The 57671-nt window shown below is 57.4% G+C and carries 31 protein-coding genes (2 of these 31 running past the window's edge); 15 read left to right on the top strand and 16 right to left on the bottom strand.

All coding sequences use genetic code 11. The features are described 5' to 3' along the window. From ACJ8J5_RS02725 to umuC, 5 genes are all read left to right on the top strand, one after another. Window positions 1-177, top strand: the 3' portion of a protein-coding gene (locus ACJ8J5_RS02725; protein ID WP_414104399.1) for a TonB-dependent receptor. It extends 2361 nt beyond the left edge of the window; 177 of the gene's 2538 nt are visible here — the last part of the coding sequence; its start codon lies beyond the left edge, outside the window; the stop codon is at window positions 175-177. A gap of 168 nt (window positions 178-345) precedes the next feature. Continuing rightward, entirely contained in the window at window positions 346-858 is a 513-nt protein-coding gene (locus tag ACJ8J5_RS02730; protein WP_025303329.1) for a sigma-70 family RNA polymerase sigma factor, read from the top strand. Between the two features lie 17 nt (window positions 859-875). After that, the gene (locus tag ACJ8J5_RS02735; RefSeq protein WP_038629539.1) at window positions 876-1793 is read left to right on the top strand and encodes a FecR domain-containing protein; all 918 of its coding nucleotides are present in this window, start codon (window positions 876-878) and stop codon (window positions 1791-1793) included. 163 nt (window positions 1794-1956) lie between these two features. Next, window positions 1957-2775: an energy transducer TonB gene (locus tag ACJ8J5_RS02740; RefSeq protein WP_414104400.1), complete on the top strand. Its 819-nt coding sequence runs from the start codon at window positions 1957-1959 to the stop codon at window positions 2773-2775. Between the two features lie 205 nt (window positions 2776-2980). Beyond that, window positions 2981-4297, top strand: coding sequence for a translesion error-prone DNA polymerase V subunit UmuC (gene umuC / locus ACJ8J5_RS02745; RefSeq protein WP_049204968.1), 1317 nt, complete (start codon window positions 2981-2983; stop codon window positions 4295-4297). A 27-nt stretch (window positions 4298-4324) separates the two neighbouring features. On the opposite strand, the gene aceE is transcribed toward umuC, so the two are convergent. Next, window positions 4325-7000: a pyruvate dehydrogenase (acetyl-transferring), homodimeric type gene (aceE, locus tag ACJ8J5_RS02750; RefSeq protein ID WP_197780486.1), complete on the bottom strand. Its 2676-nt coding sequence runs from the start codon at window positions 6998-7000 to the stop codon at window positions 4325-4327. A 154-nt stretch (window positions 7001-7154) separates the two neighbouring features. Here aceE and ACJ8J5_RS02755 point away from each other — a divergent pair, with 154 nt between their 5' ends. After that, entirely contained in the window at window positions 7155-7592 is a 438-nt protein-coding gene (locus ACJ8J5_RS02755) for a MarR family winged helix-turn-helix transcriptional regulator (RefSeq protein WP_414104401.1), read from the top strand. Here ACJ8J5_RS02755 and ACJ8J5_RS02760 read toward each other — a convergent pair whose 3' ends face one another. Beyond that, complete coding sequence (locus tag ACJ8J5_RS02760; protein WP_038876720.1) at window positions 7593-8672, bottom strand: transketolase-like TK C-terminal-containing protein; 1080 nt, start codon at window positions 8670-8672, stop codon at window positions 7593-7595. Between the two features lie 491 nt (window positions 8673-9163). On the opposite strand from ACJ8J5_RS02760, the gene ACJ8J5_RS02765 reads away from it, so the two are divergent. The 7 genes from ACJ8J5_RS02765 (at window position 9164) to ACJ8J5_RS02795 (ending at window position 37873) form a co-directional block, all read left to right on the top strand. After that, on the top strand, window positions 9164-10327 hold the full coding sequence (locus ACJ8J5_RS02765; RefSeq protein WP_265536011.1) for a colicin-like pore-forming protein: 1164 nt from the start codon (window positions 9164-9166) through the stop codon (window positions 10325-10327). A 304-nt stretch (window positions 10328-10631) separates the two neighbouring features. Then, entirely contained in the window at window positions 10632-11813 is a 1182-nt protein-coding gene (locus tag ACJ8J5_RS02770) for an MFS transporter (RefSeq protein WP_049209473.1), read from the top strand. A gap of 98 nt (window positions 11814-11911) precedes the next feature. Continuing rightward, window positions 11912-12868 carry a diiron oxygenase gene (locus ACJ8J5_RS02775; RefSeq protein WP_025303320.1) on the top strand — a complete coding sequence of 319 codons (957 nt, stop codon included), beginning with the start codon at window positions 11912-11914 and terminating at the stop codon, window positions 12866-12868. A 14-nt stretch (window positions 12869-12882) separates the two neighbouring features. After that, entirely contained in the window at window positions 12883-13794 is a 912-nt protein-coding gene (locus ACJ8J5_RS02780; RefSeq protein WP_169540658.1) for a class I SAM-dependent methyltransferase, read from the top strand. 21 nt (window positions 13795-13815) lie between these two features. Further along, a complete protein-coding gene (locus ACJ8J5_RS02785; protein ID WP_414104402.1) occupies window positions 13816-20946 on the top strand; it encodes an amino acid adenylation domain-containing protein in 7131 nt (2376 codons plus the stop codon). Continuing rightward, the gene (locus ACJ8J5_RS02790) at window positions 20946-36992 is read left to right on the top strand and encodes an amino acid adenylation domain-containing protein (protein WP_414104403.1); all 16047 of its coding nucleotides are present in this window, start codon (window positions 20946-20948) and stop codon (window positions 36990-36992) included. Before ACJ8J5_RS02785 ends, ACJ8J5_RS02790 begins: the two co-directional genes overlap by 1 nt. 146 nt (window positions 36993-37138) lie before the next feature. After that, window positions 37139-37873, top strand: coding sequence for a thioesterase II family protein (locus tag ACJ8J5_RS02795; RefSeq protein ID WP_075201387.1), 735 nt, complete (start codon window positions 37139-37141; stop codon window positions 37871-37873). A 50-nt stretch (window positions 37874-37923) separates the two neighbouring features. On the opposite strand, the gene ACJ8J5_RS02800 is transcribed toward ACJ8J5_RS02795, so the two are convergent. The 4 genes from ACJ8J5_RS02800 to ACJ8J5_RS02815 all read right to left on the bottom strand — a co-directional run bounded on the left by ACJ8J5_RS02800 (window position 37924) and on the right by ACJ8J5_RS02815 (window position 41716). Further along, a complete protein-coding gene (locus ACJ8J5_RS02800) occupies window positions 37924-38340 on the bottom strand; it encodes an RbsD/FucU family protein (protein ID WP_148123539.1) in 417 nt (138 codons plus the stop codon). 48 nt (window positions 38341-38388) lie between these two features. Continuing rightward, window positions 38389-39153: an SDR family NAD(P)-dependent oxidoreductase gene (locus ACJ8J5_RS02805; RefSeq protein ID WP_025303314.1), complete on the bottom strand. Its 765-nt coding sequence runs from the start codon at window positions 39151-39153 to the stop codon at window positions 38389-38391. A gap of 21 nt (window positions 39154-39174) precedes the next feature. Continuing rightward, window positions 39175-40410 (bottom strand): MFS transporter, encoded by a 1236-nt coding sequence (locus ACJ8J5_RS02810; RefSeq protein ID WP_016927236.1) that lies wholly within the window; start codon window positions 40408-40410, stop codon window positions 39175-39177. Window positions 40411-40681: 271 nt separating this feature from the next. Next, complete coding sequence (locus ACJ8J5_RS02815) at window positions 40682-41716, bottom strand: LacI family DNA-binding transcriptional regulator (RefSeq protein ID WP_148123538.1); 1035 nt, start codon at window positions 41714-41716, stop codon at window positions 40682-40684. Between the two features lie 297 nt (window positions 41717-42013). Here ACJ8J5_RS02815 and kynA point away from each other — a divergent pair, with 297 nt between their 5' ends. Together kynA and sbmC are read left to right on the top strand one after the other, a co-directional pair. Next, window positions 42014-42856, top strand: a complete 843-nt coding sequence (gene kynA / locus ACJ8J5_RS02820) for a tryptophan 2,3-dioxygenase (protein WP_025303311.1) — start codon at window positions 42014-42016, stop codon at window positions 42854-42856. Window positions 42857-42879: 23 nt separating this feature from the next. Further along, window positions 42880-43347, top strand: a complete 468-nt coding sequence (sbmC, locus tag ACJ8J5_RS02825) for a DNA gyrase inhibitor SbmC (RefSeq protein WP_273830658.1) — start codon at window positions 42880-42882, stop codon at window positions 43345-43347. Between the two features lie 97 nt (window positions 43348-43444). Here sbmC and ACJ8J5_RS02830 read toward each other — a convergent pair whose 3' ends face one another. The 10 genes from ACJ8J5_RS02830 to tssF form a co-directional block, all read right to left on the bottom strand. After that, window positions 43445-44143, bottom strand: coding sequence for a hypothetical protein (locus ACJ8J5_RS02830; protein ID WP_147823937.1), 699 nt, complete (start codon window positions 44141-44143; stop codon window positions 43445-43447). A gap of 53 nt (window positions 44144-44196) precedes the next feature. Continuing rightward, window positions 44197-44574, bottom strand: coding sequence for a hypothetical protein (locus tag ACJ8J5_RS02835; protein ID WP_342095530.1), 378 nt, complete (start codon window positions 44572-44574; stop codon window positions 44197-44199). Between the two features lie 177 nt (window positions 44575-44751). Then, complete coding sequence (locus ACJ8J5_RS02840; RefSeq protein WP_071826121.1) at window positions 44752-45240, bottom strand: hypothetical protein; 489 nt, start codon at window positions 45238-45240, stop codon at window positions 44752-44754. Between the two features lies 1 nt (window position 45241). Continuing rightward, the gene (locus ACJ8J5_RS02845; RefSeq protein ID WP_273830332.1) at window positions 45242-49663 is read right to left on the bottom strand and encodes an RHS repeat-associated core domain-containing protein; all 4422 of its coding nucleotides are present in this window, start codon (window positions 49661-49663) and stop codon (window positions 45242-45244) included. Between the two features lie 2 nt (window positions 49664-49665). Further along, complete coding sequence (locus tag ACJ8J5_RS02850; protein WP_025303306.1) at window positions 49666-50106, bottom strand: DcrB-related protein; 441 nt, start codon at window positions 50104-50106, stop codon at window positions 49666-49668. 54 nt (window positions 50107-50160) lie between these two features. Next, window positions 50161-52089 (bottom strand): type VI secretion system Vgr family protein, encoded by a 1929-nt coding sequence (locus ACJ8J5_RS02855; RefSeq protein ID WP_025303305.1) that lies wholly within the window; start codon window positions 52087-52089, stop codon window positions 50161-50163. A 142-nt stretch (window positions 52090-52231) separates the two neighbouring features. Continuing rightward, window positions 52232-53677 (bottom strand): serine/threonine protein kinase, encoded by a 1446-nt coding sequence (locus ACJ8J5_RS02860; RefSeq protein ID WP_414104406.1) that lies wholly within the window; start codon window positions 53675-53677, stop codon window positions 52232-52234. 49 nt (window positions 53678-53726) lie between these two features. After that, entirely contained in the window at window positions 53727-56381 is a 2655-nt protein-coding gene (tssH, locus tag ACJ8J5_RS02865) for a type VI secretion system ATPase TssH (protein WP_399610681.1), read from the bottom strand. Between the two features lie 56 nt (window positions 56382-56437). After that, window positions 56438-57508, bottom strand: coding sequence for a type VI secretion system baseplate subunit TssG (gene tssG, locus ACJ8J5_RS02870; protein ID WP_230490822.1), 1071 nt, complete (start codon window positions 57506-57508; stop codon window positions 56438-56440). Then, window positions 57505-57671, bottom strand: partial view of a type VI secretion system baseplate subunit TssF gene (gene tssF / locus ACJ8J5_RS02875; protein ID WP_414104407.1) — the 3' portion only. 1720 nt of this gene lie beyond the right edge of the window; 167 of the gene's 1887 nt are visible here — the last part of the coding sequence; its start codon lies off the right edge, out of view; it ends in the stop codon at window positions 57505-57507. The genes tssG and tssF overlap by 4 nt, the downstream gene beginning before the upstream one ends.

Here is a 57671-nt window from a genome sequence, read left to right on the forward strand (position 1 = left end):
ACCTCGGGTTATGCATTGCACGGCCTGTTCGCCTCGTGGCAGCCCAGCGGCTTGCACGGCTTCGAAGCCCGCGTGGCGGTGGACAACCTGTTCAACCGCGATTATTACCCTTACCTGGGCGAATCGGTGTCCGGCGTAGGGCGCAACATCAAGTTCAGCGTCAGTCAGCGTTTTTGACGATCCTGTCTGCAGGGGGCCATTTAGGCCCCTTTTCACGTTTCCTCCCCCGTATTTCCCTACTTTTTCGCCGTTTATAAATCATCAGCAATCGCTTGACACAGAAGTTACAATTTTAAAATAATAATAATTATCATTTTCAATCTCATTATCAATTGGTGTCACCGAATGGCGAGGAAAGAGGCCGCGGCAGCCAACGGGTTTGCTCAACAGCTTTACCTTGAGCATCACAGTTGGCTATGCCATTGGCTGCGACAGAAGGTTGGGTGTGCGCATCACGCCGAAGACCTGGCGCAGGATACTTTCATCAGTATTTTACTGAGCCCGCAGTTGCTCGCCATTCGGCAACCACGCCCCTTCCTGGCGACCGTAGCGCGCCGGCTGGTGGCGAATTATTACCGGCGTAAAACAATCGAAGAGAGCTATCTGCAGGCCTTGAGCGAGTTGCCTGCGATCGAGGCGCCCTCGCCGGAAGTTCGTCAACAAACCCTCGAAATGCTCGAACAGTTGGATCAGGCGTTGGACGGATTGCCGGCGCACGTCCGCGAGGCTTTCCTGTTGGCGCACCTGCAGGGCATGCGTTATTGCGACATCGCTGAACGTTTACGGGTGTCGACCAGCTCGGTGAAACAATATCTGCAGCGCGCTAATTTGCACTGTTTCTTTGCATTGGCGGCGTAACGGCAGGTGCGGAACCCATGATGGAATCGGATATCGATCGGCAGAGCGCGCGAGAGGCCGCCGCGTGGTTAACGCAGCTGATGTCGGAAGAGGCAAGCGACGCGGATAGGGAAAACTGGCGACGTTGGTATCAGGCGAAACCGGAAAATGAACGCGCCTGGCGGCATATCGCCGCGTTTTCATCCCGTTTTTCTCTGCTTAACGGGGCGGCGGCGCAGCGTAGTCTGTCGCAGTTGCCGAACCCGCAACGTCGCCGGTTATTGAGAAGCCTGGCGGCCATCGGCGTGGTGGGGACGGTTGGTGTCGGTTCGGGCGCGCTGCCATGGCGCCCCTGGCTGGCGGATTACCGTACGGCGGTGGGGGAACAGCAAACCGTCGCGTTGGCGGATGGCGCGCAGTTGATGCTGAACACGCAAACGGCGGTCAACGTCAGCCGTCAGCAGGCCACATTGCTGGAAGGCGAAATGATGGTGAATCTGCCGCCGGAAAGCGGTGCGTTGACGGTGAGATTGCCGCAGGGCGAGCTCATGGTGCAGGCTGCTCGCTTCAGCATTCGCCTGTGGGAAACTTACAGTGATATCGCCGTTTATCTTGGTCGGGTCACGATCCTTTCACCGGCGCATCGGAACGCGGTGCTCAACGCCGGTCAGGGCGGCAGATTAAGCCGGCAAGGCATTGGCGAACCGTATCGCGTGACGCAAGAGCCCGGTTGGCGGCAAGGCATGCTGCTGGCCGACAACATGCGGCTGGACGACTTCCTGATGGAACTGGGGCGTTATCGTCAGGGCGTTATTCGCTGCCGGCCGGAGGTCGCCGGCCTGAGGCTCTCCGGTGCGTTCCCGCTGGCTGACCCCGAGCGCGTCATCGCGGCACTGCCCGGCGCGTTGCCGGTTAGGGTAAATATGCTGTCAAAATACTTCATCACCGTATCCTAAAGTTTTTTACTCTGCCATTAGGGCATTTCCTTTTCTATTGACCTGTTCTTTTTCTTTACCTGCCCGGTGCCGCGTGCCTAAACGACCTTTCTGACATACCCCGACTGCCGTTGACCGCTGCGTACGTTGGTCTGTTTTACGCTTAACCTGAGTACCGTTCCCTATGTTCAATCACAACGTATTATCTGGCGATTTCTCTTTACCCCCTACAGGCGGGCGATGGCGCTGGGCTACCGCCAATGTGTTGGCGTTGGGTCTGCATGGTGCGTTGTGGTTTGGGCTCGGTTATCACCTGATGCCACCGTTGCTGCCTGCGGCACAACCGATGGTGTTGATGATGGTTGCCGAGCCGGCTGAATCGACACCCAACACGGAGCCGATGCCAACCGGCGTGCGCCAGGTGCAGGCGGTGGCGCAACGGCAGGCCAATCGGGAATCGGAGGCGGCGATGCCTCCGCTGATTCATGCACCGCGTGCAACGGAGCGGCAGAGCAAGGCCAAAGGGCAACGGAACGACCCCATCAAACCGAAGACGGAACCGCCGCGCCCAAGGCAAGAAGAACAGGAAAAAATGGCGTCTGCAAACTCAAGAGCATCAAGTACCAGCGCGCCGCCGTCTCTGGATGGAAAGCGTGTTGCCGCGCCGCAAACCAGCGTGGCGTCGCAGCCGAGTCAGGATGCCTCGGTCTGGAGCGGCCTGCTGTTGGCGCATTTGAGCCGTTTCAAACGCTATCCCGCCCTGGCGGTACGCCAGCAGCGCCAGGGTATTGTTCAGGTTGCCGTGACGTTGGATCGACAGGGAAACGTGCTGGGCGTGAAGCTATTGCGATCGAGCGGCGTTGCTTCGCTCGATCGGGAGGCGCTTCAGTTACCGCAGCGCGCTTCTCCACTGCCCGCACCCGGCAACGAGATCGCAGCGGGGCAGGCGGAATTCAGCGTGACCATTCCGATTCGTTTCGATCTGCGTGAAGTTCGCCGTTAATGAAAAACTCGGCTCCAGGTAAACGGAGGGCTGAGTTAAAAGCCAAAGTGCATCAAACGGATAGCAGCGATGAGGTGGTTTCTACTTGATCGTCGCCAGAAAAATACAAATACTGTATGCATGAACAGTTATTTGGTGCCGCTATGAATAATAACCCACTGATGATAACGCCGGTCTGGCCTCTGGCGATGAAGGGGCAGTAGCCATGTTCGCCCTGGTAGACGTCAACAGTTTCTATGCTTCCTGCGAGACCATCTTTCGGCCCGATCTGCGCGGGCGGCCGGTGATCGTGCTGTCCAACAACGACGGTTGCGTGATCGCCCGTAGCGCCGAGGCGAAGGCATTGGGCGTGCCGATGGGGGCGCCTTATTTCAAAATCAAAGAGGAAATGCGCCGCCGCAACGTTGCGGTGTTCTCCTCCAACTACGCGCTGTACGCCGACATGTCCCGCCGGGTGATGGACACGCTGGAAGAGATGGCGCCGGCGGTGGAGATTTATTCGCTGGACGAAGCCTTTCTGCGGCTGGACGGTGTGGCGCACTGCGAGGCGCTGGAGCCATTCGGCCAGCGGGTGCGCGATCGCATCCGGCGCGAGCTGCATTTGACGGTCGGGGTCGGCATTGCGCCGAGCAAAACGCTGGCCAAGCTGGCCAACTTCGCCGCCAAGAAATGGCGCGGCACCGGCGGCGTGGTGGATTTATCCGATCCGGCGCGCCAGCGCAAACTGCTGGCGTTGCTTCCGGTGGAAGAGGTGTGGGGCGTGGGGCGCCGCCTGACTCGCCAACTGCAGGCGATGGGTATTCACACCGCGCTGCAGCTGGCGGACTGCGATACCCGGCTGGCGCGTAAAACCTTCAGCGTGGTGCTGGAGCGCACGATACGCGAGCTGCGCGGCGAATCGTGCCTGCAGTGGGAAGATGAGGCGGCCGCCAAAGAGCAGATCATCTGTTCCCGCTCGTTCGGCCAGCGGCTGACGCACTACCCACACATGCGCGAGGCGATCTGCAGCTACGCCGAACGCGCCGCCGAAAAGCTGCGGCAGGAAAAGCGCTATTGCCGCAACGTGTCGGTATTTATCAAAACCAGCCCGCATTCGGCGGGCGAAGGGTATTACAGCAATATGGGCACCGCCCGGCTGCAAACCCCGAGCAATGACAGCCGCGACATCATCGCCATGGCGGTACGTGCGCTGGAAAGCATCTGGCAGGAGGGGCGACGTTACCTGAAGGGCGGCGTGGTGCTGGGAGATTTCAGCGCCGCCGCCATGGCGCAGATCGATCTGTTCGACGACTGCCCGCCGCGCCGCAACAGCGAGCGGCTGATGGCGACCCTCGATCGCCTGAATCAGGAAGGGCGCGGGCGCGTGTGGTTCGCCGGGCAGGGGATCGTCAAGCCGTGGCAAATGAAGCGCGACATGCTGTCGCCGGCCTACACCACCCGGCTGGCGGACATTCCGGTGGTGCGGCTGGGGGAGCGGGCGCCGTGCTCCGCCGAATCGAAGGAAGAAAAACGCCGCGGGTGACAACCGGCGGCGTGGGTAGGCTGAGTGTTACTTCACCGCCGCCGGATCCGGCTTATCGGGGGCGATGCCATACAGCGCCATGGCGCGGTTGACCTCGCTGCGGGCGATACGGCCTTCGTCAGCCAGCAGTTTCAACGCGGCGAGCGCGATGAAATGGCGGTTGACCTCGAAGAACTCACGCAGCGCCTCGCGGGTGTCCGAGCGACCAAAGCCGTCGGTGCCCAAGGCGATAAAGGTGCGGTCGGGCAAGAACGGTTTGATCTGATCGCCGACGATCTTCATATAGTCCGTCACCACCACCACCGGGCCGGGATGCGCCGCCAGCAGGCTCTGAATATAAGGAACTTTCGGCGGATCTTCCGGATGCAGCAGGTTCCAGCGTTCGGCCGCCATGCCGTTGCGGCGCAGCTCGCTCAGGCTGGTGGCGCTCCAGATATCGCTGGCGACGCCAAAGTCCGCCGCCAACAGCTCCGCCGCCGCCAGCGCCTCGCGCATGATGGCACCGCTGGCGACCAGCTGAGCGCGCGGGCTCTCTTGGTTTGTCGTTTCGCTCTGTTTGAGCAAATAGGCGCCCTGGATAATCCCGTCCTCCACGCCCGCCGGCATCGGCGGCTGCGGGTAGCCCTCGTTGAGCAAGGTGATGTAGTAGTAAATATCCTCTTGTTCAACGAACATCCTGCGCATGCCGCTCTGGACGATCACCGCGAGTTCATAGGCATAGGTCGGATCGTAGGAGACGCAGCTGGGGATCACCGAAGACAGCACGTGGCTGTGGCCGTCGTCATGCTGCAAGCCTTCGCCCATCAGGGTGGTTCTGCCGGAGGTGGCGCCGAGCAGGAAACCCTTGGTGCGTGCGTCGGCCGCCGCCCAGGCGAGATCGCCCACCCGTTGCAGCCCGAACATGGAGTAGAAGATATAGAACGGGATCGTCGCGACATCGTGGTTGCTGTAGGCGGTGCCGGCGGCGATCCAGGTCGATATCGCACCGGATTCGTTGATGCCTTCCTGCAAAATCTGGCCGTCTTTGGCCTCTTTATAGTAGCTGAGCTGCCCGGCGTCTTGCGGGGTATACAGCTGGCCGAGCCAGGAATGGATGCCAATCTGGCGGAACAGGCCTTCCATGCCGAACGTGCGCGACTCGTCCGGCACGATGGGCACGATCAGTTTGCCGATGTTGACGTCTTTGAGCAGCGTGCCGAGGATATTAACGAAAGCCATGGTGGTCGACATGTTGCGTTCGCCGCTGCCCTTCAGGAGGCCGTCGAAGCGCGATAGTTCCGGTATCGCCAGCGGAGCGGATTGGCCGAAGCGGGCAGGGATGTAGCCGCCCAGCGCGGTGCGCGTCGCGGTGATGTACTTCGCCGCCGCGCTGTCGGGTTCGGGCTTCAGGTAAGGGATCTCTGCCAGTTGGGCGTCGGAGATGGTCAGCCCTAAACGGTCGAGGAAGGCTTTCACCGCATCCTGGCTCATTTTTTTCAGCTGGTGGTTGATGTTCTGCCCTTCACCGGCTTCCCCCATGCCAAACCCTTTGACGGTTTTGGCCAGCACCACCGTCGGCCTGCCCGGGGTATGCACCGCCTGATGGTAGGCGGCGTACACCTTTTGCGGATCGTGGCCGCCGCGGTGCAGCGCCCAGATCTCATCGTCGCTCAGGTCGGCGACCAGCTCGAGCAATTCCGGATACTTGCCGAAGAAGTGCTCCCGCACATAGGCGCCGCTTTGCGACTTGAAGGTTTGGTAATCGCCGTCGACGCACTCCATCATGCGCTGCATCAGCAGCCCGGAGCGGTCTTTTTGCAGCAGTTTGTCCCAGCCGCTGCCCCAGATCACCTTGATCACCTGCCAGCCGGCGGCTTTGAAGGTGCCTTCCAGCTCCTGAATAATCTTGCCGTTGCCGCGCACGGGGCCATCCAGCCGTTGCAGGTTGCAGTTCACGACGAAGATCAGGTTATCGAGTTTTTCTCGCCCGCCCAGCGCAATCGCCGCCAGCGATTCCGGCTGATCCATCTCGCCGTCGCCGAGAAACGCCCACACCTTTCTCCCCTGGTGCGGTTTCAACTCGCGGTATTCCAGATAGCGCATGTAGCGCGCCTGGTAGGCGGCGGTCAGCGGCCCCAGCCCCATCGAAACGGTGGGATATTGCCAGAAATCCGGCATCAGCCGCGGGTGCGGGTAGGAGGAGAGGCCGCGGCGCGCGGATTCGCGGCGAAAGTTGTCGAGCAGCTCCTCGTCGATGCGGCCTTCGAGATAGGCGCGGCCATAAATGCCGGGGGCGGAATGGCCCTGGATATACACCATGTCGCCGGCGAAATCATCGGTGCGCCCACGGAAGAAGTGCGTGAACCCCACATCGTAAAGCACCGCGGCCGATTGGTAGGTGGCGATATGCCCGCCGACGTTGGAATGTTTGCCGGCACGCAGCACCATCGCCATGGCATTCCAGCGAATAAACGCATTGATGCGCGCTTCAGCGGCCAGATCGCCGGGATACGTCGGTTGCTTATAGGCCGGGATCGTATTCACGTAGGGCGTGGTGACCATGCTGAAGAAATCACCGTGTTTTCGCTGATCGGCTTCGGCCATTCTTTCCAACAAAAAATGCGCGCGTTCACGGCCGTCGATGTCAGTGACACCTTCAAATGCCTCAAGCCATTCAGCCGTCTCTTGTGGGTCGAGATCTGCTTTTACCGCAGGTTGGTTCATAAAAGCTCCAAATGTACTTACCTGATAAGGCGCTGAGCGATACAGGGATTCAGTGAATTGCAAGTGCAAGAGTTGCAAATGCAACAATGGCGAAAGCCACTCTATCCCTTTACAATTGCAATTGCAACTCACCGGTTTTGACGAGAAAAATGACATGACAGATAAACAACCCGACCTGTGGTTCTCCTTTGTGCGCGCGCATCGGGCGATGATCAGAAAGATAGAGGCGAAGTTGTCGGAAGCGGGGCTGCCGGTTTACGCCTGGTATGACGTGTTATGGGGATTGGAAAGCGGGGAAAACGGCACACGCCGCATGCATGAGCTGGCGGACGTGTTGGTGATTGAGCGTTACAACCTGACCCGCCTGATGGATCGCCTGGAAAAAGAGCGGCTGGTCACGCGTTTTCGATCGGATGACGATCGCCGGGCCTCCTTCGCGACTATCACCGAGGAAGGCAAGGTCCTGCGGAAAAAGATGTGGGAGATCTACCGTTCGGTGGTCAACACCCACTTTCTCAACCAGTTCAGCGAAGAAGAGGTCGCACGCTTCTCCGACGCGTTGAACAATGCGATGCAACTGGCCAGAGAGTGATCAGGCATCGGGCGTGATGTGCAGAACGCGCAGCGCATCGGCGATCAGCGCCGAAGGGATTTTCTGCTCGTCGGCCAGCAGTTTAAGGGCGCAGAGCGCAATCCATTCCGCCTGCGGGTAGTGGATTTCGCCGCGCACCCGTGAATCTGAGCCCACCGCGGCAAAGCGCGCGGGAATGAATCGCCTGAGCTGATTGGCAATCAGGTGCGAGTAGTCGGTAACGGCGACGACGGGGGCATTCCCGGTACCCAGGCACGTTTTCAGATGGCATTCGCCGCCGCTGTCCTGGCGCTGCATGTCGGCGAGTTCGGCGTCCTGCGCCAACCGCGTGTAGCTGGGGCAACTCCAGATTTCAGACGCAATCCCCCAGTTTTTCAACACTTTGGCCGCCTGCTGAACGCGGGCGAGCGCTCGGCCGGCGCCACACAGACGAACCTGCAACGGCGAGTCTGCCGCGGCGGCGACACGATACATTCCCTTGAACGCCTGTTCTGCGACAAACGGTTCCCCTGAAGAGAGGGGGCCATTGTCTGCGTTGGTCGCGAGATACACCATCTTCCTCGTTCCCTCCAGATAGAGCGCGTGGAGGGCGTGATGGAGTATCGCGCCGGTTTCTCGGGCATTGGCCGGATCGAAAGGCAACCAGCCCGGCATGGCCGTGAGCTGAAGCGGGAACCAGGCCTGAACGCCTTTGGGCAAATCGGCACTGCCAGTATCCGCATCGCTGATGAAAATCCCTTTACGATTGGTTTCCGGCTCAAGCCCGCGAAGCATGTCCACCGAGGGCGTGTTGACGAAGTAAAACAGCGGCTTCTCATAACGCTCTGATTGATGGCCAAACCAGAGCGGCCAGGCGGTGGCGTAGTGGGAACTCGGTGGCTCGGTGCGCCTTCTGCCGTCGATAAGCCAGATGTCGCCGCTGGCGTTAAGTTCGTCCAGCGTTTGCGCCGTCCAGGCGCTGGAAGAAGGGCGCGAGGCGCCGGCTTTTTGACTGACGGAGGTCATCTTGCGGATACAGGCTTCGGCCAGGGTTTGGGTTCTGGCCGAAGCGGCGGGCAGTGTTATACGTTGAGGCGACATGCGGAGTACCCTTTTTTAGTTGCAAGTGCGATGATTGTAATTGCAATTTATGGCGTATGCCAATGACTTCTGAACAGGCCGCCGCCGTCCAGGCGTGACCTGCGCCGGTATATTCAGGTTCTGCGGAAGGGAGCCTATTTGTTTCACCGACCAGACAGCCGTCATCCGTTGTCCTTATTTCTGCGGTTTTTTATAAATGGCGGGCAGCTAAAAACGGTTTGCCGATATTACTCAGGCACGCGTTAGTGAACGCTAAACGAGGATATCGGCATCTTAAAAATAAAACGAAATAAGGATGAAAGCATATGCCTGGATTTAATTATGGTGGTAAAGGGGATGGAACTAATTGGAGTTCTGAACGCGGTACGGGCCCAGAGCCGGGGGGCGGCGATAAAGGCCATTCCGGCGATCGCGATCGCGGCGGCGCCGGCGTTGGCAGCAGCCCGGAACAGCAACAGATAGCGGCGATCCAAAACGATCCGGCGCTGCGCATGAAGCTGGCGGCGGTGATTAAGGCGGCGCGCAGAATTAACCCGGATGCGAAATTGCATATTGAAAGCGTCAGCCCATCCGGCACGCTGAGCCTTTCCGCCACCGGTTTGACGGCCGATCAGGCGAAGCACATTGGCCTGGGGGGACTGGTGATGGGGGTCAACGCCAAGGGGGTGACAGTGGCGATCGGGGATATCGAAACCGGCCATGCGCGCAAGCCCTCAACCCCTGGCAAAGGCGGCAACAATGGCCTGAATGCCGGGCAGATCGGCGCCTCTTCGTTAGGCAGTTTCGTGACAGACTCGCATCGCGATCGGCCCGTCAGCGGCTGGCATGGCAACGGCAAAACCGGCGAATTCTCGACGACTCGCACGACCGGGAGTTACTACGGTTTTCATCATTTGAAGGTGGAAAAGCAAGACGGAGTGGCGACCTACAGCCTCTACTATAAGGCCAATAAGAACCGGCCCGCGTTTATCGCCGTGGTGAGAGGGGATAACCTGAATGCCATGGAGGTGAAATATGCCAACGGCAAGCCGGTAAAATCGCCCGGCTCGGTAAAAACGATCGTTAAGGACTTCGTCGAATATCAAAATGCGGAATTAAAAGCCATCAAGGATGGCGTCAGCCTGGCCGCAGGTATCAATAAAGATATCGCGGAAAAGATCGGCGCGAAATACGCCAAACTCGCCAAGGATTTGGAGGCGGGAATTCAAGGAAAATATATCCGCAACGTGCAAGATGTGGAGAAAACCTACGAGCAATTGACGAAGGGCCTGAACAAAAAGCTCAAGGCGCAGGACAAAGCGGCGATTGTCGCCTGGCTGAAAATGATCGATGCGGAACAGTATGCCCGCAATGCGCGGGTATTGGGCAAGGTCTTCACCGGGGTGGACTGGGCGATCAAGGGCGCGGATCTGGTAAACGCCGCGATTGAAGGTTTCTCTACCGGCAACTGGAAAGCGTTCCGCAACCAGCTCGAAGCGCTCGGGTTGTCGATCGGCGCAGGGTATACGCTCTCCGTTATCGCCGCGTTTTTCGCGCCGACGCTGGTGTCGTCGACGGTGGGCATTTTCGCCTTCGCTTACCTGTTTGGCTGGGCCACCAGCTATATCGATGCGGCCCTTGCAGGAGAACTGGAAAAATTCATCCTCGAGATGTAACAAGCTCATGACAGAAGAGGGGGCATGCCCCCTCTTTTATGGGGTATGAACGCGCCCTGAACAATGTATTAGCATGTCTCATATAGTTCTTAAGTTGATGATTTTTATATGTGTAGTTCGTCTTATGTAGCCATCTCCCCGTCATCGGATAATTTCATTATTTTTCTTCCTGTTATGTGATTTTCTTCACGTAAAACACTATTTATCATCCTTTATTCATTAGTGATATTTACATATAACAATTGTTCTCCTAGTTTGTTCATGGTTATTAACATTCGGATTAATGTTCTGTTGGAGTATGGATATGTTGACAGGAAAGTGGGTGCCTCTGCCCTTTATCCTTGTGGTTTCCTTATTGGCTGGGTGTATTGAAGTGGATATGTCCGTTCCCAGCTTTCCGGATATGGCTGCCAGTTTCGGTGTTTCTGAAGGGCATATTCAGCGTACGATCACCTATAACTTCTTGGGATTTGTGTTTGGCGCGTTGATTTATGGCCCACTGTCAGAGTCGATTGGTCGACGCAAAACCATGTTGATCGGTGGGGCTATCATGCTGTTAGGTGCTCTGGGATGTACCTACGCCACTTCAATCGATCTTTTGATGTTGTCCCGCTTTATTCAGGGGTTGGGGGCTTGCACGCCGGTGGTAGTGGCTTACGCGATCATCGCAGACCGTTATCAAGGGGCGGCCATGTACAGCATGATCGGTCTGGTTAATGCCTGTATCTCGATTTTCATGTCGCTAGCGCCGATCGCCGGTGGTTGGATTAATGAGCATTGGGGGTGGAGAGGAAACTATGCGGTTGTCGCGGTGATCACCGCAGCGGCGGTACTGCTGGAATTGTTGTTCCTGCCGGAAACGAAGAAAGAAAAAACGCCATTCGATCTCAAAGCCATTGTGGGAAGCTATGCCCGGCTGACGGCGAGTTTCCAATTCATGCGATTATCGTTGATTCCTTCACTTTTCTTTGCTGCTTATATGGTATTCATCGCCTCCAGCGCTTTTCTTTACCGTGAAACCTTTGCGTTCTCGCTGTCGGCATTTGTCGTTCACTTTTTTATTATCGTGGCGTCATTTTCAATCCCCAGCCTCTTTTCCGCCCGTATTATCGCCGCGTTTGGTGGCGATCGGCGCGCTGAGAAAATCGGTATGGCGTTAGCCATCGTCAGCATTCTCGCTCTACTGACGGCGACAACGCCTTGGGCTATTACCCTGCTGATGAGCCTGTTCTGCTTCGGTTTTTCTATCTGCTATCCGACGCTGTTCGCACGTTCCATGAGTGTCTACCCGGAAATTTATGGTGTGGCGGCCTCCTATATCATGAGCATGCGCTCGCTGCTGGTTGTGGCTATCACGGGGATGGCCAGCTACGTCTTTATCGGGCGGCCGGAGGAAATGAGCTATGTGATGGCGAGTGTGATAGGCGTTGTCGTGTTGTTGTCTATGTTGAGTATCGTGGCATCCCCAAGCAAAGCTGAAGAATAAATAATCGTTTTCGCGTGACCCCCGGCTAAATATTTATATTTGGCCGGGATCGGCATGACTTTTTTAAATACATGTATTCCTTCATCTGGAGAATATCTATGGAAAACGAAACCATGGTTTCGAAGGGCGGTTTGTCTGCCGCCTATACTGATAAATGGGAACAGCGCGCATCAATAAGAACCCGCCCCGGTAAATTTATCGACTTTACTATTCCTGGCGCATTTTTCCCCGAGGAGAATCAGCCGATATTTTTAGCTGACATGATGAGCGGCATGGACAATGAGAGGAAGTCAAAAATACTTACTCAGTCATTGTTTAAATACCTCAATGATATCGTTAATCTTGAGATCAAACTCATTAACTCAGCATGCAATAAAATTATCTACGGCGATCTCGCTGTCAAATTTGACGAACAGATTAAATTGAATGCCTATACCGTCATCATCGATGAGTATTACCATGTTTATATCGCCAGACATATGATCAATCAACTTAGAGAGCATGATGCCGATCTCGGTGCGCTGAGTTACCCGGATTCTGACGCCTATGTGGCCGTTACAGAGGTGATGAAACGGTTACCTGAGCGCTGCCATGACATTTTCGAGATCATTGCGGTGTGCATTTTCGAAACGACCCTGGTGAGAGAGCTGGTGGAGTTCTTTAATAGTGACGGCGTTCATCCATCGATTAAATACTATGTTAATGACCATATGAACGATGAGTCCAGACACTATATTTTCTTTCTCGAATTACTTGGCTATATCTGGACGAGGTTGGATGAAAACGATCAGGCGATGATCGGCGGGCAGATCGCTGATTTCGTAAAAATGTATTTGAATGTTGAATCAGAGAAACAGTTTAACATTGAGCTGTTATCGAAGATAACTCATGATTGCGAAGCCAGCCGGGAGTCAATCAATAAGGTTTATCGCGGTTTTGAAGTGACGCCTGATGTCCCCATTGTTAAAAACGTGCTAATGGCTTTGAAACGAACCGGCATTCTGAATTCGCCGATAGTGCGCCAGGGATTCGAAAATATTGGTTGGATAATTTAATCATGGAGATGGGTATGGATAGTTTCGCCTCGCATAAAACACATTCTAAACTGGCCTATTTGACTGAAACAAAGATGTTGGCCGATGAAATAAAAGCGCGTTTACGGAATAGCAATTCGCTTATTCTTCCATTAGAGAGAAATCTTGAACTGGTCGATCAATTGACGGAGTTTGAGCTTGGTCGTTTCCTCCTGCATAACCGCGGCCTCAATGGCTACTGGACGTCTTACATTTTCCAGCATCCCGCCGGAAAACCCGCCGAACATGTTTTGGAAGACTGGCTTCTGAATCGCTCGTTGCTGTGCCGGGCGCGCGAGCGTTACTACCGTTATCAGACCTTGCTGGCTGAGTTGATTACGCAGGCGGAGACGCTGGCTTCAATCCCGTGCGGTGTGATGGATGATTTATTGGATTTGGATTACAGCGGCCATGGCGCGGTGCAATTGACCGGCATTGATCTTGACCCGGAGTCACTTTATCACGCCAACGAAAAGGCCAAGCGCGTTGGCATGGCGAACCGTTGCCGATTCTCGCAGCAGAATGCCTGGGAGTTAAAAGAAAAAAACGCTTTCGATGTGATTACCAGTAACGGCCTGAATATGTATGAGTCTGACCCGGACAGGCTGGTGGCTTTGTATCGTCGGTTCTTCGAGGCATTAAAACCAGGGGGAACCTTGTTGCTCAGTTTCCTCACGCCACCGCCGGAAAAGAACGCGCCCAGCGGGGAGTGGGATAAATATGAAACGCCAATGGCGGACCTTTTGCAGGAGTTCGCGATCTTTGGCGACATTATTCAGGCTACCTACCTTAATTTCACTTCAGAAGCAGAGATCAGGCAACAGATAACCCAGGCAGGGTTCACGGTTAAAGATATCAACTACAGCTCACGCGGCGTGTTGCCGATCCTCGTGGCGGTAAAACCCTGATAACCCAAAAGAGTAATATCCATGAAGATTCTGAACATTCTTGTCAACCACACCGTAGAACCGTTGCGCAGCCATATTGTCCGTTACTTGCTGGATGCCGGCCACTTTGTCTACTTAATCGGTCTGAGCGACGCTGAGCGAACGCGCTGGACAGGTTCGCAGCACAACCTCTTTTGCTATTCCGACGTTGGCGATCAGCGTATCGACTATGAGCTCTGTCTCGAAGAAAGCGCCTCGGTGAGAGGCCCCATCGTCCGGTTAGCCGTTTTCGCCGATCGACAAAATGTGTTGTTCCAGATTCATGCTGAAGAAGACGGGAATATCAGGGCGTTAGCTGAGCGTGAGCTGCCGTGGCGGGAAGCCCGCCGAGCGTTGTCGCAGACGGTGTTGGGCGAGTTGTTCATCGATGGCGTGGTCATGCTCAGCCGTGAGGCGAAAGATCTGGATATTGCTCTGCCTGAAGGGCCAAACCGAGTTACGGATTGGCTGGTTGCCCAGCAGAGGGTACAGCAAGAGCAGCGAGCGCTGGAAAACGATGAACCGCGTTATGGCTGCTTCAACCTGAGGGATGAAGTGTCTGCCGTTAACGATGCTGCAGTGGTTCAACGGACCATCGATGGCGTTGCGCAGCCGCAACAGGCTTTGCTGTTGGCTTTCCAGTTGCAGTTTCTGCTCAACGCACGGCGGCCTGGGCTTTATGCTCTGCAATTGCAAGATAGGCAACGCAGCAGCAAAGTATTACGGTTACTCAACGGAACGGAAACATACGCCGAGCTCTCTCCTTGGTTAGTGCGGGTACTGCAGGGGGACCCGGCGAACCCATTCTACGAATCCCATCATGACGGCCGTTTTTTATCTGTGGTTGGCGTAGATGTCATCATGGATGAGGGGGATGTCGACGCGGCAGTGGCCCCGATCAGGATCGTATGGAACAGCACGCGCTGTACGCTCAGTTTGCAATTTTACGGCGAAAACCCCTTTTTCGACGTTGTAGCCGCAAATATCGATGAGTTTATGGCGGCGCTCGCCACATTCATGCGTAATGAAGGGGATATAGATGCGTTGACCGGCGTGTCTGAAAATAGCTACCAACGTTATTATGCGAAAATTAATGCCACGCAATGTGAATATCCGAGACAGACTATCGTCGGGATGTTTGAACAACAGGCAAGGGCGCTTAACGATCACCCTGCAGTGATAACGAAAAATGAAACGCTCAGTTATCGAATGCTGCAGCAACAGGCCAGTCGCCTGGCCGACTATCTGCAACGGCAATATGGGGTAGCGGCAGGCGACAAAATTGCCTTGATGATGCCGCGTGAGGCGGAGTTGGCAGTATGCCTGATGGCCGTGCTTAAGCTGGGATGCGCCTATATTCCGATCGACAAAAATGCGCCCGTAGTGAGGACCTATTCTATTTTGGCCGATGCCCAGCCGGCGTTAATCATCGGTGCGCATGCTCAGTCAGCTGGCAGCCTGCCGCAAGGGCTGAGTTATTTGGATTGGCGTGAATATGCCGCTTCTCCTTTCGCTGGGGCCGACGGTTGCAACGAATTCCCCTCCCAGGCTGAGGCTTCAGCATTGGCCTATATTATTTACACCTCGGGAACGACAGGTAAGCCTAAAGGGGTTGCCGTAGAACATCGCAGCTTTGTGAATATCGCCAGCGATATTTCTCGACGCATGTCTGTGACGCATCAGGATCGTTTTCTGGCGATCACGACGTTGGCATTTGATATTTCAACTCTGGAAATATTTATGCCGCTCATGTTTGGCGCCACGGTGGTATTAACCGACCAGAAGACGTTGTTGGCGAATAATGACTTGCCGCACTTTATCGCGAGTCATTCCGTGAGCCTGATGCAGGGGACGCCTTCTTTTTGGCATCAGGTCGCGCAGCAATATGCCGAGACAACGCTACCCGTTCGGGCATTGTGCGGTGGGGAAGCGGTGCCGCATGCGGTGGCGCGTTGGTTGTCAGAAAACACCGAGCGTGCGTGGAATGTGTATGGGCCAACCGAAACGACGGTTTGGTCTACCGCGGATGAACTGTTGCCTGAGGTTGATAGCGTCACCATTGGGCGCCCGCTGGCGAATACCCAGTGCTTTATCTTGGACGAACGGCGGCGTTTACTTCCTCCCGGCGTGATCGGGGAAATGTATATTTCGGGGTTGGGCGTTGCACGCGGTTACTACGGCAATGCGCGTCAGACGCAAGCAAGCTTTTTGTCGAACATATGTTCCAGCACGCCGTCAGCCTGGTTCGGTCGCATCATGTACAAGACGGGCGATCGCGTGCGTTGTTTGCCCGACGGCAGATTTGAATACCTCAGCCGATGGGATAACCAGATAAAATTGCGGGGACATCGGATCGAACTGGGTGAAATAGAGTCGGTTTTGCGAACCTACCCCGGGATGCAGCAGGTTGTTGTAAATTTACAGCCGGCCAAGGAAGAACAACAGGCGTTCCTGGTTGCCTATTATCAGGCCAAATCGCCGGTGGCACGCCAGCAACTGCAGGATTATCTGGTGACGCTGCTTCCGGACTACATGCTCCCCAGCGCTTATATGTACCTGCCTGAGATCCCCTTGAATATGAATGGCAAAGTGGATCGTAAAGCCTTGCCGCAGGTACAAGCGCAAGATAAAGCGCATTACGTAGCGCCGGGAAACGAGTTCCAGCGATGCCTGTGCCAGCTATTCCAGGATGTATTGGGGAGCGAAAGCGGACGAATCGGCATTACCGACGACTTTTTTGCTTTGGGAGGCAACAGCCTGTCGGCCATTCGCTTGGTAAATCGCATAAACGGTACGCTTCAGTGCGATCTGAAAGTTAAAGATATTTTCGAAAGAAAAAATGTGGCCAGGTTAACGCCATTGGTGGCCGCCGGGCGCGGCAGTTTTCTTTACCAAGACTACCAGATTGCACAATGTGATGAGACCCATCTGTACCATCCTTTCCCGCTGAATAATGTTCAGCAATCTTATTATCTGGGACGAATGAAAAGTTTCGATCTCAGCGAGGTCTCTACCCATATTTATAATGAATTTGTTTTCGACCATATTGATCACGAAAAATTGGAGCGTGCCTATAATCAACTTATTGCACGCCATCCTGCGTTGCGCACCGTATTTGAAGAGGGAGAACAGCGATTTTTAAGTGCGGCAGCGCATTACAAAATAGGCTACCACCCCCTGAGAAATGAAGACGAGCTATTGGCTTTGCGCGCCGAGTACTCGCACAAGGTTTACAAACCGGATTGTTATCCGCTGTTCGATATTTTCCTGAGCGAGTATCAAGGGAAATACCTTCTGCATGTCAGCTTTGATGCCATTATCATTGACATGACCAGTTTTGAAATATTATTCGGCGAGTGGATTGCGTTATATCACGACGAAAATCTGGCGCTGCCGCCGCTGGATATCAGCTACCGCGATTATCAGCTGCAGTACGAGCGCCTGCGCGGCAGCGCATTATTTGAGCGGGCGCAGCAATATTGGCTGCAGAAAATCGATGATTATACGCTGGAGGTCGGATTGCCGCTGGCCGCGCATCCCGCCAGGATCGATAAGCCGAGCTTCCGGCGTTTGTCTGCGACGATACCCATGTCGAGTTGGCAAAAGATCGTCGACAAATGCCAGCGCTTCAATATTAGTCCGACCGCTCTGATCCTTGAGCTCTACAGCAGAACGTTATGTTATTGGTCTGGTCAAGAGAGCCTTTGCCTTAATTTAACGCTGTTCAACCGTTTGCCGTTACATTCTCAGGTCGAGCAAATTATTGGCGATTTTACCGTTTTAAGCCTGTTCAATTACCAACGTCAAAATGGCGTTGCGATGAGCGAACAGCTATCGGCTATCCACCGCACCTTGCTTAATGACGTCGATAATAATTTATTTGACGGCATTGACGTACAGCGTTTATTGAAACAGCGGCGGAATCTGCCCGCCAATACGGTTATCGCGCCGGTGGTGCTGACCAGCGTGCTTGGCATGAACAATAAAGCGAGCATGTTTGAATTGCCGCTTAATGAAGGATATCGCGGCGTTCAATACGCAATCTCCCAAACGTCTCAGGTGTGGCTCGACCATAAAGCCTACGAAAACGATGAAGGGTTCGTTGCCGAGTGGGATTATGTCGAACAATTATTTGATGAGAAAACCATCAAGGCCATGCACGAAGGCTATTGTTCTCTGATTCGATGGGTGGCAGAACACGATTGGGAAACCATGTCATTCCCGCAGCCTGAACTGCCGGCGGAACATGCGGAAGCGGTCATGCGCTGGAATGCCACGCAAAGTACGGTGTCGGAGCAAACGCTGCACGGGTTGTTCCTTTCCAGTCTGGAAACGCCGCAAACGGCCGAGCGCATTGCGGTGATCGAAACCGAAGGCGAACGCCACTTTACCTACGCCAGGCTGGAACAGGACAGCAACACGCTGGGGCGTGCGCTATTGCGGCATACCAAGGGCGAAAAGGGACGTATTACCGCTATTCTGCTGGAGAAAGGGTATGCGCAGGCCGTCTCAACCCTTGGGATCATGAGAAGCGGCGGCGCTTATCTGCCGTTGCACATCGAATGGCCATGGGAGCGCATACGCGACATTCTGCAGCAAGCCCGGTGCGATATCTTGCTGCTCTCTGCTCAGCAGCGTCATGACCTGGCACATGAGCTGTCGGCGTTGCCTTCGGATATCACGATTTTGGTGTTCGACGAGATAGTGGCGCCGGCGCAGGAACGTGCGTCGACGGAGGTTGCCTGGCCGATCGTCAGGACTGACGATCTGGCCTACATTATTTTTACCTCTGGCTCTACCGGTAAACCGAAAGGGGTAGCGATCGATCACCAGGGGGCGGTCAATACCATCCTGGCTGTTAACCAACGTTGGTCGGTCGGTCGGGAAGACCGGATACTGGCGCTGTCCGAGTTGAGCTTTGATCTGTCCGTTTACGATCTGTTTGGCTTGTTGGCCGTGGGGGGCGGTGTGGTGATCCCTTCCCAGCGTGAGACCAAAGCGCCGCAAGCTTGGGTGGCCGCGCTGCGCCGACATAACGTGACCCTCTGGAACTCGGTGCCGCAATTAGCGGGCCTGCTGGTTGACGAAGTCGAACCTGCGACGCAGGCGCTAACCCGGTTACGGCTGTTCCTGTTGAGCGGCGATTGGTTGCCGCTCAATTTGCCTCATCGCCTGAAAACCCAATCGCCAGACAGCAAGATGGTGAGCCTGGGGGGCGCGACGGAGGGCAGCATCTGGTCCATTTGGCATGAAATCGATCGGGTAGACGCGAGGTGGAAAAGCATTCCTTATGGCGTCGCCATGCCGAATCAACAGATGTGGGTGCTGGATGAGTGGGGGAGTGCTTGTCCTTTCGGTGTAACCGGAGAAATACATATCGGTGGGCTCGGCGTTGCTCAGGGATATTGGCAGGCTGAAACGCTGACTCGAGAACGCTTCATTTATCATCCAACCTATGGACGCCTGTACAAAACCGGCGATCTGGGCCGCTGGTCGGCGGAAGGCTATATCGAGTTCCTCGGCCGAAGAGATGCCCAGGTCAAGCTTAACGGTTATCGCGTGGAGCTGGAGGATATCGAGAATAACTTGAGCCAATTACCTGGGATCCGGCAGACGATCGTGCGGCTCAGCGAGGGTGACCTCATGGCTTACGTTGTTCCCGAGGCGCAACAGCCGGTGCCGCTCTATTTTGCTAACCGCGACGCATTCGTGCTTTCGCTGCCGGCGTTACGTCAAGATCTGCAACCTTCGCGAGCGATACCCTATCCGTTGGATGAAGCGGTTTACCGTGCCCGCAAGAGCACTCGCCAGTTTACCGCGGAGGCGTTATCCGCCGAAACCATCAGCAGTCTGTACGAAGCGCTGCCGGGGTGGTTGACGCAACAGATGGCGCAAGAGGGAAGCGCGCTGCCGCCTGCGTCTTTGGCCGGGCTGTTGGCCGTATGCGCCGCTTTCCGTTCGCCGCAGCGCGCGTTGCCAAAATATCGCTATCCTTCGGCCAGCAGCCTCTATGCGGTGCAAGTGTATCTCGGGCTCCCGGCGGCGATGGGAGAATATGCCGCGGGTTATTACTACTACCATCCGCTGGAACAGCATTTGTACCAGGCAGAAGCGTCGGGAGAACACACCGGGCCTTATCTGGACTTGGTGGTTCGGTGGGAAACCATCACCGCGTTATATGCCGAGCGCGCATTCGCTTTGGCGCAGATAGAAGTCGGCCACATGTTGGCCTTGCTGACTGAGCATCTCCAGTCTTTGGGCGTCGCTTATTACGTCAAGCCCGCTGACGCCGTTTCACCTGACGAGGGGGCATTAGCGTGTCGGATCCACCTCGGCGTTTGCGCCGTCACTTCACCACCGCAAGTCAGCGTCGATTTCAGCGTGATGGAAAACGAGGGGGGAACCTATGTCGCTCGCGCGTCAGGGCGACACTATTGCCTCGGTGAGACCTCCGTGCTGGCCGAATCATCAGACGTGTACGGGGTGTTGCAGTCGTCTCAGGTGTTGTTGCAGGTCCATGGCGCTAAGAACGCGTGCCATTATCAGGCCAGTGGCTGGATGATGCAGCGATTTGGCGCGCTCGCCGCCCAGCGGCGAATTGGCGGCTGCATTCTTGGCGTCACGCCGGCCGAGGACACGTTGTGCAGCATGGCGATAGGGTATGCGCGGGCCGAGGATGAACCGGTCTTTGACGTTCCTGCGCTCACTGTCTCGATGACCCAGGCGATCAGACGGCATTTGGCGCGTCGTTTGCCGGACTATATGTTGCCGCAGCACGTTACTTTGATCCCGGAAATCCCCTTGTCTAACAACGGTAAGGTCGATACATCACGCTTGCCGAAAGTCGTCAAGCACTGCGAATGTCTGGCTCCGCGCAGCGATGATGAGATACGGATGCGCCGACTTTGGGCGGAGCTTCTGGACAAGCGTGAAGAGCGAATCGGTTGTGACCAAAGCTTCTTCACTCAAGGGGGGAATTCGCTTCTGGCTATGCGACTGGTACGCAAGATCAACCTCGCGACGGGAACCGAGATGCGTCTGGAAGACCTCTACAACAACAATACGATTCAGGAAATGGCGGCGTGGGTCGCCGGGCAACCTTGTGGCAACGGCAGAGAAGAAGGGGCGCTGTAATGATGTTGACGGATTTATTGAACAACCTGAAAAAAAATAACATTTTATTGTGGGCTAAAGCGGACGATCGGTTGGGTTTTTCTGTCGACAAGGATATCGGCTTTGATGCCGATCTGAAGGCTGAAGTGGCGGCACGCAAAGACGAATTGTTGGCGCTGTTACAGGACAATGGCGTGACCAGCGAACAATTCGCGAAGGAAACGTCTTTTCTGAGGCTACCGCCAAGTAGCTGGCCACTTGCGCTGGACTCAATTCAGCAAGGCATGTATCTGCAAAGCGACATCGACGGCTTGCCGTATACCTATACGGTACCTTTGTTCATTGGATTGCCGCAGGTGGATATCGCGCGGTTGCGAAACGCGCTGCAAACCTTTTTACGGCATCAGCCCCTGTTGCGTCAGTCGATTGATAGCGATATGAAGCGCGTTTTTCTGGCGCCTGAGCAGTTTGCACTGGAAGTAGAAAGGATTTCCTGGTCCGAGCTGGAAAGTAAGAAACGGGCGTTGGCACAACAAACCTTCCCTATGCCGGAAGGGCAGTTTGCGCGCTTTGTGCTGCTGGTGCGGGCTGAGACGCAAGAGGCCGTTTTGGCGTGCGTTCACCATCATATGCTGTCTGATGCCCCTTCCGTCCAGCATTTTGCTCATCAACTGTTGAGTGCGTACGCCACACCGTCTGTATCGGCGCAGCCTGAAGCGGGGTACCTGGATTACTCCGCATATCAACAGTGGCGGGTGCGGCAAGATGATGTTCAGGCGTTCAGAACATCGTTGGCCGCCCGTTTGAATCAGGCGGAACCGCCGGCATTGCGACAGCGCCATCTCTCTGGCGTGGAGAATCGTGCCTTTGCCGTGCAGGCAGGATTGACGTCGGAGGTTGTCGAGCGTTTGACGCAGGCATGCGGCGAACGGGGACTGACGCTCTATTCTCTGTTGTTTACGACGTTCGCCCATGTATTACGGACCTTTAGCGGCCAGGACAGCGATTTCCCTATTGGACTGACAGTGATGAATCGCCCCGAGGCGTTCAGCCGAGCCATTGGGCCGTTTATCAGCACCCTGCCGGTCATCGCCGCATTGCGCGCAGACCAAAGCGTGTTGAGCAATGTCAAAAGCATTCAGCACGATATTTTGCAGTTGCAGGAACATCCGTGGGTGAACATTGGGCACTTGGCGCCGGAGATCGACGGTGGCGCGGTGCGCATCAATGAACTGGTTCAGCTGCTATTTACCTTCCATAACTTTGAAAACGGCGATATCGCCGTCCCCGGCGTGGAATATCGTCTGGAGCCTTATCCCGATCTGGCGGAAAAGTTTGGCATGTCCTTATTTGCCGCTCAACGAGACGGTCAAATCGATTTCACGTTAACCGCGGCGGAGAATCGTTACGAAGAGGACTACGTTCGCAATATTCTCGAGGCGTTAGTTTATGCGCTGGGCCAGTTTGATCGGCAATCCTGGGAGACGCCGCTCGAACAAATCGATTTAATCACGCCAGCCCAGCGTCGGCAGGTGCTGTCTGAATGGAATGACACGCGCTGCGATTATTCAGAAGATGAGCATATCGCGTCTTTATTGGAAGCGCAGGTAGCGCTGACGCCGGACAATATCGCCTGTGCGGATCGGCATCGGCAATTGACGTATCGCCAGTTGAATCTACAAGCCAATCAGTTGGCGGCCGCCTTATCGTCACGTGGGGTGGGGCATGGCGCCTGCGTTGCGCTGTGTCTGGATCGCAGCGTCGAGCTGTTGGTCGGTATTTGGGCGATCCTGAAATTGGGGGCCGCCTATTTGCCTGTCGACCCGGCATTCCCCGACGATCGTCTCTATTACATTCTACAGGATAGCCGGGCCGACGTAATTATCTGCCATCAGGCCTACCGACACCGGGTGGCGGCGCCAGGGCGGCGGCTGGTGGTGTTGGATGATGAATCGCTGCGCCACGAGCTTGAGTTGTTGAGCGATGAAAACATGGCGCGTCAGATATCACCGAACGATCTGGCCTATGTCATCTATACCTCCGGGACCACAGGGCAGCCCAAGGGCGTGATGTGCACGCACCGCGGTTTGATCAACCGTATCCAATGGATGAATAAATCCTATCCGCTGACGGCAGCCGATCGGGTGTTACAAAAAACGCCGTACATTTTTGACGTCTCCGTATGGGAACTGATTTGGGCCTCTCTTTACGGCGCCAACATCGTTTTTGCCGATCCGGATGGCCACAAGGACGCGGATTATCTGATTGAGCTGATCGAGCGCGAAACCATCACCGTATTGCATTTTGTGCCATCCATGCTGGCGGCTTTTACCGAGACATTACAGGGCATTCAACGCGATCGAAACGTCAGCTTGCCGAGCTTGCGCTACGTGTTCTGCAGCGGTGAAGAGCTCAAACTGACCCAGGTCAAAGGGATTAAGCAGTGTTTGCCTCATATCGCCCTGCACAATCTTTATGGGCCAACCGAAGCCTCCATCGATGTGCTGTATTTCGACTGTAACGATCCGGATATAGATAACGTCCTGATCGGGCGGCCGATTGATAACATGAAAGTGTTGGTCCTGGACAAAGGGCAGCGGCTTTTGCCGCCCGGTGCGGTGGGTGAACTCTACCTTTCCGGCGTCGGACTGGCGCGCGGCTATCTGAATAAAGCGGCGCTGACGGCGGAGAAATTCATCGTCAATCCGTATTGCACCGAATGGGATGAGCGGGCGGATGACTATGCCTGTTTGTATAAAACCGGTGATTTGGTGTATCAGCGGAATGATGGGCAAATCGTTTATGTTGGCCGCAATGATTTTCAGGTGAAAATACGCGGATATCGCATTGAGTTGGGTGAAATCGCCCAGCGTCTCGAAGCGTTTGACTTGGTGCGCCAGGCGGTGGCGCTGGTTTATCAACAGCCCCATCCCCGCCTCGTGGCCTATTACACGGCGCAGGCACCGTTGCCGGAGGCGACGCTACAACACTTTCTTGCCGCCGCCTTGCCCGAGTACATGGTGCCGGAGACCTTTATCTGGTTGAAAGAATGGCCCGTCACGGTGAATGGCAAACTGGATCGGCGTGCGCTTCCTGAACCGTCTCTGCCGGTCGTACAGGAACGTGTCGCACCGCAGTCGGAGAGGGAAGCGCAGATCGCCGCCATTGTTGCGGAAATGATGGGGATCGATGAAGCGCATTTCAGCTGTGAGGCTAACCTGTATCAGTTGGGGCTGGACAGCATCATGGCGATCAAGCTGGTGAGCAAATTGCGCCAGGCGATGGGCGTATCGATCCGGGTGAAAGACGTGTTCGCCAGCAAAACCGTGCATGCACTCCATTTACGTCTCGCTCAGCATCAGCAGCAGGTGATGATTGAAGGCAAACGGGAGCAGGGCGTATTGGTTGGCGAGCTGCCGCTGCTGCCTGTCCAACGCTGGTTCTTTGACTGCGCATTCCCTTATCCGAATTATTGGAACCAGGCGTTTCTGCTGGATGTGCCGGCGCTGGACGTCGAACGCCTGCGCGAAGCGCTGCACGCATTGATTCAACATCACGATGCGCTACGCCTGACGTTTACGTCTGAGGATTCGTCGCATTGGCGCCAAGGCTATCAACCGATGCCGGACGCCATCGAACTGCGGTGTCATCATGTCGAACGCTCGGCACCGCAATGGCAAGAGGCCCTGTCCGCCGTGCTGACCGAATGGCAAAGCGATATCGATCTGGCCGACGGGCCGCTTTATCGTTTTGGTTATGTCACGGGGTTCGACGAGGGGCGAGCCCGTATTTTCTGCGCTTGCCACCATTTGGTGCTCGATAGCGTCAGCTGGGGCATTCTGGCCCGCGATCTGGCGAACGCCTACCACGGTGAAAGCCTTGGAGATAAGGGAACGAGTTATCGTCAGTGGACTGAGCACTTCGAGCAATATTGTGCCAATCACGCGGAAGAGGCGTCTTACTGGCGGGCCAGGATGGCGGACTACCGCCCCGTTGCGTTGCCGGCTGCGCGCGGCGCTACGATGGCATGCAGCCGCCTCGCGTTATCAATAAAAGTGACGCAGGCGCTGCAAACCGAGGGTTTACGTGCCTTCAATGCGAAAGTCGACGAATGTTTGCTGGCGTGTGCAGACGGCATGCTCGCTCACTGGTTTAACGGAAAGCTGACCCATGTCACCGTTGAAGGGCACGGACGCGAAGAGATTGATGCTACTCTGGACGTTCATCGTTGCGTCGGGTGGTTCACATCACTTTATCCCTGTGCGCTCTCATCCTCTCCCGATCCGGCAATGCGTTTGCAGGCGGCCAAAGCGCAACTGCGCGGCGTGCCTCATCAAGGCGTAGGATTTGGCGCGTTTGCCCGTGAGCTAGGGTTGCCGCTGCCCAATCTTTGTTTCAACTACCTGGGACAGCTGACTTCGCCGGATGAAAAGGATTGGGCGCTGGTCATGTCGCCGGTCGGTGAGACGCGCCATCCTGACAACGGCTTGCCTTTCGGTATTACGCTCTTTAGCTACATAGAGCAAGGTCGGTTGCAGCTCGAAGTCGTCAGCGGTCTGTCCGGTGAGCAAAATCAACAGTTGCTGGAGGCCTGGGAGGCGGCTATAGACACGCTGATAGCGTGCTGTGAACGGCAGGGAAGAACCCAATACGGCCTTGGCGATTTCATCAATGTTGCGGATGAACGCGACTTACAGCATTTACCTCTGCAGGGCGGTGCCGAAAACGGCGACTGCTTTGCCATGACCGAGATTCAGAAAGCCTATCTGGTTGGGCGCTTTGAAAACTATGAGATCGGCAACGTCGCCAACCACATCTACAACGAGTTCGTGTATCCGCGCCTTGATGACGAACGTCTGGAGCTGGCGATTAACCGATTGATCGCCCTCTGTCCGGTGCTGCGCACCGTGTATGACGCGGAAAGCATGACTCAGCGCTTCATTTCGGTGTCGCAGGCCGGCCATTATGCCTTGGCGGTGAATGACCTGCGCCTCGACGATGAGGCTACCGCGCTGGCGCGCGTGCGCAAGCGTCTGTCCCATCAGGTCTATCAGGTCGACCGTTTCCCGTTGTTCACTTTTGAAATCAGCCGGCTGCGCGATCGCGACGTGCTGCATATCAGTCTCGATCTGATTTTGCTGGATGTGCAAAGCCGTCTGGCGCTGTATCAACTGCTTAATGCGCTGTATCGGGGAAATGTCTTGCCGCCGCTGGCAACCGTGAACTTCAAAGACTACCAGGAGCATCTGGCCCATCTGAAGGCTTCCCGTTGGTATCAACGAGATTGCGCTTATTGGCAGGACAAGCTGGCCGATATGCCGCTGCGGCCAAACTTACCGCTCAAGGTGCCGTCGGCCACGGTTGAACACCCGCGCTTTGCAGAGCATACGCTATATATAGACAAACAAATTTGGCAGGATTTCAAACGGCAAGCGCAGCATTATCAGGTCTCATACTCGTCGGTATTGCTGAGCCTCTATGGCTACCTCATCGCGCGATATTCCGGCAACAGCGAGTTTCTCATTACCATGACGCTGTTCAACCGCTACGCGGTTTGCGAGGACGTAAACGACATTTTGGGTGATTTTACCTCGACCAACCTGTTCCACTTTCGCGATGCCGGCGAGGATCTGTTCACCACCATCGAGACGACGCATAAGCGCATGTGGGACGACATTCAGCATGCGTTGTACAGTGGGTTGGATGTGCAGCGCGATCTGGTGAAACTGCACGGCCTGGATCGCCATTCGGCGGTGTCGCCGTTGGTCTTCACTGGCGTCGTAGGGCAACAAACCGGCGATTGGGATAAACAGGCGTATCTGGAAGACAGCGAGGTGCGCGAGCAGCGATATTGGTGTGCGCAAACCTCTCAGGCTTGGATCGACCTGCAGGCTATTGAAGTCGATGGCCGCTTTATGAGCAAGTGGCTTTATGTCGACCAGCTGTTTGATGAAGAAACCATTGCGCATCTGAATCGCGCCTATTGCCGTCTGATCTCGCTATTAGCGCAGCAGCCTTGGGAAACGCCGGTGGGATGCGAAAACTATTTGCCTGAAGCGCAAAGAGAAATGATGCAGCGGGCAAATGCCGTCACTCAGCCTCTCAGTGAAGAAACCCTGTTCAGCGCGTTCGATCTGTTGGCGACGCAAGCACGGCATCGAGAAACGATCGCGGTGTATGACGGGGAAGCGGCGATCGGCATGACCTATGGCCAATTGAAACAAGACAGCGATGCGTTGGCGCAGCAGGGGATGGGCTCATCTGCGCCGCTGATTGCCGTATTGGCGGAAAAAAGCTACGCCCAGGTCTGTGCCTGTCTGGCGATCATGAAGGCCGGCAAGGGCTATCTACCGTTGCATGTCGAGTGGCCGGCGGGGCGCATCGCCGATATTTTACAACAGGCCGGTGTAGAACAGCTCTGGCTGACCCGGGCACAGTCGGCGCGTGCGGATATCCGGACACTGAGCGAAGCGGGTTATCAACTGCTGGTCATCGAGGATATGCTGGATGAGGCGACCGCTTTGCCACCGTGTTTCGGCTTGCCGCACGTCAGCGCCGCCGATGTGGCCTATGTCATTTTCACTTCCGGTTCCACCGGGCGGCCAAAAGGGGTCACCATCGATCACCGTGGCGCAGTGAATACGCTGCAAGCGGTAAATCGACGCCTCTCGCTGACCGCTGAAGATGCCCTGTTCGCGCTGTCTGAATTGAGCTTCGATCTCTCCGTCTATGACATCTTCGGCGCGCTTAGCGTCGGTGCGGAGATCGTCTTACCGGCTCAAGAGAGCGTAAAAGATCCGGAGCGGTGGTTGCCGCTGCTTGCTGAGCGTGAAGTCACCGTCTGGAACAGCGTTCCACAACTTGCCGGGCTGCTGGCCGATGCCGTGGCACGGCAGGGATGCTCACTGCCAAGGCTGCGCGCATTTTTAATGAGCGGTGATTGGATCCCACTGAATCTGCCAGAGACGTTGCGCGCACTTTGGCCGCACGCTGACTGCATCAGCCTGGGCGGGGCGACCGAGGGCAGCATTTGGTCCGTTTGGTACCCGATAGAGGCGATCGATCCGGCCTGGCGCTCCATCCCTTATGGCACCGCGATGCCTCATCAGGCGCTTTATGTTTTGGATCCGCAGGGGCAGATGTGTCCGGTTGGCGTGACCGGTGAGCTCTATCTTGGCGGGATGGGGGTGGCATTAAATTATTGGCGAAATCCACAGCTCACGGCGGAGCGTTTCATTTCGCACCCTCGTCACGGACGTCTCTACAAGACGGGCGATTTAGGGCGCTGGCATGCGGCAGGTTATGTCGAATTCCTGGGGCGCAACGACTTCCAGGTCAAGCTGCGCGGGCATCGCATTGAGCTCGGGGAGATTGAAAGCCGGCTTCTGCAATGCGGCGGGATCCACCAGGCCGTGGCACTGGTGATGGCGCAGCCGGCACCGATGCTGGTGGCTTATTACGTCGGCGAAGCGAACGCTGACGAGAAAATGCTCCGTTCGCGACTGGCTGAACAATTGCCGGAGTATATGGTACCGGCGCATCTTATCGCTTTGGATGCCTTGCCGCTGACGGCGAATGGCAAACTGGATCGCAACGCCTTGCCGCTACCCGCAGCCGAAGAGCAGGCGACTTATTGCCCGCCGCGTGACGACCGTGAACATCAACTGTGTCGGCTGTGGGGCGAGATCCTGCACGTGCCGGCGGATGAACTCAGTACCCAGGCGGATTTGTTCCAGTTGGGCATCGACAGTATCGCCAGTATCCAAATGGCGGGGCGGTTAAGGCGCGAATTGCAGCTGGATGTCACGCTGAAAGAGTTGCTGACGTATCGCACCATCGCATCGTTCTACGACACTCTGCTCGGCCGTCAAACCGTTGGCGGCATCCAGACCGTGCAGCGCGAAACAGGGGCCTTGAGCGGCGCAGTTCCGCTGCTGCCCATCCAGCAATGGTTCCTGGCACATGATCTGCCGCATCCGCAGCAGTGGAACCAGTACGGGCTGTTGGTGGCGCCTGGCATGACAATGGCCCGTCTGCAATGCCTGTTGCCGCGCCTCGTGGCGCAGCACGACGCGTTCAATCTGCGCTTCGAAAAAGATACCCAGGGAGAATGGCGTCAATGCTACCAGCCGCAGGCTGCGCTGCCGCCATGCCACGCTTTGGACATTCGCGCATTGTCGCTGCCGGAAGACCACCCGGATTTTGACGCCGCGCTGTTGCAGCGTTTTGCCGACTGGCAGCAGGCGTTCGATCTGCAGAGCGGGCCTTTGGCCGCGTTCGCCGTTCTTGAAGGGTACGCGGACGGCAAGGCCAGGGTGTTCGTCGCTTGCCATCACCTGATTGTCGATGCGGTCAGTCTGCAGGTGATCGTCGACGATTTACGACGCCTGAGCCAAGAGGAAACGCTGCCGGAGAAGGCCAGCAGCTATCGCCAATGGGTGAACCATCTGCGGCAACGTGCGCAAATTACCTCTCATGAACGTGAAGAGTGGCTGGGGCAATTGCCGGGCAGCGAAGTTCATGCGTTGCAAGCGCTGGGCGGAACCGCGACGACGCGTCATGCCCTTGCGTGGGGGGAAGGGCCATCCTGTCGCTTGATGCAGCACCTCGCCATGTTCGGCATGCAGCCGCAGGACATGGTGGCCTGGGCGGTTGGCCGCGTTTTGCATGATTTGACCGGACAAACCGCCTTTAGCCTATGGTTTGAGGGGCACGGTCGGCAAGCGGATGAGCGAACGCTGGATATCTCCAGGACGATGGGCTGGTTCACCAGTCGTTATCCCGTGCGCTTTAGCTATCAACGCGATGCCAGGGAGCATTTGCTCGCGGTGAAAAATAATCTGAGACGTTGGTCGCAGCGGGCGGAAAACTTCGGTGTCCTGTGTGGTTTGCCCGTGGTGAAAGAGGACGGCATCAGCATCAACTACCTGGGCAAGATGGAGGCGGCGGGAGACTGGGCGCTGGATCACCACTTTGTGGGGCTGCATCGCCATGCCTCCCAGGAAGGGACGCATCTGATCGATATCGTCGTGTTGAACGTTGGCGATCGTCTTGAATTGCGGGTCGAAAGCCGGCTGCGGGAGCATGACGCGGCCTGGTTGACGCAGCGGCTTATTCGAGAGTTGGAAGATGGCCTGGTATCAATGAATTGGCCATCCTGGCGTTGGTTAACCGAATCGGATGTCGATTTCGCCCTCCCGCAACCCCATCTGGATCGGCTGCAACATGCGCAGGCGGTTGATGCGGTCTTCATGGCCAATAGTCTGCAGCAAGGGATGTTGCACCATTCGCTGGCCTTTGGCGACGCCGATCGGGTGTATCGCGTGGCTACGCGCTGGGATTATCACTGTGCGATCGAGCCCGAGACGTTCAAGCGGGCGTGGCAATGGGTGCAACAGCAGTTCTCCTGCCTGCGGTTGCGGTTCGATTGGCGCGGTGAAATCGTGCAGGTCGTGGATCATGAAGGGCGCTTCCCTTGGCACGTCCATGACATCAGCCATCTGTCGCCTGAAGAGCGGGAACACGCCTTGCACAGGCTGCAGGAAAGTGAGCAGCAGGCCAGCTTCGATCTCCAACAAAGCGGACTGTACCGTGTCTGCCTGGTCAAACTGGCGGATGATCACTTCGCTTGCCTGTTCTGTGTACATCACGCCATCCTCGATGGTTGGAGCAGTCCGCTGCTGGTGGGGGCGCTGCATGACGCTTACCTGGCGTTTTCTCACGGACGTGAGCCGGCGGACAGACCGGATCTCTTTGCTTCAGTGCAGCGCTACATTCAACGGCATCGCGATAGGGACACGGATTTCTGGCGCGACTACCTGAGCTCGGTCGACACCTCGCCGGATCTGAGCGGATGGCGCCGTCCGGATGCGGAGTCATCGGCGTTAGCAGCCATTAAGAGCGTCTCTGCTGCAGGGATTTGCCGCTGTGAACTGAGCGCCGAAGAGCGCCGGTGCGCGCTCGAAGCTGCCCAGCGCCAAGGCATGACCCTGAACGCCTTGCTGCAATACGCCTGGCACAAGGTGCTCGCACTCTACTCCGGTGCTGCCGTGACCGTGGTGGGCACCGTGGTGGCGGGAAGGATGCTGCCGTTGAATGGTATCGAAAACACGCTGGGCATGTTCCTCAATACGCTACCGTTGAAGGTGGAGCATCAAAGCGATGTGCCTCTGATTCAGCAGGCACATCGGTTGCAGCAAGATATTAATGAAGCCAATACCCGATGCCTGGTCGATCTGGCTCATCTGCAGCCTGCGGGCCAGCGCCTGTTTGACTCGTTGTTCATTTATGAAAATTACCCGCAGCCTGATGAAGACCGCCACCGCGAACTGCGTCATCAATTCGTCGGTCGCAATGAGCAGAGGGATTATCCATTGGTCGTCAGCGTGGAGGAGGAGCCGGACGTTCTGCTGATTAAGCTGGAATATGCGGCGGAGTACTTTGATGCGGCGATGATGCGGCAAGCGATGGCACTGTTAAAGGACATCGTCGGCCACATGGCGAAAGACGCGAGTACGGAGACGGTGGCGATAGCTCCGGTTTATTGTGAGCCGGAGCAACCCTTGTTGCTTCCTGCGCCGGGGAATGCCGCCACCTTATCGCAGGTGTTGGCGCACTACGCATGCAGCCGGTCAGACGCTCCGGCGCTGAGTGACGGCGAGCGCAGCTGGAGCTACGCCCAGCTTGACGCAGAAGTGACGCAACTCGCCAATCTCATCGCCGGCCGCCTTGAGAAGACGCCGCACGCGCCTATTGCCTTGCGACTGCACAGCAAAGTCTTGACGGTCATGGCCTTGTTGGCGATAGGACGACTGGGCGCAGCTTATGTGCCGCTGGACAAAGACTATCCGCAGGAGCGTATCGATTTCATTCTGCGTGACAGCCAGGCTATCGCCGTATTGACGATGTCTGGGGATGAAGGGGCCGAGTACGGTATTCCGTCTATTCCCTTGTTCGGCACCGCGGGAGAAGCGCTGTGGCGCAAACAGGCCACGATGCCGACGTTCACACCTGCGGCGGAGAAGACCGCCTACATACTTTACACGTCCGGCACGACGGGTAAACCCAAAGGGGTTAGCGTGGGGCATGGGGCGCTGCTCGCCACATTGCGAGGTTTCTGGCAGCAGTACTTCCAGGGCAGGGAAGCGCTGAAAACGTACAGCATGACCAACCCCGTTTTCGACATTTTCGGTCTTGAATACGGTTTGCCGTTATTGAGCGGCGGCTGCGTTACCTTGGGAACTCACCATGTCACTGGGCTGGATTGCCGTAAGTTCGATTTCATCCAGTCAACGCCCAGCATGCTGGAAATTGTCCTACCGGTATTGCAGGGGGACGAGGAATGTTTACTTCTGGTCGGCGGTGAAAAGCTTGAGCCGCATTTGGCGCAGAAGGCCCTGGCTGTTTTCACGGCGCTCGTCAATGTCTACGGTCCGACGGAAACCTGCATTTGGTCAACCGGTAAACATTATCGGCGTGCCGCGACGGATCGCGTTTTAACGATAGGCCGCCCTTTGCCGGGAGAACGTTGTCTGGTGTTGGACCCGGCCGGCAGACCTTTGCCTGTCGGGGCCATCGGCGAGCTCTATATCGGGGGCAGCGGCGTGGCCGAGGGTTATCACAACCAGCCTGAGCTGACCGCCTCACGCTTTGTTTCACTGTCGTTTGCTGAGGGGATATGGTATCGCAGCGGCGATCGCGCACGCATTTTGCCAAATCGTGAAATAGCATTCCTTGGGCGGCAGGATCAGCAAGTCAAGTTGCACGGCCATCGTATTGAGAAGGGCGAGATTGAGCAGGTTATATTGCAGCACGAGTCGATCTTGCAGGTTACCGTGCAAATATGCCAAGTGGCGGGGGATGGGAACGTCGGTCAGGCGTTGGTTGCCTATTATGTGGCGCAGGGCGAAATTAACGCCGGGCAGTTGAATGAACACGTCGGTCGACAACTGCCGGATTATATGGTGCCTGCCTATTGGATTGCGTTGTCTGCCTTGCCGCTGAACGCTAACGGCAAACTGGATGTGCGTGCGTTGCCGTCGGTTGACGCCGGTGAGGCATCTCCAGCGGCGCAGAGCGAAATCGCTACGCCGCTGGTGAAGCAGTTGCAGGTTATCTGGCAAGAATTGCTCGGTTGCGAGGCGGTGGGCGTCAATACCTCGTTCTTTGAACTGGGTGGGAACTCCATCATGTTGACCCGGCTCTATGGCATGTTACCCGACCAGGTTCAGCAAAAAATCGGTCTGATAGATCTCTTCCGTCTGCCGACCATTGCCCGCATTGCCGCGCATATCGAAGGTCGCCAACATGAAGCGGCGCCGGCACCGACGACTGGGCCGATCAATGCCCGGGACGATATCGCCATTGTGGGGATGGCGGGCCGTTTCCCAGGCGCGCAAACGCTGGCGGCATTCTGGCAACGGTTATGCGATGGCGAGGCGTTTATTACGCATTACTCGCGCGAGGCGCTGGCGGCATCGGTTGACTCCGCACTGCTGGATCATCCGCATTATGTTCGCGCCCAGGGGATGCTCGACGATATCGATCGCTTTGACGCCGATTTCTTCGGCTGTACGGCTCAGGAAGCGCGTCTGATGGATCCGCAGCAGCGAATTTTCCTGGAATGCGCCTGGCATGCTTTGGAAGATGCGAACTGCGATCCGCAGCGCTTTGCCGGTGATATCGGCGTCTATGCGGCCATCGGCAACAGCAACTACGAAAGAGACGTTGTTCTACCGAACATGCCGCAGGCTGATTTGATCGATCATTACCAGTTGATGATTCATAACCAATCCCACTTCCTGGCGACAAAAACGGCGTACAAGTTGAATTTGACCGGGCCGGCGATGACGATCCAAACGGCTTGTTCATCCTCGCTGGTCGCTGTTCATCAGGCTTGTCGCGCCTTGCAGGCGGGCGACTGTCAGGTCGCATTGGCAGGCGGTATCTCCATTGGTCAATTAGCGCGCGGTGGTTACCTGTACCAGCCAGGGATGATCTTCTCACCTGATGGTCACTGCCGTCCGTTTGATGCGCAAGCGGCGGGAACCATTGAAGGACAAGGGGTAGGTATTGTCGTGCTGAAACCTTTGGCGCAAGCGCTGGCGGACGGTGATGCTGTGTATGCCGTTGTGAAAGGGTCGGCCGTAAATAATGACGGGCGGGATAAAATGGGATTCACTGCGCCAAGCGAGAGCCGTCAACAGGCGGTGATTGCCAAGGCATTGGCCGATGCCGATGTCACGCCGGCGGACATTTCCTATGTCGAAGCGCACGGCACCGGCACGCCATTGGGCGACCCTATTGAAATTGCCGGGTTGAAAGCGGCCTTCGCCGGACAACAGGCGGAACACGCCTGCGCAATCGGCTCGGTGAAAAGTAACCTGGGGCATTTGGATGTCGCGGCAGGCATCGCCGGCTTGATTAAAACGGCGTTGTGCCTGCAGCATCGCACGTTAGTTCCCACGCTACATATGCAGCGTGAGAATCCGGCATTAAAACTGGCTGAAGGGCCGTTTTATGTGAATGTTGAAACCCGCAACTGGGAAAGCGCCACAGGGCTCCGCACCGCCGGCGTCAGCGCTTTCGGCATTGGCGGCACCAACGCGCACGTTATCCTTCAGCAGGCGCCGAACACGCCGACAACCGCACCTCGGTCCGCTCAGCGCAATATGCTGTGCGTTTCTGCGGCGGATGACGCAGCTCTCGAACGGATGAGTGAAGCTTTGGCCGATCATTTGGCAACGCATCCTGAGCATTCGATGGAGGCGGTTGGCTATGCCCTGATGGCGCAGCGACACCGCTATGCATGCCAACGGTGGGTATCCGGAGATTCACGGGAAGCGGTCGTCGCGCGGTTGCGCGAGAAGGGCGAAACGATGGCCCGACCTGCGTTCGAGGCGCAGGTGGCCTTTATGTTCCCGGGCCAGGGCGCACAATTCGTCGGCATGACACAGGCGTTATATGACGCCGAACCGCAATTCCGAGTGGAGGTCGATCGTTGCCTCGCATTGCTCGAGCCGATGATGGGCGGTGAAATAACGCGGGAAGACGTATTGGCGAACGGGGAGAGCGTACACCACACCGCAATCACTCAAGTGGCGCTGTTTGTGTATGAATATGCGTTGGCGCAGTGGTATCGCTTCCTCGGTGTTGAGCCGACGGTGATGATTGGTCATAGCCTGGGCGAATATGTTGCCGCATGTATCGCCGGCGTATTTTCACTGGAGGATGCGCTCAAGTTGATGCTCAAACGCGGTGCGCTATTGGCGCACACCGCACCGGGGGCGATGCTGGCTATCAAACAGTCGGCGGAGGGCGTAAGCGAACAGGCTGCCGCGTTGGGCGTCGATATCGCCGTCGTTAATGATTCGGGAAGCTGTGTCATTTCCGGCGCGGCGTCGGCAATCGCCTCTTTGCAGGCGAGCTTGATCGCCCAAGGGGTATCTTGCCATCCGGTTAAGGTTTCGCACGCGTTCCATTCGCGTTTATTGGAGCCTGTGTTGGCAGAGTTTAAGGCCGCGCTGCAAGAAATTGCCTTCAACGAGCCGCAGTTACCGTTTATCTCCAATTTGACCGGCCAGTGGGCAACGGCGGAACAGGTTTGTCAGCCCGAATATTGGGTGCAGCACCTGCGGCATACGGTGCAATATGACGCCGGCCTGCGTACCTTGCTTGAACGCCGTGCCGATGACAACTGGGTATTGCTGGAAGTAGGGCCGCGTCAAATTCTGAGTACGTTGGCGTCGCGCCATCCGGCATTGGGGAATGCGGCCGTTGTCGTTTCTTCACCGCGCAACGCTACGGATGAGCGGCAGGCTGCGCAGATGCTGTGGCGTTCCGTTGGCGTGCTGCATATGTCAGGTGTGGAAATCAACCAGGAGCGTTTCTGGCGGTGTACGGGGCAAGCGTCTTTGCGTCTACCGGCATATCCTTTCGCGCCTCAGCGGCATTGGTTCGGTGTGATGAATTCACCCGCTCATTCGCGGCCGGCCCCGGTTCCGGCGGAGGCAGCCGTGCACCAAGGAGATATGCAACAACGGGTGGCAATGTTGTTCAACGAGGTTCTGGGGTGTGAGTCGGTCGATCCACAGCGCGGGTTCTTCGAACTGGGCGGCGACTCGCTGAGCGCATTGCAACTGATTGGCCGCCTGCAAAAAATGACCGGTATACGTCTTGAGCTTATGGCCATGGAACAGCCGAGCGTCGTGCAAATAGCGCAATCGCTAGAGGCTCATGCGACAGCGAAGCCTCAGGGCGAAAGCGGTTTGGTGAAGCTGCGCGACGGTGAGGATGAGGGGATGATGCCACTTGTGTTGATCCACCCCATCGGCGGCGACATCTATTTCTACCGGGAGTTGGCTCAATGCTTGGGAAGCAGCAGAACGATTTATGCCATACGTTCACCTCTGCTGAATGGCTCGGGCGCCTTCGAGAGCATCGAACAATTGGCGGGAGAGTATCTGGCTTTGCTGAAGCCGCATCTTGAGCGAGGCGAATGTTGCCTGGCCGGTTCTTCGTTCGGCGGTATTATCGCGTTTGAAATGGCGCGGCAGTACCAAGAGGGAAAACATGTGTCTCTGCCGGTAGTGATGATTGATTCCCCAGGACAGGGAAATCTGCCTGCGGCCATGACGGATGAACAGATTTTGGACTACCTGCTTTCATTTGGCCTGGTGTCACTGGACATTGATTGGGATGCCTGGAAGGCGATGACCCAAATGGCGGATAAAATCCATTATTTATCTGAGATCACCAAAGGAACTGCGGCCGAAACGCTCTTTTCCTCGGCGTTCTTACCTCGTTACTTGAGCACCTGGCAACGGCATAACGTGATGATGCAGCGTTACCACCCGCATGCGTTGATGAGTGATGTGCTGTTTTTCTCTCACCGTGAGGTGATTGCAGATTTTCCTGAAAATCAAAGCAAGTTCTGGCATCCCTGGGTGTTGGGCCGCTTCGAGGTGCAGGTAATTCCGGGGAACCACCTGACGATGAACGCGGGAGAAGGCGCGGCAATGATGGCGGAAAAAATGACTTCGTGGTTAGGGCATTGGACGCTGGCTTGATGGCGCAGCGTGTTCGCTATACCTGAGGGGAAATCAGCGGGATAAACTATCCCGCTGATCCCGCTACGGTATTGATTTTGATTACGCCGCTCCCGTTCTCCGCGGTGGCGGATAGCGTCATATTCTTGCAAAGCAGAGGAAGCCGTATGTGGTTTGAGCAAATAAAAAGGGGTACCGGTGGGGATGATGAGCATATTTTATTTTGTTTCCCTTATGCCGCCGGAAATGCCGAGGTATTCGTGCCATTCTCTCACTACGTCAATAGCAATACGTCCGTGTACGCCATGCAACTGCCCGGCAATGGGCGCCGCTTTTCAGAGGCGTTGTGCAATGATGTCTACAAAATTTTGGATGAGGTGGAACGAGAAGCCACGAGCCTGATGTCGGGAAAACCGTACTCATTTCTTGGTCACAGCAATGGCGGATTATTCGCCTTTGAATTGGCGAGTCGTTTTATCGCTCAGGATAAACCGCCGGCGCGAATTTTTATCGCCGCAGAAGCACCGCCGCACATTACGGATTTTAAGCATGATCCGATGCATTCAGATGATGATGAAATGGCCGAAGTATTGCGTCGTTATGGCGGAACTCAACCTGATATTTTGGATGACGTTGATTTCAGAAGCTTATTTTTTCCTATTATACGCAACGAGCTGTCGATTAATTTTCATATGAAACGGGCGTTGAAGGAGAAGACAATCAATTATCCTTTGGTGTTGATTCACGGCAGCCGCGACAGCACTGTTTCCAAGACGGACATGGCGGCTTGGGCGCGCTATACAAGCGCGCATATCGGTCTGCACACCGTTTCGTCGGATCATTTCTTCATCAATCATCAGCCGAAAGAAGTGGCGGATATCGTGAATCAGCAGCTGGCGTAAAGCGCAGGTATGGCGGTTGGGGCACAACCGCCATTAACGCAATGGCGTCATCACACCACCGGCGCCACCGTCAGCAGCAGGTTGGCGAAGCGGCGCTGTTCGCCGGAGGCGATCACCAGCAACGTCCGATCCGATTTGACCGCGGCGTAAAACGCCTCGCGCGGCAGGTATTCGATCGGGCAATGTTCAGGCAGCAGCTGCCGGTATTCGGCTTCGATAGCGTTGGTGAAGTCCGGCGGGCAGGCCATCAGCGCCGCGCTTTCCACGTTGATGCAGGCCAGCAGTTTTTCCAGGATTGGCGGAGCGGCGAGCGTGCCGGGCGCCAGGTTCAGATAGACCACGGTGGCGTCTTTCGGCGCGTGGGTCACGCAGGCGTAGTTGCCGTCGGCGATCAGCACCTGGGTTTTATGCCCGCATTGCGCCAGCGCGGCGAGCAGCGGTGGGTGGATGATGGCGGATTTAATCATAAGGCGATACCTGAATAGGGGGCGGCAGCCGTGCCGCCCGCAGCTGAATTACATGCGGTAGATGCCGCCGTTGATATCAAGAGTGGCGCCGGAGATGAAGCCGTCGTATTCCGCCGCCAGAAAGGTGATGGCGCGCGCCACGTCGTCCGGCGTGCCTGCGCGGCCCAGCGGGATGGCGCGAACGGTTTCCTCCGCCGATTCTTGGGTGGTGTGGCGATTATGGAAGCGGGTGCCGAGGATCAGGCCGGGCGCCACCGCGTTTACCCGGATGCCGTGCTCGCCCAGCTCCGCCGCCAGCGAGCGCGTCCAGGTGAGCACCGCGCCCTTGGTGGCGGAATAGACCAGCGAGCCGGAGTGGCCGCCGGCGCGGCCGGCCTGCGAGGCCAGGTTGACGATGCTGGCGCCGTTTGCCGCCGCCTTCAGGAACGGTAGCGCGCTCTGCGTCACGTTCAGCATGGTGGTCATGTTCACGTCGATCACGGTTTGCCAGAAGGCGCGGTCGATCTCGCCCAGCCATTTGCGCCCGACGATGCCGCCGACGTTATTGACCAGAATATCGATGCCGCCGAGAAACTCGGCGCCGGCCGCGACGCAGCGCAGCGTTTCGTCGGTATCGATGAGATCGGCGTAGCCGTAAGCGGCTTTTTGCCCCAGAGAATGGGCCAGCGCCACCAGCGCCTTGGGGCCGCTTTCGTCGCTGTGATAGTGAAAATAGATGTCGCAACCGGCCTTGATCAGCCGCTCCGCAGTGGCGCGGCCAATGCCCTGTTCCGCTCCGGTGATAAAGACCTTTTTGCCCGCAAGATCGCCCATGATTGACTCCTTATTGGTTCGTTAAGAATTGATGACGCCTTCACGCTGTTTGGCGCAGTAGAAAATGCAGATCAGCCCGGTGGCCAGCAGGCACGAGGCCAGGAAAAACAGCCCCGGCGCGCTGCTGCCGGTCAGATCGTTCAGCACGCCCACCGCATAGGGGGCGACAAAACCGCCGATATTGCCGATGCAGCTGACCACCGCCAGCCCGGCGGCCGCAGCCGCGCCGGTGGAGATATTGGCGGGCATGGATAAAAACGGCGGCACGGCGGTGTAGATACCGATGGCGGCGATGCACAGGAACGACAGCGCGACGAGCGGGTCGTATTTAAAAAACGTCACCGCCCCCATCAGGCCGATGGCGGCAACCACCATGCTGAGGCCGGCAAATACGCCGAGCTTTTTGGTTTTGCTGGCCCACAGGCTCCACGGATAGACCAGCAGCGCGGCCAGGCCGTAGGGAATGAGCGCCAGTAGGCTGACGCGGAAGATATCGCCGCCGGAGAGGGCGCTGATGATCGACGGCAGCCAGGTGCCGAAGCCATAAATGCCGCACACCATGCCGAAGTTGAGCAGCGCGTAGAGCAGGTATTTCTTGTTTTTAATCCCCTTCAGGAAGTCAGCCAGCGTGATTTTAGAGCCGGATTTGGAGCGGCCGGCGTTGCTCATCAGCCAGGCTTTTTCCTCCACGTTCAGATAGCCGACGTCTTTGGGGGAGTTCTTGATCAGGAACGGGATCAGCAGGCCGATGACGATCGGCGGTAGCCCTTCGAGGATAAACAGCAGCTGCCAGGGGGCGAACCCGAACCAGTCATGCTGAATATTGAGAATAAAGCCGGAAATCGGCGAGCCGACCGCGTTGGACAGCGGCTGGACGATGATAAACATGCCGAGAATTTTGGTGCGGTATTTCTCCGGAAAGAAAACCGTGAAGTAATACACCACCGAGGGAAAGAAACCGGCTTCGCACACACCCAGCATAAAACGGCAAATATACAGCTCCAGCGGCGTGCGCACAAAACCGAGCAGGGTCGCGAAGATGCCCCAGGAAATTAATATTCTGGCGAACCAGATGCGCGGGCCAAATTTAATAGTGCCGGCGTTGCTGGGTATTTCAAACAGGAAATAACCGATAAAGAAAATCCCGGAGGCGAAGCCGAAAGCCGAGGCGGTCAATCCCAGATTATCTTCCAGCGCTTTGGCGGCGTAGGCCATATTGTTGCGGTCGAGAAAGGCCAGGAAATACAATAAGATCATGAGGGGGACAATATGCAGCGTCAATTTCCTGATGGCGCTGCGTTCAATATCCGTTGGCATTGTTTTTTTCATCATGGTTTTTCCCATGTGGTTAATCGGAATAATAGCGGCCCAGCCCAAAGTCATGAGCGGCGTGCTGAATAACGACGTTGCGTGCATAAAAGCGTCGCGCCGTTTATTTATTGCGACGATTCTATTTTTTCTGCTTTTAGCTGCGACGATCCGGACGATGCCGGCTGCGCATCGTCTGGGAAAGTCGTTTTTTACCGTATTAACCGGCGGCTTTGACCGAGCGCCGGCTGATGACCGACGGCGGGAAGAGAAACTCGCCGGGCGGTTGCAAATCATTGTTGATACGGCCGATCAGGCGTTCGACCATCAGCTGCGCCATCTCCGCCAGCGGTGGGCCAATCGACGTCAACCCCGGTTCGGCCAGGCCGGCCAGCGCGATATTATCGATGCCGATCACCGAGATGTCTGCGGGCACCTGGATGCCGGCGGCACGCAGGCCCACCATCAGCCCGATGCCCAGCGCATCGTTAATCGCCACGATGCCGTCCGGGCGCGGCGCCAACGCGAGAACGCGCGGCGCCAGCGTCAGCCCCAATTCGAACATTTCCGTGTCGCCGTAGGCGCTGTTGGCTTTGCCTTCGATCACCCGTTGGCGTTCGCTCAGGCTGTGCCCCAGCACGCTCAGAAAACCGTCGATCTTGTGGCTGCGCCCGACGGTCAGCGTCGCTTCGGTGGCGAACACGATGTGTCGGCAGCCGCGCTCGAGCAGGTGCTGCGCGGCCAGGCGCCCGGCGGCGATATTGTCCATCGACACGCTGTCGAACAGTCGGGTATCGGTGGCCATCGGCTCGGCGAACGGGCTGTCGTAGCTGACAATCTTCATGCCTCGCTCGGCGGCCCGAACAAAATGAGTCTGGCGAATGTCGCTCGCCGCTACGATGATGCCGCGCACGCCGTGCAGGAACATATCGTCGATAAACGCGGCTTCTTCCTGTTCCTGGCGGTAGGCGTTGCCGAGCAAAACGCGGTAACGGTGAACCCGCGCCGCGCCGTCGACCGCATGCGCCAGCGCCGAAAAGCTCGGGTTGACGATCGACGGCAGCAGCAGGCCGATGATCTTCGCCTGCGGCGCGGGCACCGCCGCTCGGGCCGGCCGGTATCCCAGGGTTTCCATCGCCCGTTCGATGCGCTCACGGGTCTGCGCGCTCATCTGGTGGCTGCGATTGTTCAGCAGGTTCGACACGCTGCTGATGGACACGCCGGCCAACCGCGCCACATCACGAATATTTGCCATTTGCCGATACCTTGCTGCCTGCCGTTAGCCTGCAATCTATAAGGGAAGCCGGCCGCAGGCAAGCTGGAACCGGGGCGCTGCGCGCATGGGATTGCGCATTTGTGAGAATCGTCAGGCGGCAGCCGTGTTGTTTACTAAACAACACAGGGGGAGAGGGGCAATGTGTTAACGCAGATGAGTGAGATCTGCGAAGCACCTCTCGTTTATCGCCCTTCGGGGCGGCGGGTTCTGTACTATTGTTTTCTCTTTGCGGCACGTTCCAGGCCGATGGGGCGCTGGGCGCAACGGAGAGAACAGATGAACAAACGGGAATTAGAAAGCGCGATTGTCACCGATTTTTCCAAACGCATGAGCTATGGCGACTACCTGTGCCTGGACTCGCTGCTGGACTGCCAGCACCCACTCTCCAACCCGCCGCATCATGACGAAATGCTGTTCGTGATACAGCACCAAACCTCCGAACTGTGGATGAAGCTGATGCTGCACGAGCTGCAGGCGGCGGTGCGGCTGGTGCAGCAGGACAAACTCAGCCACTGTTTCAAAATCCTCGCGCGCGTCAAACAGATCCAGCGGCTGCTGTTCGAACAGTGGGCGGTGCTGGAAACGCTAACGCCGTCGGAGTACGTCGAGTTTCGCGACGTGCTGGGCAGCTCATCGGGCTTCCAGTCGCACCAATACCGGTCGATCGAGTTCCTGCTCGGCAACAAGAATGCGGCGATGCTGGCGGTGTTTAGCAGCGATGCGGAAAAGCACGCCGCGCTGAAGGCGATCCTCGAAGCGCCGAGCCTGTACGACGAATACTTGCTGTACCTGGCACGCCACGGCCTGCCGATCCCGCAGGAGTGCCTCGAGCGTGACTGGACGCAGCCCTACCAGCGCAACCCGGATCTGCTGCCGGCGTTCAAAGTGATCTACGACAACCCGCAGACCTACTGGGAAGCCTATGAAATGGCGGAGAAGCTGGTGGATATCGAGGAGAGTTTCCATCTGTGGCGTTTCCGCCATATGAAAACGGTGGAGCGGATCATTGGCTTTAAGTCAGGTACCGGCGGTTCCAGCGGCGTCAGCTTCCTGAAAAAGGCGTTGGATCTGACCTTTTTCCCCGAGCTGCTGGACGTGCGCACCGAAATCGGCGCCTGAAATAACGTGGGAGGATAAGGGCGATGAGCGTGAGGATTATCGATAAAGCGGCGGAGACGGTGGTGGGAGTGAGAGTCGTGGGGCCGTATCCGCAGACCATCCCGCAGGGCTCGCAGCAACTGCTGGCATGGCGGAAACACCACGGCGTGCCGTTTGGCAAATGGCTGGTGCTGTATTGGGACGATCCGGCGGAAGTGGCGCCGGAAAAGCTGCGTGCCGACGTAGTGATAAGCGTGGCGGACGATTTCGCGCTGCCGGCGGGCAGCGAGGGCGTGACCGTGCAGACGCTGCCCGCCGGGCAGTATGCGGTCTACCACGTGCGCATCAGCGATGGCGATTTCGAGCGGGTGTGGGGCGAGTTCTATCAGAAGCTGCTGCCGGCCAGCGGCTACCAGCCGGTTGAGGGGGTGAGCTATGAACACTATCTCAACGACTGCGAGGCCGACGGCTATTTCGACCTCGAGATTTACCAGACGGTGAAGAAGTGGTGAGGGGGCTAACGGCGCGGTAGCATATCAAAAGGCTCTTTGGGAGCCTTTTGATGGGATATTTAAAGATTCATTTAAAAGAGGAACAGTCATAAGATAATTATTCCATGTCTATATCATAGAATGTATATTTAAGGTTTTTTATAAAATCTATTGTTTGCAGTAAGCGAACGTCTATCTTTTGATATGCCAAACAATCCTTCTCTAACTGGTTTATTATGGATAAACATCTTTCATCTTGCTCGTCCATGGCATCATAAAAATATTGGTTGCACAAATCTAGCATTCTTAAGAATAACGAATCGGAAATTGTCTCATCTGATGGTGGTGTTTCCCCTGGGATATGATGGGTCGCACTGAGCAATAAAAACCCATGATGCGAAAAATCACAGCCCGACAAGAAATAAAGACCCTCTTTGATTGGTGTCTTATAAACGATGGCCGATGTATCCGATGCGACAATTAAAATGTTCTCTTTGGATTGGAAAACTGCTTCGTCTTGAATAGTGACGTGAGATACGAAGCTATCGATACATTCTGATAATTTTATTTCTCGTAATGAGTCAACATCAAGGGCATGACGCTCGCTTGATGCTTTAAAAAAAGAAGGAACGCTCAACAACAAAAAAGAAAACTCGTTTGTTTTCTTGTTGATTAAAAACCAGTCAAGGGAGTCCATTTCACTAAAATTACTGCTTCCAAAGAAATTACTGATATCATTTTCTAACTCATAGATATCACTGTACTGGCTTTTCATTGATATATTAAAGTTGGCGATATCCCAGGAAATATTCATCATCTGTTACCTCAGAGTGTTATAAAGATTTCAGTGGGGTCGCCTCTAAGAGAGCGCTAGTGAAAAATGAAACCCAGCAACTTTATCTTATATCTTGCTGGTTGTGATTCACCCGTCGCCGTGATTATTGTTATTCTGTTTTTGTGCATTTCCGACTCTACATTCTGAATGTAGATATCCAGATTTTCATTTTTATATGAAGATATTGGGTCATATGGGTACTCTATGACTTTTATCCCGCTTATTTTTTCTGCGATCGCCTTCCTGATGTTTTCATCTATATCCCATATGGGTATCGCAGAGCTGTTATCATAAAGTACTTTTTCGTTAGAGTTAGGGATGGATACTTCTTTTTTAAATAAACGAAACTGCTCTTCGTTACCATCAAATAGTTGCCTGTTTGATGGGGTAATGACAATTTTCTCTTTGTTCATAATATTTAAATAGATCTAGTGAATAAATGATTCATGCCTTTATTGATTGTTAGTGTGCGAAGTGAAGATGTAGTTATTTGCGATATTCGAGGGGGGGGGTGAAAAATCACACACACTCTGCATTATGGAATGAGTGTGTGAATTTTTATATAATAATGTGGATGAGTTTCCTCTTTTTTAATAAATTATGTTATTCCTTTTGCAATATTTTCGCCATTCATCCTCAGTATGAAATGCACTGCGATAGTTGCACACTATTGTTCCCGTTAAATTATGTGGGTCATAAGCAGCGTCAATATGCCCCCATGAACCACTAACTGGAAGTTGTATATGAGTTTTTTCATAAAACCATGTTCGAAGATTTTTGGTAATAGCACCTTCTACTTTTTTTTGTATTCCCATCATGAGTTTTTCAGGCGCAAAACGCCAACTGCAAAGCACTGCATCTGTAATGAAGGCCCCGGAGAAGTCGGCAATTATATATATATCGCCGGCTTTTTCTTTTTTTGTACTGATTATTGTTCTGTATGATGTAGTCCTACCATCTGACTTTTCTGGCCAACCCTCCCACAATCTGGAGCCTTTTATTAGCATTTCTCGGGTTGTCGCTGTACCTAGCGTTATTCCCGCGAGTTCTAGTGTTCCGTCATAAGTATCTAGTTGCATTTTACAATCCAATTTCAAAAGGCTTATCAATTGGCTCAAGAACAGTTTTATAGTTAGAAAGGAAAAATTGAGTTCCTCCGCCTTCGCCGAATCTCGTTGGGTCTTGAGATATCGCTTTACCTGTTCCTGCAATCGTTTCTCTTTTTACTCTATATGCTTGTATTTTAGATCTATAACCAAATTTTTCATGTGGAAGCACCTGCAAACTTTCCCATAGCTTGGCTCTACTGCCACCTGCAGCATCTAGCGTCGCCTTGTTGAAGTAAAAACCAGATTGCCCTGGAGCGCCGCCATAAACAATGTCACCTTCTTTCAACATGATATTTGACCAAGAGTCTCGTCCTTTGTAGATACCTCGACCTTGCCATTGTCGACCAAAAGCTGCCTGATTATGATCGTTGGCTTTGGTTGCTGCGCATCGTGGCTTCCATCCCCAAGGATCCACCCAACCCAGCGGATTCGGCGCGTATTGGTACAGGTTGATCCCGCCGGCCAAACCTATCGGATCGTGCTGGGTAAATCTGCCGATATCCGGATCGTAATAGCGGAACAAATTGTAGTGCAATCCCGTTTCCCGATCCAGGTATTGCCCCTGTAGGCGCAGGTTTTGGGAGTAATCCAGATCTTGCTGATTTTCCTCATACTTTATGCGGCCCCAGGCGCTGCTGTGGCTCTGCCAGCGCAGCGTTCCGTCGCTGTCGGTCAGGCTTTCCGGTTCGCCGTTCGACGCCGTGTGGAAGTAAAATACTTGGGCCGGCGCGTGGCCGTCGATGCGCGCCAAAGGTTCATAGCTGCCCTGATCGGCATAGACATAGGTGAGGGGCATGCCGTCGCGAGTTTCCTGCAGCAGCCGGAAACCTTCCCACAAAAACGTGGTGGTTTGGCATTTGCCGGCCGGTTGGCGCAGATCCTGACTTTGCTGCCACACCCGCTTTTGCGTGCGCCGCCCGAGCGGATCATAGTGGAACTGCACATGCTGCTGGGCTTCGCTGCGATGCTGGCTGTAGCGCACCACCTCGCAGAGGCGATGATCGGCGTCGTAGAGATATTGCCAACGGTAGTGGCCTTTGCGTTTTTCCACCGTGCGGCCAAAGACATCGTACCGGTAATCAATTCCCTGATAATGCAGTACGCGGTTGTGCCGCTGGCGGAATTGCCCCTCATCCAGCAGGTTGGATGCCGGATCGTACCGGTAGCGCTCGGTATCCGGCAGCGTGCCGTCCCGGTTCAGTAATCGACCGGTGGCATCGTACTGATAACGCTGGTAGGAGAACGGGTTGGCGTTGTGTTCTTCGCGCGTCAGGTTGTTTTGATAGTCGTAGGACCACTGGCGCGAGCTGCTGGCCGGCGCCGGGCGCTGGCGGTTGTCATTGAAGATCTCCCGCCGGTCTTTGCGCCCCAGCCGATCATAATGCACTCGGCTGGTCAGGCGACCCTGCGTACGGCTCAGCTCGCGGTGCAGATTGTCACGCTCGAACTCGCTGAGGGTGATATCGTCCAGCGCCAGCTGCAGCAGGTGGCCGCTGCCATAGTACAGCGCGCGCAGCGCGCGTCCGTCGGGCAAGGTGGTTTGCGTGCGGTTACCCATCGGATCGTAATCATAGCGCAGCGTACCGTTGGCACCTTGTTCACGGGTTACCCGCCCCAGCAAGTCATAGTCAAAACTGACCTCGCTCTGAGCCGTTGTCGGCTCGTCATGCCATGCGTTGCCGCGGTCACTGGCGGCATGCAGCAGTTGGCCGATCGGGCTGTAGCGGTAGCGGGTTTCTCCATCGGGCGTTTGTTTGCTCACCAGTTGGCCGGCGGCGTCATGGCTGAAATAGTGCGAGAAGGCGGCGGAGGTATTGGCGGCGAAGCGGCGCTCGACGACCCGGCGGCATTCGTCGTAACGATAGCGGGTGCTGACGCCGTCCAACCCGATTTCTTCCTGCAACAGATTGCAGGCCGTCCAATGGAACAGGTAACTTTCGGCATTCTCGTTGCGCAGCGCCGTTAATCTGCCGCGGGCGTCGTAGTGGCGCACCACCTCGCCATCGAGCGGATTGCGCGTGGCCAGCAGGCGGCCGGCTGCGTCATAGCGATAATGCGTCAGGCGCCCATCGGCCCCCTGATAGCGATCCAGCTGGCCCTGCGCGTTCCAGCTCAGCGTCTCTTGCCAGCCCTCGGCGCGCTGCAGCTGTGTCAGGCGGCCGGCGGCATCGTAGCGGTAATGGACGCGTTCGCCGGCGGCGTCGGTCACCTCGCTGAGCCAGCCTTGAGCCGTATATTTGTAGAGGGTTTGTTTGCCGGAGCAATCGCGGGAGCGCAATAATTGCCCGTGCTCATCATAAGCGAAATGGCTGATGCCGCCGTTGGCGTCGACGGCTTGCACCACCTGGCCATAGCCATCGCGCAGGTAGCGCTGGGTATGGCCGAGCGCATCGATCTCGGCAATCAAGGCATGGCGCTCGTCGTAGTAGAAATGCTGTGTGGCGCCGTTGGGCTCCTTGACGCTGATCGGCAGTGCGCGCTGCGGTAGCCAACCGGTGAGGCGGATATGGCCGAGCGGATCCTCTTCCTCGACCAGATTACCGGCTTCATCGTAGCGGAAATGCCAGCCGTGGCCGAGCGGATCGCGCGTGGCGATCAGCATGTCTTCGTCATTCCATTGGTAATGCCAGACCTCACCACGCTCGTCGGTATATTCGACGATCAGCCGTTGGGCGTTCCAGCGGTGCTGGTGCCGCAAGCCGTCATTCTCGGTGACCGTCGTTAACCCGGCGGCCAAATCGTAGTCGATTGTACAGCCGCCGCCGGCGCTGTCGCGGTGTTCCACCACGCGCCAGTCGTCGAACATCGCCCAGTGATACTCGAAGCTGGGCCCACCGGCCTGTTGGTGGCGGGTCAGCAGGTGTTGGGCGTTATAGTGAAATTCGCGTGTGACCAGGCCGCCGGCGTCGATCACCTGATGCAGATCGCCGCCGTCGTCATAACGGTAGCGCACGCGTGGTTCGTCGTTATGCCGCAAGGCGGTGACGCGATCGTCGAAGCGCGGATCGCCGTATTCCAGCCGCAATGTCATGGTGCCGGCGCTGTCGACGATGTGGCTCAGGCGCTGTCGTTCGTCGTAGTTCAGCAGCAGCGCATTATCGTACTCATCGCTCAACGACACCAGCCTCAGGCGGGAAGGGGTCTGCGGCAGCGGCACGAACAGCCGCCAGACGCTGCCGTCGGTGTCGGCGATCAGCAGCTGTCCCTCTTCACCGCGGCGGAACATCAGCCCTTCACCGGCGCTGAAGCTCGGCTGGTTCACCTCAGGCAGCGGGAAGCGTAGCTCACGACCGGTTTCATCATGCAGGCAACACTCAATGACGCCGTCCCGGTCGTTAAGATCGACCCAAATTTCAAAAGGCGTGCGCCAGCCGTGGCCAAACAGTCCCTGATAGCCATTGCGGCTGTTGTAATTGCGCTGCCAGATCAGCGGAAAGCGCGCCGGCAGCAACAGGTCCAGATCTTCTTCGTCGTTCAATACCTTGGCGCCGGTGGCGGCATGCACCGGGTTAAAGGCGGCGTGGATCGCTTCGCCGAGGGCGTTAACGCCCGCCGCCGCCAGACCGCCGCCGATCATGCAAGGCAGGTTCTTAACCAGCTTGGCCGGATTACCGAGCAGCAGCGGCAGCACGGTCAGCGCCAAACCGATACCCGGCAGCTTGCCGCTCTTGATGTCGCGTACCACCACCGTGCCGCCGCCGATCTGCACATTTTTGGAGACGTCGGTCGAGACTTTCGCCTCGCAGGTTGAACGGTCATTGCTGCGTACGGCCGGTTGGCCGTTGATAAATACTTTACTGGAGCCTTCCGCCAGGTATTGCGGAAGCGGGTGTTTGTCGCAGCTGATTTTATCTTCTTCCAGCGGTTGGCTGGGCTGGCTGGGGCCGGCGACGCCGGGCTGCCATAGCTGCGAGAGGATATTACCGCCGGCGGCCAGCAGCTCGGCGCCATAATCCCAGAAGCTTTGCGGCGGCTGTGGCGCCGGTAACGCTTTGATCTCTGCGGGCGTGAGTAAACGACCTGCGGCGCGTGCCGCCGGTTTGGCGTTGGTGAAGACGTTGGGGGAGCCCGTGAGAATGACGCCGGAGACGGAAGGCGGGAAGAGCCAGTTGGCCACGGCGTCGCAGCCGTTGCTGATATGTTCTCCGACGCCGGTCAGGCTGGTGGCAAAACCGACGATCAGCCCGGCGCCGACGCAGCCGGAGGCCGCCGTCGCCGCTGCGCCGAGCACCGCCACCCCTGCCAATGCCGGCGCTGCGGCGGCGGCTGCTGCGGACACGGCGGCGGTCGCCACCGCATACACCGCGACTTCGGCGACGGCGCTGGCGATGTCCGCCAACGCGCTGGTGTGGATCAGTTCATCATCCTTTCTTGCTGCCCAGATCTCAGCCATGGCTATTGTTCACTGTGTTCGGTCAAGACCAGCGACGCTTTCACCTGCTGCCAGTGAGCGTCATCCTCGGGGGTGAAGGGGCGCATGGCGGCATAGGTGACGATCAGTAACGTCTGGCTCTCGTCCGGCTGCACCGCCAACTGATGCTGATGATGGTGGTGTCCGGCGCGGATAAAGCGACTGGTGACTTCAATCGCCTTGAGATGACCCTGCGGCCCGGCGCTGATGCGCCGGCGCGGCGACTGTTGCAAATCGCTGATCTGTGGCAGCAGTGCTTGCCACTGCTTCTCGAATTCGTCCTCCAGCGTGGCACCTTGCGGAATGATGCCGCGGGTGATGACCAGCGAGGCGCCGGTTTGCGGGTTTTTGAGAATATTGACCGTGCAGTCCTGCCAGGCGATGGCGGGGAGGGTGAAATGGCCTTCCTGGAAAAGGTAATCCATGGATGTCCTTGCAAGTAATCAGGGGAAAGGACGCGGCGCAGGGCCGCGTCGGCATCAGGATTTCGGGAACAGCTGATCGACGGCGCTCTGGATTGCCGCCTGATGGCCACCGCCCGGTGCGGCGGTGCGCGCGGCGCCGCCAGGCTGGTTGAGATCCAGCTGGCCGCCGGTATTGATCTCTCCGTCCTCTTTCACCGTGATATTGAAGCTGGTGCCGGTGATGTTGATTTGGCCGTTCGCCAGCAGCTCGATCACGCTTTCGCCGCACTCGAGCCGCAGCGATTCGCCGGAGCCGAGGGTAAAGGCGTTAACCACGGCGTCGCTGCGCGTTTTGCCGGTCAGCGCGGAGGATTCGCCTTTGACGCCGGTTGCCTGATTGAGCACCACCCGTTTGATCTGGTTGCCGCCCACCAGATGCGTGTGGTCGTTAGCGATGGTGTGGCTTTCATCGTTTTTCACCTGGGTGTCCATGTTGCGCTCCGCCTGGATCCACACCTGTTCGGCGCCGGCCTTGTCTTCGAAACGCAGGGCGTTGGCGTTGTCGGCGGTGCCGTCCTTGGTGCGGCTCATAAAGCCCATCTGGGTGGCGGCGGCCGGCAGCGCCCAAGGCGGCATGCTGGCTTCGTTATAGACGCGCCCGGTGACGATCGGCCGATCCGGATCGCCGTTGATAAAGTCCACCACCACTTCGTCGTTCACGCGCGGGATCTGCACGCCGCCGTAGCCTTGGCCGGCCCAGGCGCTGGAGACGCGCACCCAGCAGGAGCTGCCGTCGTCTTTCGGCCCGAAGCGATCCCAGTGGAACTTCACCTTGATACGGCCGTATTTGTCGGTCCAAATCGATTCGCCGGCCGGGCCGACCACCCGGGCGGTCTGCGGCCCGTGGGTTTTCGGCCAGGTGGCCTGCTGCGGCGGGTGCCAGGGCACGTCCGCCGGTAGCACGATGAAGTCGATACGGTGTTCGCTGCTCTGATCGTCGCCGCTGGCATAGCGGTTCTCTTTCAGATGGTAGTTGGCCTGCAGCGTCAGGTACTCGCGGTTGTCGTCGGCGTGCGGGGCGTTATACAGCGTAAAGGTGCTGCCGGGAGCAATGCCCAGCGCGGTGGCGGTACCGCGGATCTGCTGATGTTCGGCCTGCCAGGCCTCCTGGCGCACGCGGGCGTAGAACTCCCCCTGCTGATGCTCGGTGTAGCGGCCCGGCCAGTCGTAAACGTCGATCTGCCCCGGCGTCGGCGAGACCGGGTTTTGCCGTGCCTGGAACAGCCAGGCGTTCGGCTTGCGGAAATCGTAGTCGTCCAGGCTGTAGATACCCGGCGTGACGCGATCGGACAACGTCCACTGGCTGATGCCTTCCTCGCTGGTGCTGCCGCCGGACGGCGTCAGGTGGTAGGGGATCATCTCATAGCCGGGATAGGGCTGGTGGTGGTGGGGGGCGTCCCCGAGCACCAGCGTGTGTTTGCCCATCTCGTGTTTGAAATAGTAATAGATGCCCTCCAGCTCCATCAGGCGGCTGATGAAGTTGAAACTGCTTTCGTTGTACTGCACGCAGTAGCCCCACAGGCGATAGTCACCGGTCAGCTGATCTTCCAGCTGCACGTTGTGCTCCGCCAGCAGAGTCTTGACGATCTGCGGCACCGTCTGTTCCTGGAAGATGCGGAAGTTGCGGTCCTTGGTCATCGGCCAGAGATCCGGCTGCACGTGCAGGTTATACACCGCGTAGCGCGTGCCGCCGATCTCTTCGCTGCTGACGGCGATGGCGGTGATCTTGCCGTTCAGGTAGCGCGGGGCGCTGAGGAAGCCCTGGGTTGGGATCTCCAGCGTCAGCGGTTGGCCGAGCAGCGCTTTGCGATCGAGCCGCGCGTCGGTGCTCAGCAATTCAATAGAGAAGTCAAAAGGGGTGGAAAGCGCTTCGATACCGTCCAGTGAGCGGAACAACAGTTGCTCCTGGCCCAACGGCGTGTGCGCAATAATGCGGTCCAACATGAGAACGTCCTCTGTGATTGACGTCATGCCCTGCATACTCCGGCGTTGCAGCGGCCTTGCCGCGCGGCCAATGAGGATGGGCAGTGGTGCGTCAGTCTCATGAAATAGGGAAACCCCGCCGAGGCGGAGTTTCAGAACGGGATTAACCGGCGGTGGCCGGATTGACCAGCCAGGTGCCGGCGGTGTCGATGCTGAGTTGCTGCCGGCGGAGTCGATCGTCGTGGCGGATTTCCAGCTGATAGCGGCCCGGCGCCAGGTTCAGGCTGGCGAAGCCGTTTGCGCCCGGCGTCACCTGCTGCGGCTTGCCGTCGAGGCTGACCTGTTCGCCCGGTTGCAGTTTGAAGTACACCAACGCCACCGGCTGCGGTGGCGGTGCCACCTTTTCAGGTTCCGCGGCTGTAGGCTGCGCGGTTTGTGGCGCGCTCGGCTGCTCCGTCAGGGTTTTCTGCGCCGGCGACGCCTCAGTGTTTTGGGCCACGGCCTGGGTATCGTCCTCGCCGCCGCTCAGCCAGGCGACGGCACCGATCACCAGCAGCGCCGCGACGCCGGCGCCGGCCATCATCGGCCGCGAGAATTGGGTGCTGCGCGCGGTAACGGCGCCGGCGGCGGCCGCAGCGGCAGCCGGGTTGGCGGCGACCAGCAGGTTCTCCGGCGCAGCCGCAGGGGTGCTGATGATTTCGTTCTCATCGGCGATTGGCAGATGCAGCAGCTCGGCCATTTCATCGATGGTCTGCGGGCGGTCTTCCGGCTTCAGCGCCAGCGCGCGATCGACGGTGCGCAGCAGCTCCGGCGAGTAACCGGCGGGGCGGCGCTCGGCCAGCGGCTGGTAGCTGTCTTCGATGCTGCGCACCACGCTGACCGGCGGCGGCGAACCGACGATCAGCGTGTGCAGCACGGCGCCCAGCGCGTAGATATCGGTCCAGGGCCCCTGTTCGCCGTCGCTGTTCTCGGTGTACTGCTCGATAGGCGCGAAGCCCGGTTTGAGCATGATCTCCGTTTCGTCTGACAGGTTGCCGATCTCTTTACGCGCCGATCCGAAGTCCAGCAGCACCGGCAGCTGGCTTTCCTGGATCTGGATGTTATCCAGCGAAATGTCGCGGTGCAGATAGCCTTCCTGGTGGATGGTGTTGATGGCGCTGAACAGCGGCGGCAGCAGCCGCCGGATCCACGCCTCGTCGATTTTCTCCGGTTGCTGCGCCTGCAGGTTCTTCAGCGTGGTGCCGCTGTAAAACTGGGTGCCCATGTACGCGGTGCCGTTCTCTTCCCAGAAGCGCAGTACGTGCAACAGGCCGGGGTGTGAGAAACGCGCCAGCAGGCGCGCCTCCTGAATAAAGCTGTTCAACCCGGCCTGGAAGGTTTTGCCGAAGCGCTCGCCGCGCAGCCCGATGCTGAGATCGTCGTTGCGTTTCGCCAGCGAGGTTGGCATGTACTCCTTGATGGCGATGGTGCGTTCCAGTTGGTGATCGTAGGCGCGGTAGACGATGCCGAAGCCGCCTTCGCCGATCGCTTCCTGGATCTCGAATTCATTGAATCGATAGCCGCTCGGCAGGCTGTTCGAATTCGGTTTGGTTATCCCGGTTCCCGACATAGTGATGACTCTCTGTGTTCAAAGGGCCGCCGTCTCGGCGGCCGCGGCGTTATGCCTGAAATTGACAAATGAATTCGTGGTTCTGCAGCGCGATATGCAGCTGGCGATAGCGCTGGTCGTTGGCGCTGCCGGTCAGCAGGGTGTGGCTGATCTGCGGCAGCAGGGTGTTGGTCAGGATGGCGTCGACCATGCGGCCACCGGACTCCACCTCGGTGCAGCGGCTGACGATCTGCTCGATGACCGCGTCGTCGAAGGTGCAGACGATGTCGTGATTCTCCGCCAGGCGACGCTGGATGCGCCCCAGCTGCAGGCGCACGATGTTGCCCAGCGTGGCGTCGGTCAGCGGGTAATACGGCACCACCAGCAGGCGGCCGAGCAAGGCGGCCGGGAACACCGACAGCAGCGGCTGGCGCAGCGCGCCGCTCAGCGCCTCCGGTTCCGGCAGCAGCTCCGGATCGCTGCACAGCCCGGCGATCAGATCGGTGCCGACGTTGGAGGTCAGGATGATGATGGTGTTGCGGAAATCGATATGGCGGCCTTCGCCGTCCTCCATCCAGCCCTTGTCGAACACCTGGAAGAAGATTTCATGCACGTCCGGGTGCGCCTTCTCGATTTCGTCCAGCAGCACCACGCTGTAAGGACGGCGGCGCACAGCCTCGGTCAGCACGCCGCCTTCGCCGTAGCCGACATAGCCGGGGGGCGCGCCTTTGAGCGTCGAAACGGTGTGCGACTCCTGGAACTCGCTCATGTTGATGGTGATGACGTTCTGCTCGCCGCCGTACAGGGTTTCCGCCAGCGCCAGCGCGGTTTCGGTCTTGCCGACGCCGGACGGCCCGGCCAGCAGGAACACCCCGACCGGCTTGTTCGGATCGTCCAGCCGCGCCCGCGAAGTGCGCACCCGGCGAGCGATCAGATCCAGCGCATGGCGTTGGCCGATCACGCGCTGGTTCAGGGTGTCGGAGAGTTGCAGCACCGCCTCAATCTCGTTTTTCACCATGCGGCCCAGCGGGATGCCGGTCCAGTCGGCCACTACCGCCGCCACGATGTTGGCGTCGACGGCGGCGAAGATCAGCGGCGCTTCGCCCTGCAGCGCGCCCAGCTGCTGCTGCAGTTCGCCCAGCTGGGCGCGCAGCGCGTCTGCGTCAGGGGTCGCCTGCGTTTCTTCGCCGGTAGGCTCCGCTTCCTGCTGGTGCAACTGGGCGCGTAGTGTGATGATCTCTTGGATCAGCGCCAGCTCCTGCTGCCAGCGGTCGGTCAGCTGTTCCAGCTCCTGGCGCAGCGCGGCCAGCTGAGTTTCAATCTCCTGCGGGCGCTGGGGATCGCCGATGCCGACCTTGGCCTCGCGGCGGGCGATATCCAACTCTATCTGCAGCGCATCGATGCGGTGGCGGCAGTCTTCGACCTGGGCAGGCTCGGCATGTTGGCTGACCGCCACGCGCGCGCAGGCGGTATCCAACAGCGCCACCGCTTTGTCCGGCAGCTGGCGGGCAGGAATATAGCGATGCGACAGCCGCACTGCAGCGTCCACCGCTTCATCCAGCAGCAGCACGCGGTGGTGTTGTTCCAGCGGGCTGACGGTGCTGCGCAGCATCAGCAGCGCTTTGTCTTCGCTCGGCTCCTGTACCTGGACCACCTGGAAACGTCGGGTGAGCGCCGGGTCTTTCTCGATGTATTTCTTGTATTCCGACCAGGTGGTGGCGCCGATAGTGCGCAGCTGGCCGCGCGCCAGCGCCGGTTTCAGCAGGTTGGCGGCGTCGCCGGTGCCCTGGGCGCCGCCGGCGCCGATCAGGGTGTGAATTTCGTCGATAAACAGAATGATCGGCGTCGGGCTGGACTGCACTTCGTCGATCACCGCCTGCAGCCGTTTTTCAAACTCGCCTTTGACGCCGGCGCCGGCCTGCAGCATGCCGATGTCCAGCAGGCACAGTTTCACGTCGCGCAGCTGCGGCGGCACGTCACCGGCCACGATGCGCAATGCCAGGCCTTCCACCACCGCGGTTTTCCCGACGCCGGCCTCGCCGGTCAGCAGCGGGTTGTTCTGGCGGCGGCGCATCAGGATATCGATGATTTGCCGGATCTCCTCATCGCGGCCGGCTACCGGGTCTATCTCGCCGTTGCGCGCTCTGGCGGTCAGATCCTGAGCATACTGCGCCAGCACGCTTTCACCGCTGCGCGGTGCGCCGGATACGTTATCGGCGCCGCTTTCCGCCGGCGCATCCAGGGTATTTTCCGCCGAGTGGGCAGTGATGGCGGCGAACTGCTCCATCAACAGATCGGCGTTGATGCGCTCGAACTGCGGGGAAATGGCCTTCAGCAGATGGCGCAGGCTGTAGGTTTTCAGGATACCGAGCAGCAGGTGGCCGCCGCGGATGCGCGCCGCGCCGAATTTCAATGAGCCATAGACCCAGGCGCGTTCTACCGCGCTGTCGATGTGCTCGGACAGATCGGAGATGGCGCTGGCGCCGCGCGGCAAGCGATCGAGCGCCTCGACGATGTCGCGCGTCAACTGCGCCTCGTCCAGCGCGAAGTGGCGGACGATCTGCTGCAGATCGCCGTCCGGCGATTGCATCAGCTGATGCAGCCAGTGCGCCAGTTCGACGTAGGGGTTACCGCGCAGCTTGCAAAACGCCGTCGCACTTTCCAGAGAGGTGAATAACAGGCTATCCAGTTTGCCAAATAATACCGAGCGGCTGATTTCAGACATGGTTTTCCTCAGGTCTCAGAGTGGCCTGGCGCCGCAGGGCGCCGGCCGAAATAGGGTCAGAACGGATTTTCCAGCGGTTCAGGGCTGAAGATCAGATCGTCGAGATCGCGTTGCCGCCGATCGTCGGCCAGCCAGCTGCTCAGGCCCAATCGCTGCGCGCCGCCGAGCTGGAGGCCGTGCGCCTGTTCCTTCTCCAGGATCAGGCGCACTTCCCAGACGAACTCGATGCCCAGGTATTGGCGCACCCAGTCGCGCAGCTGCCGGCACAGGTCGGCGCCGGGCAGGAAGCGGTCATAGTCCCGCTGCGGCATCGGCCCCAGCTCGATGCGGAATTTGTGCTGGATATCGCGCACCGCGATGCCGAGAAAGGCCGACTCGCCGAGCCGCGGTGCACCGCGCCCGGCCTTGAGCCGCGCCTGCTCGCGCGGCTCCACCCGCAGCCAGTGCGGCACGTTTTCGACGATGCGCACCGGCACCTTGAAATACTGCTGCAAAATCTTGCTCAGGCCTTCCGGATCGCGGCTGTGGCGAATCAGATGACCGGCCATAAAATGTTTGGCGTGGGCGTTGATGCTGTCGCGTTCCTGTTGCGCCGGCTGGCCGATGCCGATCAGGCTCGACAGGTATTCGTCGAAGCGCCGGTTGTCCGGGCGATCCAGCGATACCGTCGGCTGCGCGTCGGCCCAGGCGCGGTAAAACAGCAGCGTCAGCCGGTGATGGAACAGATTGGTGAACGCCAGCAGGGTGGTGTCCTGGTGGTGGTACACCCGTTCGCGCACGTATTCGGTCAGGTGCAGCGGCAGCGGCCCGTTGGGGCCGAACAGGCCGAAGCTGAAGATCGAGACGTCGTGCAGCGGGCTGTTGGCGCGCGGCGCCACCTGCGCCAGCGTGGAGGGCGCGAACGACAGCGACGGCTCCTGGCCCAGGCGCAGCATCTCGTGGCGCGGCAGCGGCGCGCGCCCCAGCAGGTAAGGCTGGCCGCCCTGGGCGTCGATACGGCGCAGCAGCTGAAACAGGTCGTGCTTGTAAGGTGCGCTGCGCAGCCGCGGCCAGAAGTCGTCCGGCAGGCGATACAGCGCGTTGATCTGCGGCGGCGCCAGTTCGGTGGCGATCATCTCCGCGTTCATATCAGCGTCCTTTTGCCCATGCGCGCCTGCCAGTGGGCGATTTCGCCGCGCTGCTGGCTGGAGAGCGTCATCTCGGTGAAGGTGTTCATCGCCACCAGGCGCGAGAACAGGCGCTCCAGCACGCTGCCGAGCAGATAAGGGCTGTTGCCGGAGAACGCCTGCT

Origin of the sequence: Serratia sp. CY43202 (assembly GCF_052168755.1) — a bacterium.
Lineage (GTDB): Bacteria > Pseudomonadota > Gammaproteobacteria > Enterobacterales > Enterobacteriaceae > Serratia > Serratia bockelmannii.

Excerpts from the sequence above, each read along its gene's own strand:
- ACJ8J5_RS02775 (WP_025303320.1), top strand. The coding sequence starts at position 11,912 with ATGGAAAACGAAACCATGGTTTCGAAGGGCGGTTTGTCTGCCGCCTAT.
- ACJ8J5_RS02795 (WP_075201387.1), top strand. The coding sequence starts at position 37,139 with ATGTGGTTTGAGCAAATAAAAAGGGGTACCGGTGGGGATGATGAGCAT.
- ACJ8J5_RS02785 (WP_414104402.1), top strand. The coding sequence starts at position 13,816 with ATGAAGATTCTGAACATTCTTGTCAACCACACCGTAGAACCGTTGCGC.
- ACJ8J5_RS02730 (WP_025303329.1), top strand. The coding sequence starts at position 346 with ATGGCGAGGAAAGAGGCCGCGGCAGCCAACGGGTTTGCTCAACAGCTT.
- ACJ8J5_RS02855 (WP_025303305.1), bottom strand. The coding sequence starts at position 52,089 with ATGTTGGACCGCATTATTGCGCACACGCCGTTGGGCCAGGAGCAACTG.
- tssH (WP_399610681.1), bottom strand. The coding sequence starts at position 56,381 with ATGTCTGAAATCAGCCGCTCGGTATTATTTGGCAAACTGGATAGCCTG.
- ACJ8J5_RS02770 (WP_049209473.1), top strand. The coding sequence starts at position 10,632 with ATGTTGACAGGAAAGTGGGTGCCTCTGCCCTTTATCCTTGTGGTTTCC.
- ACJ8J5_RS02735 (WP_038629539.1), top strand. The coding sequence starts at position 876 with ATGATGGAATCGGATATCGATCGGCAGAGCGCGCGAGAGGCCGCCGCG.
- ACJ8J5_RS02755 (WP_414104401.1), top strand. The coding sequence starts at position 7,155 with ATGACAGATAAACAACCCGACCTGTGGTTCTCCTTTGTGCGCGCGCAT.
- ACJ8J5_RS02765 (WP_265536011.1), top strand. The coding sequence starts at position 9,164 with ATGAAGCTGGCGGCGGTGATTAAGGCGGCGCGCAGAATTAACCCGGAT.
- ACJ8J5_RS02815 (WP_148123538.1), bottom strand. The coding sequence starts at position 41,716 with ATGGCAAATATTCGTGATGTGGCGCGGTTGGCCGGCGTGTCCATCAGC.
- ACJ8J5_RS02780 (WP_169540658.1), top strand. The coding sequence starts at position 12,883 with ATGGATAGTTTCGCCTCGCATAAAACACATTCTAAACTGGCCTATTTG.
- ACJ8J5_RS02850 (WP_025303306.1), bottom strand. The coding sequence starts at position 50,106 with ATGGATTACCTTTTCCAGGAAGGCCATTTCACCCTCCCCGCCATCGCC.
- ACJ8J5_RS02760 (WP_038876720.1), bottom strand. The coding sequence starts at position 8,672 with ATGTCGCCTCAACGTATAACACTGCCCGCCGCTTCGGCCAGAACCCAA.
- sbmC (WP_273830658.1), top strand. The coding sequence starts at position 42,880 with ATGAGCGTGAGGATTATCGATAAAGCGGCGGAGACGGTGGTGGGAGTG.
- ACJ8J5_RS02840 (WP_071826121.1), bottom strand. The coding sequence starts at position 45,240 with ATGCAACTAGATACTTATGACGGAACACTAGAACTCGCGGGAATAACG.
- ACJ8J5_RS02805 (WP_025303314.1), bottom strand. The coding sequence starts at position 39,153 with ATGGGCGATCTTGCGGGCAAAAAGGTCTTTATCACCGGAGCGGAACAG.
- ACJ8J5_RS02835 (WP_342095530.1), bottom strand. The coding sequence starts at position 44,574 with ATGAACAAAGAGAAAATTGTCATTACCCCATCAAACAGGCAACTATTT.
- ACJ8J5_RS02790 (WP_414104403.1), top strand. The coding sequence starts at position 20,946 with ATGATGTTGACGGATTTATTGAACAACCTGAAAAAAAATAACATTTTA.
- kynA (WP_025303311.1), top strand. The coding sequence starts at position 42,014 with ATGAACAAACGGGAATTAGAAAGCGCGATTGTCACCGATTTTTCCAAA.
- ACJ8J5_RS02810 (WP_016927236.1), bottom strand. The coding sequence starts at position 40,410 with ATGATCTTATTGTATTTCCTGGCCTTTCTCGACCGCAACAATATGGCC.
- aceE (WP_197780486.1), bottom strand. The coding sequence starts at position 7,000 with ATGAACCAACCTGCGGTAAAAGCAGATCTCGACCCACAAGAGACGGCT.
- tssG (WP_230490822.1), bottom strand. The coding sequence starts at position 57,508 with ATGAACGCGGAGATGATCGCCACCGAACTGGCGCCGCCGCAGATCAAC.
- ACJ8J5_RS02845 (WP_273830332.1), bottom strand. The coding sequence starts at position 49,663 with ATGGCTGAGATCTGGGCAGCAAGAAAGGATGATGAACTGATCCACACC.
- umuC (WP_049204968.1), top strand. The coding sequence starts at position 2,981 with ATGTTCGCCCTGGTAGACGTCAACAGTTTCTATGCTTCCTGCGAGACC.
- ACJ8J5_RS02740 (WP_414104400.1), top strand. The coding sequence starts at position 1,957 with ATGTTCAATCACAACGTATTATCTGGCGATTTCTCTTTACCCCCTACA.
- ACJ8J5_RS02830 (WP_147823937.1), bottom strand. The coding sequence starts at position 44,143 with ATGATGAATATTTCCTGGGATATCGCCAACTTTAATATATCAATGAAA.
- ACJ8J5_RS02800 (WP_148123539.1), bottom strand. The coding sequence starts at position 38,340 with ATGATTAAATCCGCCATCATCCACCCACCGCTGCTCGCCGCGCTGGCG.
- ACJ8J5_RS02860 (WP_414104406.1), bottom strand. The coding sequence starts at position 53,677 with ATGTCGGGAACCGGGATAACCAAACCGAATTCGAACAGCCTGCCGAGC.